At 45.0% G+C, this 55,631-nt stretch carries 65 protein-coding genes (1 of these 65 only partly in view); 1 reads left to right on the top strand and 64 read right to left on the bottom strand.

Annotated features, from left to right (window positions below; genetic code table 11):
* Positions 1-659: 659 nt before the first annotated feature.
* From ACRRU2_RS16535 to ACRRU2_RS16435, 21 genes are all read right to left on the bottom strand, one after another.
* Complete coding sequence (locus ACRRU2_RS16535; protein WP_432503321.1) at positions 660-1,343, bottom strand: DnaD domain-containing protein; 684 nt, start codon at positions 1,341-1,343, stop codon at positions 660-662.
* 18 nt (positions 1,344-1,361) lie between these two features.
* Entirely contained in the window at positions 1,362-2,588 is a 1,227-nt protein-coding gene (locus ACRRU2_RS16530; RefSeq protein ID WP_331698719.1) for an acetate kinase, read from the bottom strand.
* Positions 2,585-3,460 carry a 3-hydroxyacyl-CoA dehydrogenase family protein gene (locus tag ACRRU2_RS16525; protein WP_331698718.1) on the bottom strand — a complete coding sequence of 292 codons (876 nt, stop codon included), beginning with the start codon at positions 3,458-3,460 and terminating at the stop codon, positions 2,585-2,587. Before ACRRU2_RS16525 ends, ACRRU2_RS16530 begins: the two co-directional genes overlap by 4 nt.
* Before the next feature lie 117 nt (positions 3,461-3,577).
* Complete coding sequence (locus ACRRU2_RS16520; RefSeq protein WP_432503318.1) at positions 3,578-5,062, bottom strand: AAA family ATPase; 1,485 nt, start codon at positions 5,060-5,062, stop codon at positions 3,578-3,580.
* The gene (locus tag ACRRU2_RS16515; RefSeq protein ID WP_331698716.1) at positions 5,055-5,594 is read right to left on the bottom strand and encodes a hypothetical protein; all 540 of its coding nucleotides are present in this window, start codon (positions 5,592-5,594) and stop codon (positions 5,055-5,057) included. Before ACRRU2_RS16515 ends, ACRRU2_RS16520 begins: the two co-directional genes overlap by 8 nt.
* Before the next feature lie 242 nt (positions 5,595-5,836).
* The gene (locus tag ACRRU2_RS16510; RefSeq protein ID WP_331698715.1) at positions 5,837-6,355 is read right to left on the bottom strand and encodes a DUF5590 domain-containing protein; all 519 of its coding nucleotides are present in this window, start codon (positions 6,353-6,355) and stop codon (positions 5,837-5,839) included.
* Complete coding sequence (locus ACRRU2_RS16505) at positions 6,355-7,623, bottom strand: amidohydrolase (protein ID WP_432503329.1); 1,269 nt, start codon at positions 7,621-7,623, stop codon at positions 6,355-6,357. The genes ACRRU2_RS16510 and ACRRU2_RS16505 overlap by 1 nt, the downstream gene beginning before the upstream one ends.
* Before the next feature lie 19 nt (positions 7,624-7,642).
* Complete coding sequence (locus ACRRU2_RS16500) at positions 7,643-8,299, bottom strand: redox-sensing transcriptional repressor Rex (RefSeq protein ID WP_432503315.1); 657 nt, start codon at positions 8,297-8,299, stop codon at positions 7,643-7,645.
* On the bottom strand, positions 8,299-11,163 hold the full coding sequence (gene dinG / locus ACRRU2_RS16495; protein ID WP_432503313.1) for an ATP-dependent DNA helicase DinG: 2,865 nt from the start codon (positions 11,161-11,163) through the stop codon (positions 8,299-8,301). Before dinG ends, ACRRU2_RS16500 begins: the two co-directional genes overlap by 1 nt.
* A 14-nt stretch (positions 11,164-11,177) precedes the next feature.
* On the bottom strand, positions 11,178-11,885 hold the full coding sequence (locus ACRRU2_RS16490; protein WP_331698712.1) for a hypothetical protein: 708 nt from the start codon (positions 11,883-11,885) through the stop codon (positions 11,178-11,180).
* A 100-nt stretch (positions 11,886-11,985) separates the two neighbouring features.
* Positions 11,986-12,369, bottom strand: coding sequence for an aspartate 1-decarboxylase (gene panD, locus ACRRU2_RS16485; RefSeq protein WP_331698711.1), 384 nt, complete (start codon positions 12,367-12,369; stop codon positions 11,986-11,988).
* Positions 12,362-13,249 carry a pantoate--beta-alanine ligase gene (panC, locus tag ACRRU2_RS16480; protein ID WP_432503308.1) on the bottom strand — a complete coding sequence of 296 codons (888 nt, stop codon included), beginning with the start codon at positions 13,247-13,249 and terminating at the stop codon, positions 12,362-12,364. The genes panD and panC overlap by 8 nt, the downstream gene beginning before the upstream one ends.
* Positions 13,246-14,127, bottom strand: a complete 882-nt coding sequence (panB, locus tag ACRRU2_RS16475) for a 3-methyl-2-oxobutanoate hydroxymethyltransferase (RefSeq protein WP_331698709.1) — start codon at positions 14,125-14,127, stop codon at positions 13,246-13,248. The genes panC and panB overlap by 4 nt, the downstream gene beginning before the upstream one ends.
* 286 nt (positions 14,128-14,413) lie before the next feature.
* Positions 14,414-15,385: a biotin--[acetyl-CoA-carboxylase] ligase gene (locus ACRRU2_RS16470; protein WP_432503306.1), complete on the bottom strand. Its 972-nt coding sequence runs from the start codon at positions 15,383-15,385 to the stop codon at positions 14,414-14,416.
* Positions 15,386-16,657 (bottom strand): CCA tRNA nucleotidyltransferase, encoded by a 1,272-nt coding sequence (locus tag ACRRU2_RS16465; RefSeq protein WP_432503327.1) that lies wholly within the window; start codon positions 16,655-16,657, stop codon positions 15,386-15,388.
* 39 nt (positions 16,658-16,696) lie between these two features.
* On the bottom strand, positions 16,697-17,860 hold the full coding sequence (gene bshA, locus ACRRU2_RS16460) for an N-acetyl-alpha-D-glucosaminyl L-malate synthase BshA (RefSeq protein WP_331698706.1): 1,164 nt from the start codon (positions 17,858-17,860) through the stop codon (positions 16,697-16,699).
* A 35-nt stretch (positions 17,861-17,895) separates the two neighbouring features.
* Positions 17,896-18,594 carry a bacillithiol biosynthesis deacetylase BshB1 gene (gene bshB1, locus ACRRU2_RS16455; RefSeq protein WP_331698705.1) on the bottom strand — a complete coding sequence of 233 codons (699 nt, stop codon included), beginning with the start codon at positions 18,592-18,594 and terminating at the stop codon, positions 17,896-17,898.
* Positions 18,594-19,016, bottom strand: coding sequence for a methylglyoxal synthase (gene mgsA, locus ACRRU2_RS16450; protein ID WP_331698704.1), 423 nt, complete (start codon positions 19,014-19,016; stop codon positions 18,594-18,596). The genes bshB1 and mgsA overlap by 1 nt, the downstream gene beginning before the upstream one ends.
* Positions 19,017-19,044: 28 nt before the next feature.
* Entirely contained in the window at positions 19,045-19,854 is an 810-nt protein-coding gene (dapB, locus tag ACRRU2_RS16445) for a 4-hydroxy-tetrahydrodipicolinate reductase (RefSeq protein WP_432503303.1), read from the bottom strand.
* A gap of 10 nt (positions 19,855-19,864) precedes the next feature.
* Positions 19,865-20,392, bottom strand: a complete 528-nt coding sequence (locus ACRRU2_RS16440) for a tetratricopeptide repeat protein (protein ID WP_331698703.1) — start codon at positions 20,390-20,392, stop codon at positions 19,865-19,867.
* A gap of 54 nt (positions 20,393-20,446) precedes the next feature.
* On the bottom strand, positions 20,447-20,785 hold the full coding sequence (locus ACRRU2_RS16435) for a nucleotide pyrophosphohydrolase (RefSeq protein WP_331698702.1): 339 nt from the start codon (positions 20,783-20,785) through the stop codon (positions 20,447-20,449).
* Positions 20,786-20,915: 130 nt separating this feature from the next.
* Here ACRRU2_RS16435 and ACRRU2_RS16430 point away from each other — a divergent pair, with 130 nt between their 5' ends.
* The gene (locus ACRRU2_RS16430; protein ID WP_331698701.1) at positions 20,916-21,779 is read left to right on the top strand and encodes a YitT family protein; all 864 of its coding nucleotides are present in this window, start codon (positions 20,916-20,918) and stop codon (positions 21,777-21,779) included.
* 8 nt (positions 21,780-21,787) lie between these two features.
* Here the strand turns inward: ACRRU2_RS16430 and ACRRU2_RS16425 are convergent, their stop codons facing one another.
* From ACRRU2_RS16425 to plsY, 43 genes are all read right to left on the bottom strand, one after another.
* On the bottom strand, positions 21,788-22,666 hold the full coding sequence (locus ACRRU2_RS16425) for a sporulation protein YpjB (RefSeq protein ID WP_432503300.1): 879 nt from the start codon (positions 22,664-22,666) through the stop codon (positions 21,788-21,790).
* 44 nt (positions 22,667-22,710) lie between these two features.
* Positions 22,711-23,340, bottom strand: a complete 630-nt coding sequence (locus tag ACRRU2_RS16420) for a DUF1405 domain-containing protein (RefSeq protein ID WP_331698699.1) — start codon at positions 23,338-23,340, stop codon at positions 22,711-22,713.
* Positions 23,341-23,437: 97 nt separating this feature from the next.
* Positions 23,438-24,292, bottom strand: a complete 855-nt coding sequence (locus tag ACRRU2_RS16415; protein ID WP_331698698.1) for a c-type cytochrome — start codon at positions 24,290-24,292, stop codon at positions 23,438-23,440.
* A gap of 20 nt (positions 24,293-24,312) precedes the next feature.
* Positions 24,313-24,984 carry a menaquinol-cytochrome c reductase cytochrome b subunit gene (gene qcrB, locus ACRRU2_RS16410; protein WP_331698697.1) on the bottom strand — a complete coding sequence of 224 codons (672 nt, stop codon included), beginning with the start codon at positions 24,982-24,984 and terminating at the stop codon, positions 24,313-24,315.
* 16 nt (positions 24,985-25,000) lie between these two features.
* Positions 25,001-25,540 (bottom strand): ubiquinol-cytochrome c reductase iron-sulfur subunit, encoded by a 540-nt coding sequence (locus ACRRU2_RS16405; protein ID WP_331698696.1) that lies wholly within the window; start codon positions 25,538-25,540, stop codon positions 25,001-25,003.
* Positions 25,541-25,781: 241 nt separating this feature from the next.
* Positions 25,782-26,204: a DUF2487 family protein gene (locus tag ACRRU2_RS16400; protein WP_331698695.1), complete on the bottom strand. Its 423-nt coding sequence runs from the start codon at positions 26,202-26,204 to the stop codon at positions 25,782-25,784.
* A 124-nt stretch (positions 26,205-26,328) separates the two neighbouring features.
* On the bottom strand, positions 26,329-26,514 hold the full coding sequence (locus ACRRU2_RS16395) for an IDEAL domain-containing protein (RefSeq protein WP_331698694.1): 186 nt from the start codon (positions 26,512-26,514) through the stop codon (positions 26,329-26,331).
* Between the two features lie 25 nt (positions 26,515-26,539).
* Positions 26,540-27,046 (bottom strand): gamma carbonic anhydrase family protein, encoded by a 507-nt coding sequence (locus ACRRU2_RS16390; protein WP_331698693.1) that lies wholly within the window; start codon positions 27,044-27,046, stop codon positions 26,540-26,542.
* 91 nt (positions 27,047-27,137) lie between these two features.
* Positions 27,138-28,358, bottom strand: coding sequence for a hypothetical protein (locus tag ACRRU2_RS16385; RefSeq protein WP_432503295.1), 1,221 nt, complete (start codon positions 28,356-28,358; stop codon positions 27,138-27,140).
* Positions 28,359-28,465: 107 nt separating this feature from the next.
* The gene (locus ACRRU2_RS16380) at positions 28,466-29,053 is read right to left on the bottom strand and encodes a histidine phosphatase family protein (RefSeq protein ID WP_331698691.1); all 588 of its coding nucleotides are present in this window, start codon (positions 29,051-29,053) and stop codon (positions 28,466-28,468) included.
* A 29-nt stretch (positions 29,054-29,082) separates the two neighbouring features.
* Positions 29,083-29,688 carry an anti-sigma factor family protein gene (locus tag ACRRU2_RS16375; protein WP_432503293.1) on the bottom strand — a complete coding sequence of 202 codons (606 nt, stop codon included), beginning with the start codon at positions 29,686-29,688 and terminating at the stop codon, positions 29,083-29,085.
* A complete protein-coding gene (locus ACRRU2_RS16370; RefSeq protein ID WP_331698689.1) occupies positions 29,685-30,281 on the bottom strand; it encodes an RNA polymerase sigma factor in 597 nt (198 codons plus the stop codon). The genes ACRRU2_RS16375 and ACRRU2_RS16370 overlap by 4 nt, the downstream gene beginning before the upstream one ends.
* Before the next feature lie 437 nt (positions 30,282-30,718).
* Positions 30,719-31,810 carry a prephenate dehydrogenase gene (locus tag ACRRU2_RS16365; RefSeq protein WP_331698688.1) on the bottom strand — a complete coding sequence of 364 codons (1,092 nt, stop codon included), beginning with the start codon at positions 31,808-31,810 and terminating at the stop codon, positions 30,719-30,721.
* A 3-nt stretch (positions 31,811-31,813) separates the two neighbouring features.
* Positions 31,814-32,911, bottom strand: coding sequence for a histidinol-phosphate transaminase (hisC, locus tag ACRRU2_RS16360; RefSeq protein WP_331698687.1), 1,098 nt, complete (start codon positions 32,909-32,911; stop codon positions 31,814-31,816).
* Between the two features lie 184 nt (positions 32,912-33,095).
* Positions 33,096-33,902: a tryptophan synthase subunit alpha gene (gene trpA / locus ACRRU2_RS16355; protein WP_432503290.1), complete on the bottom strand. Its 807-nt coding sequence runs from the start codon at positions 33,900-33,902 to the stop codon at positions 33,096-33,098.
* Positions 33,889-35,094 (bottom strand): tryptophan synthase subunit beta, encoded by a 1,206-nt coding sequence (gene trpB, locus ACRRU2_RS16350; RefSeq protein WP_432503287.1) that lies wholly within the window; start codon positions 35,092-35,094, stop codon positions 33,889-33,891. Before trpB ends, trpA begins: the two co-directional genes overlap by 14 nt.
* On the bottom strand, positions 35,091-35,789 hold the full coding sequence (locus tag ACRRU2_RS16345) for a phosphoribosylanthranilate isomerase (protein WP_432503284.1): 699 nt from the start codon (positions 35,787-35,789) through the stop codon (positions 35,091-35,093). Before ACRRU2_RS16345 ends, trpB begins: the two co-directional genes overlap by 4 nt.
* 9 nt (positions 35,790-35,798) lie before the next feature.
* Positions 35,799-36,584 (bottom strand): indole-3-glycerol phosphate synthase TrpC, encoded by a 786-nt coding sequence (gene trpC / locus ACRRU2_RS16340; RefSeq protein WP_432503282.1) that lies wholly within the window; start codon positions 36,582-36,584, stop codon positions 35,799-35,801.
* Positions 36,571-37,623, bottom strand: coding sequence for an anthranilate phosphoribosyltransferase (trpD, locus tag ACRRU2_RS16335; RefSeq protein ID WP_432503280.1), 1,053 nt, complete (start codon positions 37,621-37,623; stop codon positions 36,571-36,573). The genes trpC and trpD overlap by 14 nt, the downstream gene beginning before the upstream one ends.
* Entirely contained in the window at positions 37,623-39,185 is a 1,563-nt protein-coding gene (trpE, locus tag ACRRU2_RS16330) for an anthranilate synthase component I (protein WP_432503278.1), read from the bottom strand. The genes trpD and trpE overlap by 1 nt, the downstream gene beginning before the upstream one ends.
* A 419-nt stretch (positions 39,186-39,604) precedes the next feature.
* Positions 39,605-39,973, bottom strand: a complete 369-nt coding sequence (gene aroH, locus ACRRU2_RS16325; RefSeq protein ID WP_331698678.1) for a chorismate mutase — start codon at positions 39,971-39,973, stop codon at positions 39,605-39,607.
* The gene (aroB, locus tag ACRRU2_RS16320; protein ID WP_432503276.1) at positions 39,973-41,076 is read right to left on the bottom strand and encodes a 3-dehydroquinate synthase; all 1,104 of its coding nucleotides are present in this window, start codon (positions 41,074-41,076) and stop codon (positions 39,973-39,975) included. The genes aroH and aroB overlap by 1 nt, the downstream gene beginning before the upstream one ends.
* A 261-nt stretch (positions 41,077-41,337) precedes the next feature.
* Entirely contained in the window at positions 41,338-41,505 is a 168-nt protein-coding gene (locus ACRRU2_RS16315; RefSeq protein WP_331698676.1) for a hypothetical protein, read from the bottom strand.
* 59 nt (positions 41,506-41,564) lie between these two features.
* Positions 41,565-42,353, bottom strand: a complete 789-nt coding sequence (locus ACRRU2_RS16310; protein ID WP_331698675.1) for a CheR family methyltransferase — start codon at positions 42,351-42,353, stop codon at positions 41,565-41,567.
* Positions 42,354-42,377: 24 nt separating this feature from the next.
* Positions 42,378-42,821 carry a nucleoside-diphosphate kinase gene (gene ndk, locus ACRRU2_RS16305; RefSeq protein WP_331698674.1) on the bottom strand — a complete coding sequence of 148 codons (444 nt, stop codon included), beginning with the start codon at positions 42,819-42,821 and terminating at the stop codon, positions 42,378-42,380.
* 25 nt (positions 42,822-42,846) lie between these two features.
* On the bottom strand, positions 42,847-43,818 hold the full coding sequence (locus tag ACRRU2_RS16300) for a polyprenyl synthetase family protein (RefSeq protein WP_331698673.1): 972 nt from the start codon (positions 43,816-43,818) through the stop codon (positions 42,847-42,849).
* Positions 43,819-43,888: 70 nt separating this feature from the next.
* Positions 43,889-44,734, bottom strand: a complete 846-nt coding sequence (locus ACRRU2_RS16295; RefSeq protein ID WP_432503271.1) for a menaquinone biosynthetic enzyme MqnA/MqnD family protein — start codon at positions 44,732-44,734, stop codon at positions 43,889-43,891.
* Complete coding sequence (locus ACRRU2_RS16290; RefSeq protein WP_331698671.1) at positions 44,697-45,341, bottom strand: UbiX family flavin prenyltransferase; 645 nt, start codon at positions 45,339-45,341, stop codon at positions 44,697-44,699. The genes ACRRU2_RS16295 and ACRRU2_RS16290 overlap by 38 nt, the downstream gene beginning before the upstream one ends.
* Positions 45,335-46,210: a UbiA-like polyprenyltransferase gene (locus ACRRU2_RS16285; protein ID WP_432503269.1), complete on the bottom strand. Its 876-nt coding sequence runs from the start codon at positions 46,208-46,210 to the stop codon at positions 45,335-45,337. Before ACRRU2_RS16285 ends, ACRRU2_RS16290 begins: the two co-directional genes overlap by 7 nt.
* Before the next feature lies 1 nt (position 46,211).
* Positions 46,212-46,925, bottom strand: a complete 714-nt coding sequence (locus ACRRU2_RS16280) for a demethylmenaquinone methyltransferase (RefSeq protein WP_331698669.1) — start codon at positions 46,923-46,925, stop codon at positions 46,212-46,214.
* A 7-nt stretch (positions 46,926-46,932) separates the two neighbouring features.
* Positions 46,933-47,793 (bottom strand): heptaprenyl diphosphate synthase component 1, encoded by an 861-nt coding sequence (locus ACRRU2_RS16275; protein ID WP_331698668.1) that lies wholly within the window; start codon positions 47,791-47,793, stop codon positions 46,933-46,935.
* 104 nt (positions 47,794-47,897) lie between these two features.
* Entirely contained in the window at positions 47,898-48,467 is a 570-nt protein-coding gene (locus tag ACRRU2_RS16270) for a hypothetical protein (protein ID WP_331698667.1), read from the bottom strand.
* Positions 48,468-48,656: 189 nt separating this feature from the next.
* Positions 48,657-48,878 (bottom strand): trp RNA-binding attenuation protein MtrB, encoded by a 222-nt coding sequence (gene mtrB / locus ACRRU2_RS16265; RefSeq protein WP_331698666.1) that lies wholly within the window; start codon positions 48,876-48,878, stop codon positions 48,657-48,659.
* Between the two features lie 170 nt (positions 48,879-49,048).
* A complete protein-coding gene (locus ACRRU2_RS16260) occupies positions 49,049-49,324 on the bottom strand; it encodes an HU family DNA-binding protein (protein WP_331698665.1) in 276 nt (91 codons plus the stop codon).
* A gap of 332 nt (positions 49,325-49,656) precedes the next feature.
* Complete coding sequence (gene spoIVA / locus ACRRU2_RS16255; RefSeq protein WP_331698664.1) at positions 49,657-51,135, bottom strand: stage IV sporulation protein A; 1,479 nt, start codon at positions 51,133-51,135, stop codon at positions 49,657-49,659.
* Between the two features lie 270 nt (positions 51,136-51,405).
* Positions 51,406-52,155, bottom strand: coding sequence for a hypothetical protein (locus ACRRU2_RS16250; RefSeq protein ID WP_331698663.1), 750 nt, complete (start codon positions 52,153-52,155; stop codon positions 51,406-51,408).
* A gap of 19 nt (positions 52,156-52,174) precedes the next feature.
* The gene (locus tag ACRRU2_RS16245; protein ID WP_432503264.1) at positions 52,175-52,522 is read right to left on the bottom strand and encodes a 2Fe-2S iron-sulfur cluster-binding protein; all 348 of its coding nucleotides are present in this window, start codon (positions 52,520-52,522) and stop codon (positions 52,175-52,177) included.
* Positions 52,507-53,124, bottom strand: a complete 618-nt coding sequence (locus ACRRU2_RS16240) for a hypothetical protein (protein ID WP_432503262.1) — start codon at positions 53,122-53,124, stop codon at positions 52,507-52,509. Before ACRRU2_RS16240 ends, ACRRU2_RS16245 begins: the two co-directional genes overlap by 16 nt.
* Before the next feature lie 22 nt (positions 53,125-53,146).
* Positions 53,147-53,443: a 2Fe-2S iron-sulfur cluster-binding protein gene (locus ACRRU2_RS16235; RefSeq protein WP_331698660.1), complete on the bottom strand. Its 297-nt coding sequence runs from the start codon at positions 53,441-53,443 to the stop codon at positions 53,147-53,149.
* Between the two features lie 48 nt (positions 53,444-53,491).
* A complete protein-coding gene (locus tag ACRRU2_RS16230; RefSeq protein WP_331698659.1) occupies positions 53,492-53,671 on the bottom strand; it encodes a DUF2768 family protein in 180 nt (59 codons plus the stop codon).
* Between the two features lie 126 nt (positions 53,672-53,797).
* Positions 53,798-54,073, bottom strand: coding sequence for a stage VI sporulation protein F (locus tag ACRRU2_RS16225; protein ID WP_331698809.1), 276 nt, complete (start codon positions 54,071-54,073; stop codon positions 53,798-53,800).
* Between the two features lie 80 nt (positions 54,074-54,153).
* Positions 54,154-55,188 carry an NAD(P)H-dependent glycerol-3-phosphate dehydrogenase gene (locus ACRRU2_RS16220; protein WP_432503259.1) on the bottom strand — a complete coding sequence of 345 codons (1,035 nt, stop codon included), beginning with the start codon at positions 55,186-55,188 and terminating at the stop codon, positions 54,154-54,156.
* Positions 55,189-55,195: 7 nt separating this feature from the next.
* Positions 55,196-55,631, bottom strand: partial view of a glycerol-3-phosphate 1-O-acyltransferase PlsY gene (plsY, locus tag ACRRU2_RS16215; protein WP_432503257.1) — the 3' portion only. Its footprint extends 164 nt past the window's final position; 436 of the gene's 600 nt are visible here — the last part of the coding sequence; its start codon lies beyond the right edge, outside the window; its stop codon occupies positions 55,196-55,198.

The following is a 55,631-nucleotide window of genomic DNA, read 5'->3' as shown; positions in this document are numbered from 1 at the left end:
CACACGTTCCGCTATTGCTCGAAAACTCCCCACATACAGCCGGAAACTGGGCCGATAACGGAAACAGTGTCCGTGAAACAATAAAAATAGTGTTTTTAGGGCAAATAGCGGAACGAGTGACCGCCAAATATAAGCAAACGTTCGCTGCGCCCCACAGAGTTCGAGGTCGCCGACTTTTAAGGCGACAACTATCTGGACACACGTTCCGTTATTGCGCCGAAATCCCCTCATTTGCTCGACATAAGTGACACACGTTCCGCTATTGCTTTTTTGCGGTGATGCTGATCGGCTTCGTCAGAAAAGTTACTTTTTCAACAGCCTGTTTTCATGCAACTAGTTTTATTGAATTACGCTAAATTTTGCGAATCTCGCCAAACTAATGTACTTTTTCCCCTTAGAATCACAAAAAAGTAAAATTCATAAAACAAAGTACAGGAAATGCAGTTAGCTTTAAAGCGAGAGTACTTGTTCCACAACACAGTTTGCCATTATTGCAAAACTCGTTGCCGTTCAGCTCTTCCGTATAAATCTAAAAAAAGCGAGGGCTAGTCACGACTAATCCTCGCTTTTTCTCATCACTAATGTCTTGTTGTAATCACTAATGTCTTGTAATCACTAATATCTTGTACACTAATGTCTCGTATTCGTATATAGTCGTTTTACAGACGGCCAGCCCGGAATTTCTGTGTATGCACCTTAGCTTCCTCTACGCTTGTAATCCGATTGCGGCCCCACTCCATTAAAATACGGTCGATATAGCGCATGCTTAATTTTCCTGCAAATACAGCTTCCTTCAATGCGAACAGTATAATCTCTTCTGTATAGCGGTCCTGATCCAGCCAGGCGCTGATCGTCTCGCATTCCATCGGCGACAGCAGCCGCCCAAATTCCTGCTCAAAGCTTGAGAATAATTGCGATGAAGACGATGACTGAGGCCGCGGCTTAGATGATCTTTCTTGCTTTTTCTGCATCCGCCTATGCTCGGCATGCCAATGCGAAGCTTGCAGCAGCCACCCGCTCCAATTATACCTTTCTGATTGAACGCCAGACACAGGATCAATAAAATCATCAATTGAAATATAGCCGTCACGCATTAGTCTGCTCAGCATAGCGCCAATATCTTGAACAGGCAGACCCATTCTATCTGCCAATTGCTCTGGCGTAGGAAATTCAATATGCTCCACCTGTGCAAATTGCATCATTTGCAGCATAAGCATCGCTTCTGAATTGGATAACCCAAGCTGGCTATAGCTGTGAAGCAGCATAGATGAAACATATATACCGCCTTCCTGCATCGCAGCAGCCATTCCATGAGAGTAAGCCTTCCAGATTTCGTCGTTCATGAAATGACCCCACCTCCACTATTCGGAAGCTGTTACAGCTTCTTTATCTTTTCCTACAATGCGATACGTATCTCTCGCTATTAGCAGTTCCTCATTAGTAGGAACAACCAGGACCTTCACTTTAGAATTCGCAGTTGATATCTCACGCGGTTCACTGCTTCTAATCTGATTAGCCTCGGCATCAATCTCGATGCCAAGGAATGAAATACCGTTACATACAGCTTCTCTCACGATCGCTGAATTTTCGCCAATTCCTGCTGTAAAGACCAGCACATCAATACCGTTCATTGCAGCCGCATATGAGCCTATATATTTCTTCAGTCTGTAAACATACATGTCAAATGCAAGCTGGGCATTTTTGTCCCCCTCCTGCATCGCTTCTGTAATCTCTCTCATATCGCTGCTTGTTCCAGAAATAGCAAGCATTCCGCTATGCTTATTAAGCATAGAATTCACTTCGCTTAACGTTAGCTCTTCCTTATTCATAACATAAGGAACGATTGCCGGGTCAATATCACCACTGCGAGTTCCCATCATCAGGCCTTCAAGCGGAGTCATACCCATACTTGTATCAACTGATTTGCCGTCCAGAATGGCCGCACAGCTCGCTCCGTTACCGATATGGCATGTTACCATCTTCATCTGCTCGAGCGGCTTATTCAAGTATTCAGCTGCGTGTGTGCTTACGTAAGCATGCGAGGTGCCATGAAATCCATAACGTCTAATTTTGTGACGGCGATACAATACAGTCGGAATCGGATATAAATACGCTTTGCTGGGCATAGTCTGGTGAAAAGCTGTATCGAACACGACTACCTGCGGAACATTAGGCAGATTAGATTCGACGGCTACAATGCCCATCATATGCGCCGGATTATGAAGCGGAGCCAAGTCGAACAGCTGGCGGATTTCCAGCTTTACTTCCTGTGTAACGAGCACCGACTCCTTAAACACTTCGCCTCCATGAACGACGCGGTGGCCAACAGCATCGATTTCGTTCATGCTTTTAATAATGCCGAACTCGCGGTGAGTCAGCATGTCTATAACACGTTTTACAGCTGTGACATGATCCAAAATTTCACTCACATCTCGAATCTCAGAGTGCCCTTTCGCTTTATGAGTAATGATGGATGAGTCCATGCCGATTCGCTCAACCAGCCCTTTGGCGATTACTTCTTCATTCTGCATATTGTAAAGCTGATATTTGAGAGAAGAGCTGCCGGCATTTAGTATAAGAATAATCATGATATACGGTCCCCTTCTTCATCATATTTAAAGAAGCCTTCCCCTGTTTTTACGCCTAATTGACCAGCTCTTACTAATTTTTTCAAAACGATCGAAGGACGATATTTCAATTCGCCATAGTCGCGGAACATATTCTCAAGCGCCGCCAAAACAGAATCCAGACCAAAGCGGTCCGCCATTTCGAACGGGCCATGTTGGAAAGAATACCCGATACGCATCGCGTCATCGATATCCTCTACAGAGGCAACGCCTTCCTCCAACACATGCAGCGCCTCATTAATAAATAAAGTTATAAGCCTTGTCGTCACGTACCCTGGCGATTCATACACCATGATTCCTTTTTTATGTATAATATCGTCAATGAAACTTTTAGTTTTTAAAAATGTTTCCTCGGACGTTTTAAGGCCTCGAATAATTTCTACCAAATCTATTTTTAATACTGGATAAATAAAGTGCATGCCGATAACTCGTTCTGGATGCTGTGTGACACTGGCGATTTCTGTCAAACTTAGCGCAGACGTATTGCTGGCGAGTATAACATCTGGACCGCAGCAGCGATCAACTTCTCTGAACAGCGCTTTCTTTTCTTCCAAATCTTCAGATATTGATTCAATAACAAGCTCGCAATCTGCAAGCGAGAAATAATGGTCTGCACCTTGAATGCGTGATAAAATAAGCTTTTTCTCAGCATTCGTAAGCGCCCATTTTTCAATTTGCTTATCAAGATTCAGCTCTATCATTTTAAGCCCATACGCCAAGCGTTCAGTCGTACGTTCTACAATGATGACATCTAGACCACAAGCTGCAAGCATTTCTGCTATACCTTGCCCCATTGTGCCTATCCCTATAACGCCAACCTTTTTAATTTTCACATTAATGGCTCCCTTGAGGTTGTTATACAACCAATTATAACGAATTATAAGGAAAATTAAAGACAGACGAGACGTCTGTCCTTAATTTGTAATAATGAAAACGCTTAATGGTCGTTATTAGGCATGAAGCAGCGCTCTAAACTCATTTCCGTTCAACGTTTCTTCACACATTAACACGGACATGGAATCATCGATTACTTGTTTATGCTTTAGCAGGCTTGATTTTGTTTCTGCCATTTGTTCATCCAAAATTTTTCTGGAGATTGTAGCCCAGCCATCAGGGGTCATCATAGAAGCATCGATGATGCCAAGCTCCGTCAACCCAGATTCCACTAAAGTCCGAACCAGACTGACAGCTTGATCAAAGTCGCCGCGGGAGCCTGTACTTCTCTCACCATAAAATATTTCTTCTGCCGCCGCACCGCCAAGCGCTATTTTAATTTGATCCAGCAAATACTGCTTCGTGTATAATGTTTTATCATTCTCAGGGTTATGCCGCACGTAGCCTAGCGCTTGCCCCCTTGGCGTAACGGTAACCTGAGCAACGCTGCCCGGACGTAGCAGCTCCGCCATAATAGCATGGCCCAGCTCATGTCTGGCTACGCGATTCCGCTCCTCCAAGGAAGCTTCACGGTCCGTTCTTTCCCCCATCAGCACCTTGTCAATAGCCATTGTCAGCTCATCCTCTGTAATGACAGTCTTATTATCACGCAGTGCATATATTGCTGCCTCATTCATAACAGATTCCAGCTGAGCGCCCGAGAAGCTGTAGGATTGCGTTGCGACTTTCTCTAGATCTACAGCCGGGTCTAGCGGTTTGTTTTTGGCATGAATATTCAAAATATGAAGACGGCCTTTTTTGTCAGGCAAATCTACATGGATATGGCGATCAAAACGGCCCGGACGGGTAAGCGCCGAATCAAGCAGTTCCTTTCTATTCGTTGCAGCAATAATTAATAACTGCGGGGCTGCTTCGCTATGAATGCCATCCATTTCAGTCAGAAGCTGATTTAAGGTTTGATCGTATTCACGATGCTGCCCACCATCTCGCTTGCCGCCTATGACATCAATTTCATCAATAAAAATAATGGCGCTGTTTTTGCCGGCTTTCTTCGCCTTCTGTCTTGCCTCTTTAAATAAATCACGAATACGTCCTGCCCCTACCCCAACATACATCTCAACAAATTCACTTCCCGATGCTGCCAGATATATAGAGCCGGTATAATGAGCCGCGGCTTTTGCCATCAAGGTTTTCCCTGTACCTGGAGGCCCAGTCAGCAAAATGCCCTTTAACGGGCGAATGCCAAGCTTTGCAATCTGCTCCGGCTTGATCAAAAAATCTAAAGCCTCAATAAGCTCCTGCTTAGCACGGTCTTGGCCGCCAATTTCGTCAAAACTAAACGGCTCGGAGCTTATTTGGCGGTCATTTTTTTGCGTGGGCACTGCAGCTAGCTTCGATTTGCCTCTTGTTGCCGCAACGATAACTGTAGCTGCTAGCATACCTACAATTACGATCGGCAGCAAATTAATATTAATAACTACCAAGAAAATAAGCATAACCGGAATAATACCAATTGCTATCTCTTTACTCATATTACGCATTTGACCACGCTCCCAGCAGATGTGGCGTGCGAGGCAGCACCTTATGCAAAGCTCCCTCGTTATTCGTCAAAGTAATATATACATTATTATCATCAATATCCGTTTTAACTTGAACATTATTATATTTACTTGCGATTTGCTCAAGCGCCGTCGGAATTTGCGAGTACGTTTTATTTTCCATAGCTTCTGCTATTTGAAACATCGCCGATTGCCAAATGCCTTCAAGCTGAGCATTAGCTTCGGAATCGATTTGAAGCTTTAGCGTTCTATTGCCTATTACACGTTCTCCATTATGTGCAATCGTTTCATACACTTCTCTTAAATTAGCGGTAGGTGCAAGCTCAACATTAATTTCAATCCAATCACTATCGCGCTTCGGCTTGTCCGCATGAACAATACCCTGCACATCTTTTATCGCCTGCTCAAGCGGAGCTTGAACGGCTACTTGTTGGTAAATTGCCCAGCCGCCAAATAAGACCACAGCTGTCGCTAAAGCCGTGAGGAGAATTGGTTTAAATTTCAAATTAGACATTATGGCATCCTCCTGCTGTATATTAAATTTCGTATTTCTTAAATATAAGAAAGTATAAGTTTTTACACCTTATATCTGTCCTTATATTTCATCGGTAAACGCGCCAGTCCGAAGGACGGCGAAACCGTTTATCCTTGTATCACTTTTTCTATACGAAAGTATATCATATATATCAGCAGAAATGATGTTGTAAATACAGGAAAACGGAACATTACTGTTCCGTTTTCACTGCCCGTGTCGCTTTAACGTTCCGTTTTGTTAAGCATTTGATATTCGTCAATAAATTGTCCATCTGTCGCACGATAAAATGCATAATAGTATCGATTGTCTTTTTTCAATTGGACTTCCCATATGAGCTGGCCTTCCATAAAGCCTAGCTGTATTTTTTTTATAGCCGCCTCATCCGTCTGCTGCAGTTTACTTTTTATTTCATCTTCATTAAGCAATTCGGCGGAGCTTATTACAAACGGATCAATCTGCCTCCGTATAACTACCGTTAGCAATTGTTGATCTTCCGTCGTGCCGCTGACGATCCAGCTCGCTTCATCCCAAATGTACTTATGAATGGATTGAATTTCCGTAATCTCAGTCTGCTCCATTACTTTATGAATAGCGGCTTCTTTCTCTTGCCACAGCGGCTGCTGAATAGCTCTATAATATAAAACACAGCTTATAATAAGCGCAGCAACTGCGATTATTGTAACAATCAGCCAGCGCTTAGGATTCATGAGCGGCGGACGTTTTTTTTCGATAACTCTCATTATTGGCTGATCATGCGCTTGAAGCTGGCTTCCGCTTCAAACTTGATTTTTTCTTCATCCAACAGCAAGCACTCGCGATTGCGTACCAATTGTTTGCCGTCTATCCAAACGTGAAGCACATCCTTGCCAGATGCAGAGTAAACAAGATGGGACACAATATCCGTCATAGGATAAAAATGAGCTTGATCGATATTCAAAGCAATAAAATCTGCCTTCTTGCCTGCTTCCAGGCTGCCGATTTGCTCGTCCTTCCATAATGAACGTGCTCCGTATATAGTGCCAAGCTTCAATGCCTCGCTAGCCGGAATAACCGTCGGGTCATAGGATACACCTTTGTGAAGCAAAGCTGCAAAGCGGATTTCTTCAAACAGATCCAGATTATTATTGCTTGCCGGACCATCTGTGCCGAGCGACACACGCATGCCCGCTTTAAGCAATTGCGGCAATCTGGCTACACCGCTTGCAAGCTTCAAATTGCTGATCGGATTATGGGAAATCGCAACATCACGCGCGGCAAGCAAAGCAATTTCTTCATCGGTAAGATGAACGGCATGAGCAAGTAAAGTTGGGCAAGAAAAAAAGCCTAAACGATCCAAATGCTCAACTGGTCTAGCGCCGTAATCTTTAACGTTTTGCTCTACCTCTGCAATCGACTCTGACATATGAGTATGTAGGGGCAGGTTATAATCGCGCGCCGCCTGTACAAATTGCTCAATATAAGCCGGAGGGCAAGTATAAGGCGCATGCGGGGCCAGCATCGTTGAGATTCTGCCATCTGCTTTACCATTCCAATCGCGTGCGAAGGAGATGGCGTTTTGCAGCTTCTGCTTTTGCTCTTCCTCCGAGCAAAGCCCGATTACGCCTCTTGTCAGCATACCGCGCATGCCAGAGTATTCAGTAATTTCGGCAACTAACTCCATACGATCATACATATCTACAAATGTAGTCGTACCGCTTAGCAGCATTTCTACTTGCGCAAGCGCCGCTCCATTTTTAGTATCCTCAGCTGTATACTTTGCTTCCATTGGCCACATTTTTTCCGACAGCCACACCTGCAAATTTTGGTCATCAGAAAAGCCGCGCAGCAGCGTCATTGGCGTATGTCCGTGAGTATTGACCAGCCCAGGCATAAAAGCTTGCTTCGCACCGTTGATATGCTCCACATTTTGTTCAAGCAAATGCTGTGGCGGTTCTGCTTCGCCGATATAAGTAATGACATCATTAGTTACTACCATATGACCTTTAACTACCGGCTGCTCATCGTTCATCGTTACAAATAGACCATCTTTAATCCAAATTTGACCCACTCTCTTCAACTTCCTCTCGGTTTAAATAATAGGCAAGGCTAAGCAGCTCTTTTGTAAAATCCGCATGATGGATTCTTACCTCTTCAGGAACACGCAAAACGGTAGGGGCAAAATTAAGTATGCCCTCTACGCCTGCATCAATAAATTGATTAGCTACATTTTGCGCTTCCGGGGCTGGAACTGTAATAATGCCTATGCGAATTTCCTGTTCATCGATAGTTGCCTTCAGCTCATCCATTGGCTTCACAATCAAATGATTTATTTTTGTCCCTACCTTAGCAGGATGGATATCAAAAACAGCGGTTATTTTCATATTGTCCTTGGAGTACTGATTATAATTGCAAAGCGCATGTCCAAGGTTACCGGCTCCTACTAATGCAACATTTATAATTTGATCCACTTTTAAAATCTGGCGGATTTTCTCACTTAAATAGGTAACATCATATCCTATCCCCTTGCGGCCAAAATCACCAAAGTAGGCAAGATCCTTGCGTATTTGAGCAGGATTCAAATCAAGCTTAACCCCTAAATCCTGTGAAGAAATAGTTTGCACTTCATGATACTGCAATTCATTGAGCACTTGTAAATAAATCGGAAGGCGTTTGACAACCGCTTCGGATATTTTGGCTTGCTTCATTATTCTACCTCCACTTGAGCGGGATTGAGCCATTCTCTCATGCGTACAATCATTTGATCGGCATGCATCGTTTCAATTTTGGGTCCTGGCAGCGAGTACAAAAAGTGCTTTCCATAATAAGTCTCTATAACACGTGTATCATAAATAATAACGATACCTTTATCTTGTGCTGAACGGACTAATCTGCCAAATCCTTGCTTAAATCTGATTACGGCCTGAGGAATAGACAGCTTCATAAAAGGATTTTGCTTTTTGCGCAGCAGCAGCTCCGCCTTCGCTTCCGCTAATGGATGATTCGGCGGCTGAAAGGGCAATCTTACAATTGCCAGACAAACAAGTGCATCGCCAGGAATGTCCACTCCTTCCCAAAAGCTGCTTGTTCCTAATAACACTGTCATAGGATGCTGCAAAAACCGCCTTGTCAGCTTCGTCCTGTTACTGCTGTCCATTCCTTGTCCCAGCACGGTAATGTCGGTACCGGCCAGCAGCTCCTTCAATGGTTCATAGGTCATTTTGAGCATCCGGTAGGATGTAAACAAAATAAGCATTCGACCTTTCGTTTCTACGGCAGCGGCAGCAAGCGACTGCGCTAATTTTTCAATATACTTGTCGCTGACGGATGCCCCTTTCAATACCGGAAAATCTCTAGGAATAACGACCAGCGCTTGCTCCCTGTAATTAAATGGAGATGGCAATAGAACCGTTTTTAAACGACCCTGCTCCTTGTATCCTGATAATCCGAGCTGTTCAGCTGCATACTGGAAAGATTTTTGAACGGTTAAAGTAGCAGAAGTTAGTACAATACTATCTTTAACATCAAAAAAATGCTTTTGCAATTGCTCGCTGACATCTACTGGTGCAGCATATAATTGCACAGATCGAAACCGGTAAACAGGATTTGCTTCTATCCAATAGACAGAATCATTTTTTTCTAGCTTGACAAATATTCTAAGCTCATCCTTAATTCGCGTCAAATCACGCATAGCTCCATTAATATCAACTGCTAAAGCTTGGGATTGGCTTTCCTCTGCTCTTTCTTTTATATCATTGAGCATTTTATCAACCGTTGTAATTATACTGTTCAGCTCGATATGAACATTTGATTCTGAAGCAGCTATCGCTTCCCATTGCTTCGGCAGCTCTTGGCTGGAAATCCGATACACAACTCCGCCTGTATCTGCGTTGTCCTCTGAGCCATTTGACGTAAGCTGAAACATAAGCTCATACAAGGCATCCCATTGATCCTTAATCTCCTGCAGTTGGGGAATGACTGCATCAATCGTCTCTATCCAGGCCTCTTTATGGTCATCCACTTCTTCGTTCAAGCTGGAGCGAAGTGATAGCAGCATGCCAGTACGTGAATCCTTATATAATCTTGTGATGATTTGAGGCAATTGCAAGTAAGCAATTTGAATGCCAAGATGCTTGCCGGCTACATCCTCGACATGATGCGCTTCATCTACGATAAGATGGCGGTATGAAGGCAGCAAGCGATGATCGGCATGTATATCTGTAAATAGCATGGAGTGATTCGTTATGCAAACATCGGCTATGCTAGATTCATGCTTGGCCCGATGATAGAAGCAGCGCTTAAACCATGGACAGGCTCTGTTCAGACAAGAGTCAGCATCGCTGGAAACGGCTGACCAGTACTCTGCGCCGCGATTGCTCAAATTCAATTCTTCGTAGTCACCGGTTTCCGTCTCATTCAGCCAGACGACCATCTGTGCTCTCGTCAGCATATCATCATTCGTGCTGATTGGCTCCATACCGTTAACTTTAGCTTCAAATTTTCGCAGACATAAGTAATTTCCCCTGCCTTTAAAAATCGATGCCTTGAACGGAAACGGAAGCACTTCTGTTAATAAAGGAATGTCGCGATGACGCAGCTGCTCCTGCAAGTTGATTGTATGTGTACTTACGACAACTTTCGCTTCTTTGCGAATGCTATAATATAAGCTCGGGATTAAATAACCTAGTGATTTTCCTGTTCCAGTTCCTGCTTCAATTAATAAATGCTCGTCATTGCTGAGCGCATTGTAAACACGATGGAACATTTCTACTTGGGCAGTCCTTTCCTCATATTGAGGAAATTTTTGCTTAAAATTATGCTGGATCATATCCAAATATTGCTCAAAGCTTAATTGGCTTATATCCAAATCAGCAGCAGCCTCTTCGCGCGGCGGCTTTTCCTCTGTCCATTCCCGGGCGCGCAATGCAAATTGGCGATAATAATCATATTCGGCAGAGTCCAAAGCTGTTTCACTTGATACAAGCTGCTCTGTCTGCTGTATGAGCCAGCCAAAATCACTGCCGGCATCTATTAAGACAGATAGCCGCTGCAAAGTAAGCAGCGGCATCTGGCGCAGTTTTTTCATCATTTCGATAAAAATTAATGCAGTAGCCATTGCGTCACTGTCTGCACGATGCTGCTGCTCATGTGATACTTCAAATAGCTGTGCAACAACTCCAAGCTGATAAGAGGATATGGAAGGATATAATACGCGCAGCATTTCAATCGTGTCAAGCCTGCGGCCTACAAAAGGCAAATAGCCGCATTGGTCTAAAGCTCTGTTGAGAAATCCTGCATCGAAAGCCGCATTATGAGCGACAAGAACAGCATCATCCAACAGCGGAATCACATTTAGAATAACGTCATCAAGCATTGGCGCATCAGCAACAATTGCTTCATCAATGCCGGTCAATGAAGTTATAAATGCGGGAATTTCTACAGAAGGCTTTACGAACGAATTGTAAGTTTCCACAACCTTCAATTGTTCATCAACGATTACTGCAGCTATTTGTATGATTTCATCTTCTATTCCATGACCTGTCGTTTCCAGATCGATTACAGCATACTTCATTCATCCCTATCCTCTCACAAACAGCACAACTCCGTGCTCCCAAAATATAAAGAAAGCTGCTTCGGCTGGCTTAGACATGCTTCAAGATTATTTAATGAGTGCGCAAACTGCGGATAAACATCATAAGCTTTCCTGAAAAACTGCTCGGCAAGTGATAAATTTCGTTCAATCGCTTGTATGCAGCCTAGTGCATTATATCCCAGTGCAAGCCACTTTGGATAATCAGTCAGTACAATAAGCAACTGGAATTGTCGCTGTGCCTCATGCCATTGCTGCATATGCATCATGCTCATGCCCAAAAATAATCGGGCCATATTGCTCTCCGGGGCCAATCGGATCACTTGGCTGAATTGATCGGCAGCTTCTGAAAACATAAATAAATTATAATAGCCCTTGCCCTTATGAAGCGCACTTTCAGCATCCCAAGTCAATGTGCTGTTTGTTTGGCTAAATTGATAATCCTGAGCTATCTGATTTGCAGAAATCGACGATGAAACAGTATCGCTTTTTGATGACTGCTGCATATGCTCATCCATTTCTACAGCTTGGCAGCTATTTTGCGATTCGGCAAAGCAGGTCCATTTTTCCTCAAATTGCAGCCATTGCTCGATGCATAAATCACTTGCATGCTTCAGCTCAAGCAGCTGCTGATGGAACTCGTCCTTTTGTATTTCATTGGCACAAGGGTACTGCTCAATAATATGATCCAGCATCTCGTTCATCGTTGAAAACATATGTTGAAAAATGACGCATCCCGCCTTTGCAAATGAACTAAGGAGTTGATACGTACATTCTCTGTCGTTCAGGATGTTTTCATACTCATCAGACAATTGTAGAATGCGGTTCTGTGCCCATTATTTGAACGGGCTTATTGTTTTCACCGAGTATAACTACAGTCGGATTATAGTTCCGGGCTGCTTCCTCCGTCATCATTGCGTATGAAATAATAATAACCTGGTCACCCGGCTGAACCAATCGTGCTGCCGCGCCATTTAAACAAATAACACCAGAACCTCTTTCTCCAACTATAACATAGGTTTCCAGTCTTGCTCCATTATTGTTGTTCACAATCTGCACTTTTTCATTTTCCAAAATATTGGCAGCCTCCATCAGAGCTGCATCAATCGTTATGCTGCCAACATAGTTAAGATTTGCTTCCGTTACTGTGGCACGGTGCAGCTTGGACTTCATCATCGTTCTATACATGGGTCATCACCTCCACAGGCACTAATAAACTATTGTCAATCAATCTTGTTTTCCCAAAATATACAGCTACCGCGAGCAGCAGCTCCTTGTCATTGTCTGACAGCTTTTGAGTTAAATCGATTTGCTCTAGCTCAGGATAGGCGAGCAATTGCACATAGTCAATTTTCGCCAATGGTTCTTTATTAATTCTGGCTGTAACTTTTTGCAATAATAATTGTCCTGTAGCTGCACCATCCTGCTCATACAGTTCAGTCGCCATTCGCATAGCCTGCGACAAGGCGACCGCCTCAATACGCTGTTCTGCTGTCAGATAAACGTTTCTTGAGCTCAATGCAAGCCCGTCAGGCTCTCTCACAATCGGGCATTTTACAATTTCCACATCCATATTCAAGTCATGGACAAGCTGCTCGATAACGGCTACCTGCTGCGCATCCTTCATGCCAAAATAGGCTCTGCTTGGATTCACGATGTGAAACAGCTTGCTTACGACTAATCCAACGCCATCAAAATGCCCTGGTCTGGATGCTCCGCACAGCTGATCTGTAATTTGTGCAATCTTGATTGAAGTAAGCGGCTTTTTAGGATACATTTCCTCCACTGACGGCAAAAAGACAAGATCAACACCGCAGGCAGCAGCAAGCTCAATATCTCTTTCCTCATTACGCGGATAACGGTCCAAATCTTCATTCGGACCAAATTGCATCGGATTGACAAATATACTAAGCACAACAATTTGATTTTGTTCTCTTGCAGCACGCATCAAACTTGCATGACCTTCATGCAAAAAACCCATTGTAGGCACAAAGCCTACTGTTTTATCCGATTCACGCAAATCGTTTAAATGTGACTTTAAATCTTTTATTGTTCGGCATATCATCATGACTCGCTCGTCCCCTTCTGCTTGGCATCCCCATCAATATTTCCATATAATGCAGCTGGCGCCTCAGCCGCAGGCTGAAAGGCATGCTCTTCTGCAGGGTATGCTTTGCTCTTCACATCAGAAACGTATTGTTCTATAGCAAGCTTGATCGTAGTACCGACATCAGCATAGGTTTTTACAAATTTTTTAGGGATATAAGGCGATGAATATTGGATCAGATCATGATAAACAAGCACTTGCCCGTCACAGCCCCTGCCTGCGCCTATACCGATTGTAGGTATATTGACGCTGCTTGAAATCGCATAGGCCGCTTCTTCCGTCATCAATTCAACGACAATACTGAATGCGCCAGCTTTTTCAAGCGCAATCGCATCCTTAACGAGCCGTTTAATATCTGCTTCATCCTTGCCTTGAACTTTATAACCGCCTATTTGATGAACCGCCTGAGGGGTCAAGCCAATATGCCCCATAACAGGAATGCCCGCCTCAACCAGCGCTTTAACTTCTGATGCGATTTCTTGCCCGCCTTCAAGCTTTACAGCATGAGCGCCGCCTTTTTGCATAATTTGGGCAGCATGGCGAAGCGTCGCTTTTTTTCCAGCCCCATAAGTCATAAAGGGCATATCTGCAACGATAAATGTATTTGCTGCACCGCGGACAACAGCTCTGGTATGATAAATAATATCATCCAGCGTCACTGGAATTGTTGTATCATAGCCTAGCACTACATTGCCCAATGAATCGCCAACCAATATTACATCGATGCCGGCTTCTTCCGCAATTTTCGCAGAAGGATAATCATATGCAGTAAGCACAGATATCGGTTGATTTTGCTTTTTCATGTCCTTAATCTTTGTTATTGTCAGCTTTTTCCTCATCAGTACCATCCCCTTAAGGATATTTTAAACACAAAAAAACCTTTTAGCCATTGCTAAAAAGGTCCCTTAACTGAAAAGGAAACATTAGAGAACACCGCTTCCTTCTGTCTCGGTCCCTTCGGCTCAGAGCAGAGTACGCATTGTTAATCTTTTACAATCCGTGTTGAAATTTTTCTTGCCCGCGACAGTGCAGCTTCAAGGAATACCGCCTGTCAAAATTTATAGTATCAAATTGTGGCCGATTCGTAAACAACAACATGAATCCAATTATTATTGCTCGGCGGCATCAATCCAAAGGTTCGCCCATCTCAGCTGAAAAAATAGATTTTTCAGATCCGTCCTCAAGACGAACTTTAATCGCTCCGCTTTCCTCAAGACCTGTCGGCACTCCTATAATAACACCTTGTGGAGTAGTAATCACTGCAGCTTTTCCAATTGAGACCGACAATGATTCCCATAAAGGGACTATCGCCTGAAAGCCCTGCAGCTTGTACAAATCATACAGTTGCTCCCATTTCTCTAAGAAATGGGCAATAATATCCTCCCGATCAAATTGTCTGCCTGCTGCCATTCTAAGCGATACTGCTTTACTTAGCATTTCCGCCTCATAATCCGCATCACATAAATTGACACTGATTCCGATACCCGCAATAATATACTTCAATCGAGTATCCTCTGCTGTTGATTCCAGCAATATGCCGCTAATTTTTTTTCTGTCGATCAGCAAATCATTGGGCCATTTTATTCCGATTGGAAGCCTGGTTTGCTCTCTGAGGCTAGTGCATAGCGCAACAGCAGTTAACAGCGTAAGCTGAGGCGCAAACTGTACGGGCATATCAGGACGAAGCACAAGACTCATCCAAATGCCTTTACCCGCTGGAGAAATCCAAACTCTGCCCATTCTGCCGCGACCGTTATTTTGCTGCTCAGCTATAAACAACGCCCCTTCTGCTGCGCCGTTCTCAGCCGCTTCTCTGGCTACATTTTGGGTGGAGTCAACGGCATCAAACAGTTTTAGCTGCTTGCCAAAGCGTTCGGTCCTTAATTTCTTTTTCAGCTGTTCTTCATTAATGAGCTTTGGAGCACTTACGAGCCGATAGCCGAGCTTGGTAGATGCTTCAAATTCATACCCTTGAGCTTCAAGCTTGCGTATTTGCTTCCAGATGGCTGTCCGGCTTACACCAAGCTCTTCGCTAAGCTTAGCTCCAGAGATAAAGCCTGCTGGATAATTATGAAATAGCTTTATTAATGGATTCATTCATTCAACCTCGTTTTTCCAGGCTAGCGCATGCTTTGCCAATTGATCATAATTATTGCTTACTTCACCCAATGCGGCACTCAGCAGCAATTTTTGCAGCAATTGTTTAACCCAAGGGCCTGCCGGCTTATTCATTATCTGCTGCAAATCCTTCCCTGTAATAGCAAGCTCCTTCAGAGTGCTCAAAGGGATGAGATCTGCGTGATCTTTTAATTGCTTCAATTCCGCTAAAGCAAAAGGCAATTGACTATGATTAAGCAGAGCCTCCGTAATATGCAACCAGTAATAGACGGTTTGCTTGCCATATTCAATTATAATAGCTGCCCATTCGTGCGAGCTTATTTCCCCTTCTTTATTTTTGATCTCCACTGCGGAAGCATGCAGACGTAAAATAAGCATAATTTGACTTTTTCTTGAATTTGAAAAGCGTAATTGCTCAAGCCAATGCTCAGCTGCTGATAAATTCAGAGCAGCTATAAAAAATGCAGCCCAGCGCAAATCAAGCTTATCCAGCCTATGCAATGAACGAAGCTTGTCCAGCTTGCTACTCATAATACAAAGTCTAAAGTCTACTTCCTTCGCCAGCGGCACTTTTACATGCAGCAGCAACTCGCTTGCGATCAGCCATCGGAGGCCTCTATAGGGATTGCTCGCTTGAAGAAGCTTATCAAGCTCAGCTTGAACCCGTTCCATGGCGATATGCTTCATCAGGCTTCGTCTTGATTTAATAGCACGCCACATCGAAATAGCAGGCGCCAGCTCATAAACTGCAATGAACCTGACGCCGCGCAGCATTCTTAACGCATCCTCTTCAAACCTTTCTTCTGCAGAGCCTACCGAATAGAGCATCGACCGAGCCAGATGCTGCCTTCCATTAAAAGGATCGGCAAGCTTACCGTCAGCGTAAAAAGCCATCGCATTCATCGTGAAGTCTCTCCGCTTCAAATCCGCAAGCAAGCTAGACACATAATGAACAGACTGCGGCTTTCTATGCTTCTCGTAACTGGAGTCTTCACGAAAGGTAGTAATTTCATAGGTCTGCTTGTCCCAGACAACGGTGACCGTTCCATGCTGCAGTCCTGTAGGGATTACTTGTTCGAATAAGGCCATCGTTTGCTCCGGCAGAGCCGAGGTTGCCAAATCAATATCTGCGATAGGCAAGCCTAGCAGCGTATCGCGCACAGCGCCCCCCACAAATACGCAGCTATGGCCAGCCTCCTCCAATCGCCTTACGATGGGCAAAGCCTTCACCATCATTTGCGGCAGCTCCATTATCACGGCTTCCACCACCAGCTCTTTATTTATTATTCATTAGTCCGAGCAGATCGGAATTGGCAAATCCACATCAATGCCCAAAACCCTGTAATAAATTTGCTCATATTGCGTTGTAATAATATCATTGCAAAATTCGTGCCTTGCCCGATGAATACAAGCTTCCTTGAATTGCTTATGCAGCTCATCCCCGCTCAGCAATTTGACGGCATAGTCCGACATTTCCTCCACATTGCCGATGTCTGACAAAAATCCTGTTACCCCGTGTGTAACAAGCTCCGGTATTCCTCCGGCATTGGAGCCTATAGTCGGCACTCCGCATGCCATCGCTTCCAGGGCTACGAGTCCAAAGCTTTCCTTCTCTGAAGGCAGCAGCAGGACATCCGCCATAGAAATAACCTGTGCAACATCCTCCTGCTTGCCAAGGAAGCTCACCTTATCCTCAAGCCCTAAGCTTTGCACCTTGTGCTGAATTTTTGATTGCTCAGGCCCTTCGCCGACAAGCAGCAGCCTAGCTGGCATTTTACTTTGCACATGCTGAAATATATCGACTACATCACTTACTCTTTTAACCGGTCTAAAGTTAGAAATATGCATTAATATTTTTTCATGGGGTGCCGCATAGTCGGAACGCATATTCGACACATCTCGCGGATAATAGACTCGTTTGTCTACAAAATTGTACGTAAGATCAATAGGTGAAGCTATATCGAGCAGTCTTTGTGTTTCTTGAATCAAGTCTTTGGATACAGCCGTTACAGCGTCGCTTTTATGTATAGCTAACCGAATCAAATCTTTCAAGGATTCATCCTGTGCAAGCACTGTAATGTCTGTGCCATGCAGGGTTGTTACTGTTTTAAGCTGTTTTCCAACCATTTGCTGAGCCAAATAAGCGCATACAGCATGCGGAATCGCATAATGAACATGCAGCAAATCCAACTGATGCATATTGGCCACTTGGGCCATCTTGCTGGCTAGAGACAAGTCGTAAGGCGGATAACGAAACACATAATAATCATTTACTTCTACTTCATGGAAAAAAATATTTTTATGAAATCTGCCCAATCGAAAAGGAATGCTATGTGTAATAAAATGAATTTCATGGCCACGCTCAGCAAGCAGCTTGCCCAGCTCAGTTGCCACGACACCTGATCCGCCAAGCGTCGGGTAGCATGTAATACCAATTTTTAATTTCTTGACCATGTAACGGGCACCTCCTTTTCTATTATGCTTCTCCATTATTCAAACAATGAAATGCCAAATGGCTGCTTGATGGCGAAGCCTTCTGCGTAGCTCCAGCCTCTCATGCGGCCGAGCAAGGAATCTCTGGCTTCTACCTTATCTATATAGCCATTTGTAAGCGGCGTGGACACACGGTCCAGATCGCCCGCCGCTGCTTCAAATTGTGAGCGGTAAGCCATAAGCGCCTGCTTTTTCTGTTCATAATAATCGGTTACGTTAACCATTAACGAAACATTCTCTACATCATTAATAAAATAATAAATAAGCTGTTCGACTTGAACAGCCGGCAGCTGCGGCATATATTTGCGTAATTTGGCATTAAATACCGCTTCTTCAATCAGCTTGCTGCATGCAATATGATCAGGATGCCTGTCAACCCAATAAGGCGCAAATACGATTTTGGGCCGATACTTCCTGATTTCGGCAACGATTAAATCAAGCTGGTCGCGAGTACCAAGCAGCCCCCGATCCGGCAGCTTCAAGTTGCTGCGCACGGATAAACCAAGCACCGCGGAAGCCGCATCGGCTTCTTGCCGACGCAGCTCTACGGTGCCATTAGAAGACATTTCAGCTTCAGTCAAATCGCATACTCCTACCTTGAATCCGGCTTGCACATGCTTTGCTATCGTCCCAGCCATACCGATTTCGGCATCGTCTGCATGCGCGCCAAATACAAGAATATCGAGCTTGTCCATTATTCAGTCACTCCTGGCTTATACTTATGAACGAGCTCACGCCAAGCAAAATCACCACGCTGCAAAGCTCTTACAAGCAGCTCTGCAGTTGCGATATTAGTTGCTACAGGAATGCCTTGCACATCGCAAAGGCGCAGCAAAGCTATAATATCAGGCTCGTGCGGCTGAGCCATTAAAGGATCACGCAAAAAAATGATCAAATCCATCTCATTTTGAGCAACGAGTGCTCCAATCTGCTGATCGCCGCCAAGCGGACCTGAACAAAAACGATGAATGGACAAATTTGTCTGCTCCATAATTCGCTGACCCGTCGTGCCTGTTGAAAACAAATGATATTCTTTAAATACAGATTCATAGGCCGTAACAAAATTAACCATTTCTTCTTTTTTTCTGTCGTGAGCTATAAATGCAATGTTTAGCATGAGTTTCCCCTCTCGCGCATCGGTTGCGCTAATCCATAATATGTTCGAAGCCGTATATTAGGCCGGTGTAGCCCATTACTTTTTTAACCGCCATATTGACGCCTGGCATATAGCCCGCTCTGTCATAGGAATCGTGGCGAATTTTGAGCGTTTGCCCAAATCCGCCGAAAATAACCTCCTGCTGCGCGAATACACCCGGCAGTCTCACGCTATGTATTCTAAAGCCGTTGTAATAGCCGCCACGTGCGCCTTCAATCGTCTCTTCCTCTTTTGGATTGCCCTGTCTAAGCTCTTCGCGCACCTCAGAAATAAGCTCGGCTGTTTTAACAGCAGTGCCTGACGGCGCGTCCAGCTTCTGATCACCATGATATTCAATGATTTCAACATGAGGCAAGTATTTAGAAGCTTCAGCTGCAAATTTCATCATCAATATAGCACCGATTGAAAAGTTAGGCGCAATAAGTCCGCCAATGCCTTTTTCCTCGCATTGCTGCTTAAGCTCTTCAATTTGACCCGCAGTAAAGCCTGTAGTACCAATTACAGGGCGCACGCCATACTGGATAGCTGTTTTCGTATTGCCGTATGCTGCTTGAGGAACAGTAAAATCAATTAGAACATCCGCATTTGAGCTGCCCAGCGCATCCTCTAAAGATGGATTAATAATGACGCCGGTATCGCCCTTGCCGACTAACAAGCCTGCATCAACAGGTCCTGCTGAAGGATCAATGGCAGCAACCAGCTGCAGCGCTTCATCCTCCAGCACCATTTTCAATACTTCACGGCCCATGCGTCCGCCTGCTCCCGTTACTGCCACTCTAATTTTATCGATTGTCATCATAATCACCTTTTCATTGTCTATTTCGTTTATTGGAAATCTTACGGTATTTTCTTTTAATATTTGCAAATAAAGTGCGTGCTGCGGCATGGTCAGGAGACAGCTTTAATGCTTCTCGAACGTATTTCAACGCCTTCTCTATATCTCCGGCAGCATCATAAACCATACTTAATGTAAAAGGCACTTCAAAATTCAGAGCATCAAGCTCAAATGACCGCTCCAGCTGCTCAATTGCGATGGTCCATTGCGGAGGTTTAGCTTCAATTGCTTGCTGCGCAGTAATATATAGCAATCTTGCTTCAACTACCTCAGCTTGATAAAGAAATTCTTGATTGTGAGGCTCAAGCAACAGCGCATGCTTGGCATAATCCATTGCTTTTTGCCATTTGCCGCTTCGCGCACATGAAATTGAACAGCGATAATAATAATCAGCTACTCGAGGCTCGAGCTCAATTGCCTTCTCAAACCAATAGATAGCCGATTCAAAATCGTTGCGCAATATAAATTCATATGCTTTTTTCACACATGCTGCTCCATCCATCTGTCCATCCTCCTTGTACACAGACTGATGTTACAGCATATGTCATAAGCTTGACTACAGTTCGTCTTGCGTCTTGCGCTCCCAGCGGTTCGCATCCCGGCTGTTGAACTTATCCATCACCTTGCTGTGGGCTTCTGCCAGATCAATATTAAGCGAATTTGCAAAGCATGCAAGCAGAAAAAGTATATCCCCCAGCTCTAATTCAACAGAGTTTTCTGCTTCGTCTGTTTTTTTCGGCTTCTCGCCGTAAGCATGATTGATTTCGCGGGCAAGCTCGCCAACTTCTTCCGTCATTCTAGCCATTAAGGCAAGCGGACTGAAATAGCCGACCTTAAATTGAGATATATACTCATCGACTTCTCGTTGAACATCCTGCAAAGTTTTCTGCGTCATCCTGCATTTCCTTTCCAACATAAACTATATGTATATGTTACCGTAACACAGTTCATAAAATCAATGTTTTTTGAAAGTTCAAATTCACCATACTATATAGTAATAACGTGAAGCAAAGGAGCTTACAATCATGCTTTCGAACTTTCGCGACTGGCGATCTATATTGGCGATTATGCTTGGCACAGCCATTTACTCCTTTGGCCTGCATTACTTTATCGTCCCTAATCAGTTAATGGAAGGCGGTGTAACCGGCATAGCGGTTCTGCTCAATTATGCGCTTGGCCTGCCGCTTTCCATCACTACACTTGTGCTTAATATTCCACTATTTCTGATTGGCTGGAAGCAGCTTGGCAGATCACAAATGGTGTACACGCTGCTGGGCATCTTGTCTCTATCCGCTTTTTTGGCTGTATTTGAACAGCTCATTAAGCTTGGCTATGTCGTGCCGTTTCAAGGCAGCCATGATTATATGCTTGCCGCATTGTATGCAGGGGTTTCACTGGGAGCCGGTTTGGGCATCGTATTTCGATTTGGAGGCACTACTGGAGGAATTGATATTATTGCCCGGATTATTTCTCGCAAGCGGGGCTACAGTATGGGGCAAATTATTTTGAGCTTCGATGCTGTCATTATTATGTCAGGACTGCTTTACGTAACTATTGACAAAATTCTTTACACACTGGTTGTAGTATTTATCGCCTCTAAAATTATTGATTTTATTCAAGACGGCGCATACTCTGCCAAAGCTTTTTCCATCATATCTGATCAAAGCAAGCAAATAGCAGATGATATATCTTTGCAATTAGAAAGAGGCGTCACTTTGTTTGCTGCCAAGGGAGCGTATTCCAATCAAAAAAAAGAGGTCGTTTACTGCGTTGTCCCAAGACAAGAAACACGTCGTCTAAAGGAAATTGTTCGCCGCAACGATCCTCGCGCATTTATTATAATAAATGATGTGCATGATGTGCTTGGAGAAGGCTTTAAAGAGGAATAGCTGTAACCCTACCCCTTGGCAATAGGCTTCACACCGTAAGGCGCCAGCTTATATTTGCGCCAGCTTACGAATGCAAGCACAGTAAAAATAAAACCGCCAAAAAACAGCGTCCATCCAAGCGCCTCTGATTCCGGACCGACAATCAAGACGGAGGCAGCAATACTTTGAGTGTTGTCTGGAAATAAAGAGATAAACACTGTATGTAGCGCATCAACAGAAGCTACAATTTCATTACGTTTTTCTTTAGTGGCATAAGGCTTGTCGAACAGCAGTTTTTTGGTGTGAGCGATCCGCTCTTCAACAGCGGCAATTACTGCAGGCTCCTGCTCCATATACCCGGCAAGCTTCAAACGGTCATATTTCCCTTCAATGCTCGTCATAATCCCTCTCGCGGCTTGAATAAATCCATCAGACTGCCCATATAACGATTTTTTCAGCAGAGCAATATCTTCTTTTAGCAGCAGCTGATATTGCAGCCATAATGCTGTTTGAGGCCGAATCTGCGAATCAATAGCAAGCCTGAGCTTGGCAGCCTGCTGATGCCAATTAACCGCTAGCGTGCCTGATTCCATGCTGATGCTCAGCCGTTCAACCTCATGCCGCAATTGCTGCCAGCCGGTTAACCGCACATCAGTGCTTTTTTCCAAGTAACGTTCAACATATTTCTTCAGCTTTTGCAGCTCCACATAGCCAGCTTGTCTATTATCAATGACTGCAGCCTCATAAATTTTATTAATAGATGCTTCCAGCTGCTCCAGCAGCTCTGCATTTTGCGCAGCCGTTGTTGGGGCGGAATAACCCGCGGCAAAGGACTTCGTTAAAACTGCAAAAGAACCAGCTAGCAGCACAGCACCGAATAAAGAAAAAATAATGATTTTGGCTCTCATGAACATCCCTCCACTATAAAACTATGAAGGGTTGTCCTTATTTATTACGACTTTTTGCCCCGATGCAGAAGCAAAGCTAACAGCAAGCTGCACAAGGATAAGCAATACGTAAATATTTTTACTTGCTGTACTTGATCTTTAAGCTCATAAGGCAAATTCGGGTAAATCCCATACGTATAATCTGCTGTATCATTAAGCAGCAGCCAGCAGGTAGCAGCAGCTAGCATAGACTTACTAACAGTCATAAACCGCATATATAATAGAGCTTCTATCGCCATCCCCAAATGAGAGACAATGAGCATCATATCCGTTGCATAAATATCGCCGCCTTGATAAATGCCAGCCAAGATGATAGCAACTGCCCATACCCCATATTTAACTGAACATACTACAGCTAAACCTTCAATAAACATTCTGCCGTAACGGACGAGCTTGCTCTTTCCTGTTGGAGGAAATAATAAGTAAAGTAAAGCCAGAGTAAAAAACAAGCTTGCAGTCGGCGAATCCGGAACGAATACGAGCATCCATAAAGGTTTAGTCGCTGCTGTAAGCTCGAGCTGACCGCCATACCATATGTATCCATATATTGTTCCTAAAAAATTCACGATAAACAAGAGCCATAAAAAAGTGCGGTTCAGCAAAAAGGAACGGCTCCAAAAAAAAGATAAATTCATTGCATCGAATCCTTTCGATAGAAAACCTTAACCTGCTTATTTTCAAAAAACCTGACCGTATACGATACGATCAGGTTTTTGAATGATTTGCTTATTATTACTGCTTTTGCTTGGACAGCCATACAGAAAGCTGATTGATTTCGTCTGCAGACAAGGAATCTGCAAAGCCTGGCATCGCACCATTATTACGTCCTTCTGTAATAACCTGTGCAATTTCCTCAGTTGTCATGCGGTTTCCTACTCCTGTTAGAGCAGGTGCGCTTGCGCCTGAGAAGTCAGCCGCATGGCAGCCGATACAGTTAGCTGTTTTGGCAATTTCCATTGCTGGATCATCCGCGTCGATAATCGCTGCCTTCTTAAGCGGATTAGGACGAGGCTTGCCTGCCTCAATCGCTTCTTTGGCACGCTCAGCGCGCAAATGATGCTCTGGTGTTTGTCCATTTTCTTCAAGCATATGTTGATAATGATCCCAAGAGAAATATGTCAAGTACACGCAAGCCGCCAATGTAAGAATCATTAGCGAGGAAGCAATTGGACGACGGTAGAAGCGGCGCTCTTTCCCAGTGTCCAGGAATGGAGCCAGCAGCAAGCCGCCGAACATAATGCCCGGAATACCAATTGTACCTAACAATACATAATCCTGTGATACATATGGATACTTCAAGAATTGATATAGAAACAGGAAGTACCAGTCAGGCATCGGAATAAAGGATGCATTCGTCGGATCTGCCGGATAACCTAGCGGCGCAGGCTCAGCGACAACCCAAGCCAAAAACCCAACCAACACTACTACACCAACCATCCATTCCTTAAGCAAGAAATACGGTATAAATGCTTCAGATTTTCCCGGATAAGCGGAAAAGTCTGGCGGAATATTCGAATGGTTAACTTTCTTTACTCGCGAATCACCAACGTATACTACCTTTTCTTTTGATGAATGATCTTGAGCCATACGTTACCCCTCCTTTTCGCTTATAACGGTCCTGAAATGCCCTGTTTCCGAATCATCAGGAAATGCGCTGCCAATAACGCTATTAGCGCACCTGGCAAGAAAAATACGTGAATCGCGAAGAAGCGAGTCAGCGTCTGCGCGCCTACAATGTCGCCGCCGTATAGGAAGTCAGCAATGTAGGAACCGATGAATGGAACGGAAGCTGCAATTTCAACCCCAACTTTTGTTGCGTAATAAGCTTTGTTGTCCCACGGAAGCAGGTAGCCTGTAAAGCCTAGACCTAGCATAATGAAGAAAATCAACATTCCGACAACCCAGTTCATCTCGCGAGGCGCTTTGTAAGAACCTGTGAAGAATACACGTAAAGTATGTAGGAACATCATTACGATAACCAAGCTGGCACCGAAATGGTGCATACCGCGAACAATTTGTCCAAACGCAACTTGGTGCTGCAGGAAATCAACACTCGCATAAGCGTTAATAATATCCGGCACGTAGTACATTGTCAGGAACATGCCTGACAAAATTTGAATAACTGTAATGAAAAACGTCAATCCGCCAAAACAGTAAACGAAAGCCGAGAAGTGATGGGCCGGGTTAACGTGCTCAGGCACCTCATGGTCGGCTACATCTCTCCAAAGCGGCGTAATGTCAAGACGTTCGTCAATCCAGTTGTAAACAGTTTTAAACATCTGCAGTTACGCCTCCTTACTTAACTCTTGAGTTCGGTTTAATTGGTCCTAAATAGACGAAGCCATTTTCTTCGTTTACTTTGACATCGTACTCATCAAGCGGCAATCGAGCAACGGTAATGTTTTTACCATCTCTCGTATAACGCGCATCATGACAAGGACAATCGTACTCGTTCAAGCCCTTCGTGTTCCAAAAAATCGTACAGCCCAAATGCTTGCACACTGGTGATAGTGCAAAAATGTTTCCTGCATCATCTTTGGAAATCCAGGCCACCAGTTCCGGATCGCTTTCATACCATCCGTCTACCTGATGAATTTTAAATTTGAATTCTTGCGGTTCATTCGTAATTTTGCTGACCTCAACAACCTTTACGTAGGCTCCCTCACTCTTCTTTGCTAGAAGAGGGTCAACTGCAAAACGAACCATTGGCAAAACAGCGCCACCCATCATAAAAGCAGTTGTGCCGCCGAGCGTATAAGAAAGAAATTGACGCCGGGACATCTCTTTGCGTTTAGCCGGGCGATGCTCCGCCTCGTGTTGTTCGTGGTTACTCATCTTCTGTTCTAACCCCCTTTTTGCCAACCATATCTCGCGTTTTGCCGCACGGCAAAACAAATGACGAACTAGGACATAACTTATAATAGCCTAGCAATATAAGAGCGTCAAGAATTTGGCACAATATTTGAGGCCTATTGGAAATGACGTTCAATAATTTGTTGTCATTTTGTCACATTTGAATATATGTTGGTTTTGTTTTCTCCACATTCCTGCTTTATTATTCATAAAAAGACCAAATTTATGTAGCTTGTCCATTCCAAAGCTCTCTCATCATTACAGCTACCTTGCTGCTTTCAGGCAAGCTTCCGTCATGCTCCGGCCGAAGCACCATACTGGCGTTATTCACTGCAACATCAAGCCCGGCCTGCGCTGTAGCAATTAATACATGCTTGAAACCTGTTTTTTTCAAAGATTTGCATACTTGCTCCAGCATATTACGCGAAGCCTCGTCGTTAGTATAGAAATGCATTGCCGGGTAAGTAACAACCCTTCCCTTAAACGGAATTTCAATCAAATCCATAATATCCCGCAATTTCTCAAGCTGCTCTGTCGCCTCAAAGGGCTGCTCAATGCCCGTCAACCCTGTAACAGGGAGCAGGCAGGTGTCGAGATATGGCTGCAGGGAACCCCATTCCTCCGCAGATATTTCACTAAACTTCATTCCGCGCATCCACTCCTAGCTGCATATCATTTTTTACTGATCACTATTATTCTACAAAAGAAAGCTTCCAAATGCTAGACCAGGCGAGCTTAGTGCCTTAATTAGCATGGAAGCTTATTAAAACTTAATATGAAGTAAGCTCATTGCGCTGCTGTACTAATGCGTGAAATGTGCTTTCATCTCCGGCAGCCAATGACTTATCAATTTCATCATTCAATTTGTTAAGCGCGAACGTACGCAAAGCCTCATCCAGCACCATTTCCGCTGCCAGGCCAAGCATAGCCTCGTATGCGACTTTCATTTTATCCATAGGATGCACCTCCGCCTTCTTGCGTTTAAGAGATCCTATATTCGATTCCTTTCGTCACGTAGCTCTCCATCGTTCTTCTCATTCGCGTAAGATCATCCTCTGTCAATTCACGTACGACTTTGGCTGGTGATCCGAGAGAAAGCGTATAGGAAGGTATTTTTTTGTTCTCGGTTACTATTGAACCGGCTCCTATTAAAGCATATTCACCAATTTCAGCCCCGTTAAGTACTATGGCCCCCATTCCGATTAAAGTGCCTTTGCCTATCGTACAACCGTGGATAATGGCGCTATGGCCTATAGAAACCTCGTCCGCCAATAGAAGCGGCTGATCTGTATTTACATGTCCCACAACACCGTCTTGAACGTTGCACCTGCTGCCAATTCTAATAGGCGCCAAATCTCCTCTTAGCACAGCATTAAACCAGATTGTGCTCTGCGGGCCAACTGCGACATCGCCGATTATTTTTGCGCCCTCTGCTACATAGCAATCCTGCTGCAGTGTAGGAATTATTCCTTTGTATGGTATAAGCAATTGCTTCATCTCCCTTCGGTGGGGAAATTTTACCAATGTGCCAGTCGAATGTCAACGCAGCATTTAGCCTGGTTATCTACTGTACTGCAGCTCAGAACTTATAGGTGCCTTGAATTACCGCTTTGCCAAGCGGAGTAATACGGATGACTCTGCCTGCAGCAGCATGCTCACCAATGCGCAGCAAGCCAAGATGCAGCAGCATCGCAATGACTCGCTGCTCCAATATAGACTGCGCGGAATCGTAAAAATACGGCTTGATATAGGGCAGCAATATTTGTTCGATCGAAGCAATTGTCACCCACCTGCCGCATAACTCGGCAAGCCAGTTTACAATAGCCTCAAGATTAGGAATAGGCAATTTGTATTGCTTCAGCCAGTACTGATACAGTCGCGAGATTTCCTGCTCATTTTTAGCAAGCAGCCTTGCCTCGCCTGCAGGCGTAATCGCAAGAAGCTCATTTGATTGCTCGGCAATATAACCAGAGAACCTGCAAAAATCATAGAGCAGCGAAAAACGATTCGGGTAATGATTGAAATGACGCCCGTAACCGAATCGCCATTCCCCTTTGGCCGGCGGCTGCTCTCCAACGCTAAGCCTATCCAATATTGCCGTCAGCCAACGCTTATACATCGAGCCGTCAGCCGCCAGCTGAATGTCATTCTGCTGAGCATATCGCAAAAAAATAGTGATATCATCCTCAAACAACAGCTGTTCATCACGGTATGCTTCCGGTTCATTGCAATATTCCAGCTTTTGTGCAAAGCTGTGCAGCATAATTTTTTGGAATCTTTGCTTCATATCCTGAGGGACATGAAATAAATATTTATTTGGGCCGCTGTAGCCATTGAACAGCCAACCTCGATGTTTAAAGGTTGCTATCATCTCTCGCGGGCTTTTGACCGTTTCTTGCACGGATTTGAGCTTCTGCTCAGCTTTTCGTTTAACCCCTTTTGACTGCTTGACAGCAGAATCGGCGCTTCCTGCAGCGTTTGCGCTCTGCAATGCGACTTGAACGCCGTTAACAGCATGCAGCCGGTCGCTCTCCTGCTCAAATCTGCTCTGCTGGGCCCGAGCGATCAGATCCTCCATGCTGTAAGCTTTTTTCGTTTCAAACAACAGCGTGTTGACGAATCGCAGCTCTTCAAGCGTCATTTTATGGACATGCTCATCAAATGCTTTGCTGCTCATTGCCGCCAAAATGGATTGAATCAAGTCATGCTTTGAGTTGCTGCTGCAATCACATTTGTACATATCGGCAATTCTATTAAGCTGCTGGATATCCGCATACACTAGCATGTCTGACAAATTCATCGCGTTCTCCCCTCCTTAAGCTCAACTAGCTTTAGTATGGGATAGTTTTTATTGTTTCAAACTAGGCATGAAAATAAAAAAAGCTCGCTGGCGTCAGCCAGCGAAGCTTATTTCTCGACCAAATGGCGAGTGCAGTTATATAGCAAAGGAATCCAATCATCCTCATTCCAGCTCAAAATGGAATAGGAGAGATTCATTAATCTTTCGTCCTTCAGGTCAGAGCACAGCTGATTAAGCATAACCGCTATAAAGCTGCCATGCGAAACAAGCAGAACATTATCATATTGAGCCGATGCGCGCAAATCATTCAAAAAACTCATGCCGCGTTCAAATACAGCTTCATCCGGCTCCACCCCATAATGCTCGGAACGGCTTCGCCAATCCTTGCCCCAGCGCTCGATCCGCTCCGGTTCAGCTGTTCCTTCTATTTGCCCGAAATTTCGTTCCTGCACCCGCCTGTCTGGCGCCAGCAGCGGCAATTGAAGAGCCTCAGCTACTATAGCGGCAGTATCGTAAGCTCTTGAAAGCGGACTGGAAATAACCGCCTCCCATATTTGTTCATCCTGCTGCAATCGGGCAGCCAGCTGCTTAGCTTGCGCTATCCCTGCTTCATTCAACGGTATATCCGTCTGCCCTTGAGTAATACCTTGGCTATTCCAATCGGTTTGTCCATGTCTAACGAAGCCTATTTTCAACAAATACAACTCCTAATCCAAAGTAATATTCAGCTTCTAGTTCGCGAAAGCCAATTAAGCATCAGCAATGCCATCACTAATCCTAACAGAGACAGCGCCACGTAATACTGCGGAAATGACGGAACAATCTTTAGCACTAGCGGATCGCTAATACTAGCTATAGGCACTTCGGAATAAAAGCCGGAAGTCAAAGTCGCTTTCTCAGCTGAAGCGATTCCTGTATCCATCAAGCCTGACATCATTTGGATCTCTGCCCCGCCTGTGTACTTCCTCTGCTGAAACAGAAGCACAAATAATGAGCAGCCAAATATGGCCATGCAGCCGGCGATAATGATCGCCAAATTACGCCTGAATTGCTTTGTAAACGAGTAGCTTTTGTCAGCCACCGGCGCGATCCAGGACTGCTCCTTAAAAATTCTGTCCATAACGGAGCGATTGATGTGGTCAAGCGGACCTATTATATAATTATCTTCAGAAAAATCACGAATTAATTGCTCGCTTTCTTCCCAAATACGAAATTCCTCTGCACATTTGTCGCAGCATTTCATATGTTCATCCATCTCAGCTCTACAATCATTATCTTGGGACAAATCCCAGTAGCTTCCGAACAATGATTGTACTTCTGTGCAATTCATCGCGAATCCATCCCTTCGATTTCTTCAAGCATCGCGGGTTGTTCAAAATACGGCTCAAGATGAGCCTTCACACTTGCCCGTGCACGAAACAACAATGATTTGACTGAACTAACAGTCTGCCCCATAATACATGCAATTTCCTGATAATCAAGCTGATCATATTCACGAAGTATAAGTGCTGAACGCTGCTTTTCAGGCAGCTTATTGATCGCCTCGCGCACCATCGTCATTCTTTCATTGCGAAGCACTTGCTGCTCTGGCATAAGCTCGAACGATTCAATCGGCTCTACCCCAGCGTCTTCAATCGATACTTGGACCGCTTTCTGCTTGCGCAGCTCGCTCAGCACGGTGTTGCGGGCTATCGTATACAGCCACGTAGAAAAAGAAGCATCCACTTCACGAAAAGAATGGAGACTTCGATAGGCCTTGTAAAAGGTTTCGGAGCATAGATCCTCTGCCAGCAGCTCCAGTTTGGCGCTTTTCAGCATATGAAAAATAAAGGCCATAATTTTGCGCTGATAACGATTCATCAGCTCAGCGTACAGCTCAACATTACCTTCCTTTATTTCACGTATCAGTTGGGAATCAGTCATGACAGGCGAACCTCCTCCACCTGCAAGATTATTTCCCCGGATTCATCTATGTATAATTGTACTGTCCCGGGAACAAATAGTTGCGGTCAATTCTTAATATGTATTCAAATAAAAACAGATTAGATCAAAAGTATGAAGCCTAATTTAGACACACGTCTGCGTTGTAGTATACAATTCGATTTTCAAATGCAAATTCCTGCTTCGTTCGACAAAACCTCATAATCCTAACAATTCTAATAATTACGCAAATTTGCAACAATGCTTCGAGACAAAAAAAAAGCCACTCATAAGAGTGGCTAGCACCAATATGGTGCTACAGTTTTTGGATAGGAGTGGAGAGAAACCATACTGTACTTTTATTATATGTATACGCTTCCAAAATGTCAACAAGCGTTTTGGAATTTGTTTATTTTCATTCCAAAACGCTTGCTGCGGTGCTATTGATGAACAGAATAATTCATACTGCTCAATAGCTGAATCGCATCATCCAGGCTTTTCTGATCCTTAAAGGATAGCCTCAACACACCAGGAATATCTTCCCTGCTCTCAATAATATGAATATTGCTCAGGTTAATCCGATGACTGCCCAGCTCACTGGCGATACTGCCAATAATGCCAGGATGATCAGGCACATCTACATAACATTCAAAAATAGATTGAATGATTCCTTTTCGCCTTTCAGGCAGCTTGCTTCTAAATTCGCCCGCTTCAGTAAAGGCTTCAATAATGGCATCGCCGTCTTGCAGCTCCAGCATGCTGATAAACTTATTCGTTTCCTTATTCCAGTCCTTCAGCAATTGCAAAACGACCTGACGATTATTAATTAAAATATCGCGCCATACAACCGGGTCACTGGAAGCAATTCTTGTAATATCTCTAAACCCGCCTGCGGCAAGCTGCTCATACAGTCCATTTTGCTCATTGTAGCCTCTAATTTGATTAACAAGCGCTACTGCAATGAGATGCGGCAAATGGCTGATTGCGCCGACGATCTCGTCATGCTCGTCGGCATCTACCTTTACGATATTCGCCTTCGTGCACAGCAGCAGCTTAGTAAGCCGGTCTATGGCTGCTTGGGGCGTCTGCTTGTCCGGTGTTAAAACATAGTAGGCATTTTCGAATAAATGCGAAGAGGCCGCTTCTACGCCGGAGCGCTCAGATCCTGCCATAGGATGGCCTCCAATAAATACTGCATCGCCCAGATTGACCGCCCGCGCGCAAGCAGCAACAGAGGATTTTGTACTGCCTACATCAGTTACGATACAGCCTGATTTAAGCTTGCATCTGGCAAGCTCAGATAAATATTGATCAAGCAATCCTACTGGAACGCACAAAAATATAAAATCTGCCGCCTCTGCCGCTTCTTGAATAGAAGTCGTCCCTGCATCAACGACTCCTCTTTGTAAATATTTCTCGATGGAGGAAGGCCGATTGGAATAGCCGATCACCTTGATCGAAGGATCTCCCTTGAAGCATAGAGCCAGGGACCCTCCTATCAGTCCAACGCCAAATATAGCAACTGTAGTCATAGGCTATTGAAGCACCATCACTTCCTGTAAAACTTGCTCAAGGGCAGTAATAAATTTTTCATTCTGTTTCTGCGTGCCTACAGAAACGCGAATATAAGTAGGATAATGCGTCCAGCGCGCTCGAGTCACAATGCCTTTGCGAAGCAGCGCATCGAATACTTCCGGTGATGAACGCTTCGTATCGAACAAGATGAAGTTGCCGTATGCAGGGAAGTATGGCAATCCTAATCGATCAAACTGTTCGCACAAATATTTAATGCCCTCTTCATTCTGCTCTCGGCAATACGTAAGGAAGGCGTCATCTGCCAGCGAGGCTTTAGCTGCAGCTTGAGCTATACGCGAAGTATTAAAAGGCTCACGAACTTGATTAACGGACTTGATCACATCACTGTGGCCTACTCCGTAACCGATACGTAAGGAAGCAAGACCGTAAATTTTCGAAAATGTGCGCAGTACAACCAGATTGCGATACTGCTTCAGCAGCTGGATGCCATCGCTGTATGCAGGATTATCGATATACTCGCCATAAGCCTCATCCAGTACGACCATCACCTGCTCAGGAACAGCGTTCATGAAAGAGACAAGCTCCTCATGCTCAACGATGGTTCCCGTCGGATTATTTGGATTGCAAATCCATACAATTTTAGTTTTATCGGAAATTCTGGACAGCATCGCCGGCAAATCATGCTTGCCATCCTTTAATGGAACTTCAATAACGACAGCATTTTCGATTTCTGCATTATGCTTATATTGTGGAAAGGTTTCATCCGCCATAACAGTTTCGTCACCAGGCGCAAGATACGCTCTGGCCAGCATCAATATAATTTCGCTAGAGCCGGTCCCAAAAATGATTTGACCTGGCTCAACCCCTAGCTGTCCTGCCAATGCGCTTGTAAGCTCTACGCTGGCGCCATCAGGATAAATTTGAATATTATTTAATTCCTCTTGTATCGCTGCTTTAGCAAAATTGGAATAGCCAAAAGGATTTTCATTGGATGCAAGTTTAATGACTTCAGATAAACCTAGCTCGCGTTTCACATCTTCAATTGGTTTACCCGGCTGATAGACAGGTAGATGTAAAATATTAGACTTTGGCTGCATTGCCGTTCACCTCTTATTAAGTGCTTTATTTTAATTTATTAAAATTTCAGCTTCTATTGTCTCACAGATGAACATCATTTGTATAGTACAGGGATGAAGCAAGATCATTCTACCTCGCTTGCCCAATCAACAAAAGCCCTCCGCATCATTTTGCGGAAGGCTCTCGTCAGGTTAAGCTGCAATATTATCCTTTAAAATGAGCGATATAATTGCCTATATTGTTCAATCCCTCTTCTTTTCTATTGTTATCCTCGAGCAATGGTATATTGCTTTCAATTGTCCTCACGATTGCGCTGCCTATAATCACACCATCGCACAGCTTCTCAAACCTTTCAACCTGCTCACGGCTTGAAATGCCGAATCCAATGGCGATCGGCACATTGGAGGCCTCACGGACAGTTTGCAGGAAGCTGTCGATTTCCTGATGGAAATCAGCGCGCTCGCCTGTTACGCCCAGCGATGACACGCAGTAAACAAATCCAGTTGCCTCGCTGACAATTTTTACGATGCGATTTTTGGAAGTAGGCGCTACTAACGGTATCAGATGAATATTATTTGCCTCTGTAAGACGACGAACTTCTTCATTTTCCTCAATCGGCAAATCAGGAATGAGCAATCCGCTAATATCATGTCTTTTAACTGCATCGATTAATCGTTCAAGACCATATTGAAGCACTGGATTATAGTAAGTAAACAGCACAAATGGAAGCTTTACGCCTTCATCTCTTGCCTGCTTCGCGATCGACATGCAATCCTCCAGCGTAATTTGACGGCTTAAAGCACGCTCTGAAGCACGCTGAATGACCGGACCGTCAGCTAACGGATCAGAGTAAGGAACACCAAGCTCTATGATGTCAGCTCCGGCCTTCTCTGCCTGCTTAATAATTTGAACAGATATATCCCGGCTTGGATCACCCATCGTAATAAATGGGATAAGTGCCGTTTTTCCAGCTGCCTTCACCTGGGCAAATGTTTGATCAATGAGATTCATCTAGTCCGCCTCCTAAGTAGCCCATAATTGCATCTACATCTTTATCTCCGCGTCCAGACAGATTGACGATTACAATTTCATCTTTGCTTAAAGTCGGTACAAGCTTTATAGCATGCGCTATCGCATGAGCCGATTCAAGCGCAGGCAAGATGCCCTCCTTGCGTGAAAGCAGCTGCAGCGCATCCAGCGCTTCCTGGTCTGTAATCGGAAAATATTGCGCTCTGCCCAAATCTTTGAGATAAGCATGCTCTGGTCCTACGCCCGGATAATCCAGCCCGGCCGATATGGAATGGGCAGGCAATACTTGGCCGAACTGATCCTGCAGCATATAGCTCATAGAGCCCTGGAACACACCATGGCTGCCTTTGGTCATCGTTGCAGCATGAAACTCTGTATCAATTCCTTTGCCCGCTGCTTCAACGCCGATAAGCCGAACAGACTCATCGTTTACAAATGGGTAGAAAATACCCATAGCGTTGCTGCCGCCGCCAACTGCCGCAACGATATAATCCGGCAAACGGCCTTCCTGTCGCAAAATTTGCTCTCTTGCTTCATCGCCGATAATCCGCTGAAAATCACGAACCATCATGGGGTATGGATGGGGGCCGGTCGCAGATCCAAGGATATAGAATGTATCTGTTACATTACTGACCCAGTAGCGCAGCGTTTCATTACAAGCATCTTTAAGGGTACGCGTTCCTGAAGTAACAGGTACAACCTCTGCACCGAGCAGGCGCATGCGGAAAACATTAAGCTGCTGGCGCTTCATATCCTCCTCGCCCATAAACACCTTGCACTCCAAACCAAGCAGCGCAGCAATCGTTGCCGTAGCTACGCCATGCTGTCCCGCGCCAGTTTCGGCAATTACTTTTGTCTTGCCCATGCGCTTTGCCAGCACGCCTTGACCGATCGTATTATTGATTTTATGTGCCCCTGTATGGTTCATATCCTCACGTTTCAAATATACCTTTGCTCCGCCGAGCATTTCTGTCAATCGCTCTGCATAATACAACGCGGTCGGACGTCCGGAATATTGATGCAGCAAATACTTTACCTCTTCTTTGAAGCTCTCATCCTGCGAGTAATGCTTGTATGCTTCCTCCAGCTCAAGCAAAACGTTCATCAAGGTTTCAGGAACATATCTTCCTCCGAATTTGCCAAATCGTCCATGCTCATTTGGTACTTGTTTCATGCCTCTCTCACCCTTCTAACAAACATTTCTATTTTATTTACACTTTTTCTGCCTTCTGCCTCTACACCACTGGATACGTCAATACCGTCAACCTTGTATTTTTGAAGCAATTGCTGCACATTGCTCTCATTTAAGCCGCCTGCTGCGTAAAGCGGCAAATTGCAGCTTGCTGCTGCGGCCTGATAAGCTTCGATGGCAGACCACTGAAACACCTGGCCTGTTCCTCCCCCGGGAGCATCAAGCAATATAGCATCTATACAGCCGCTAAAAGGCTGCAAAGCACTCAAAGCTTCATTATAATCAGTTTCTGACCGAACAGAAAAGACCTTCCAAATATGAATTTGCGGCAATCTGCTCTTCAACCTTTTGCAAAAATCCGGAGTTTCATCCCCATGCAATTGCAAAACATCCAGCGGGGCTATTTCTGTAATCGCCAATATATCTCCAATATCAAAATTTACAAATACGCCTACAGCACGCGGCGGCTTGCCCTCGGCTGCCCGAATGTTTTTAAGCTCGGCAACCAGCTCAGCAGCTTGCTGCGCATTTACCTGTCTTTTGCTTGGCGCAAATACGAACCCGACCTCATGAATTGGCAAACCCTGCAATTGCGCTATATGTTCTCTTTCTTTAAATCCGCAAATTTTAATACGGGTATTATGAATTTCTTGATTTCGATTAAGCTGATTAGCCATAATCATCACCTAGCCCATCAAATCGTGCACGGCCTGCTCCACATTCGGCTGGCGCATGAAATGCTCGCCAATAAGCACACCATCTGCTCCGGCTTGCTGTAAATATGCCATGTCCGCGCGAGAGGAAATGCCGCTTTCGCTAATGATTGTCACATTTTTAGGTATAAATGATATCAGTTGCTCTGTCGTTTTAAGATCGGTATGGAATGATTTCAAATCACGATTATTTATGCCGATCAATGCCGCTTTATCCATTGAAAGCACTGCATCCAGCTCTGGCTTGTTGTGAACCTCGACAAGTACATCAAGGCCGATTGATTTGGCAATATCGAAGTACTCGCTTAGCTGCTGCTTCGTCAGTATAGCCGCAATTAATAAAATAGCGTCAGCTCCGATTAAGCGAGCTTCATAAATTTGACGGTAATCAATAGTGAAGTCCTTGCGCAGCAGCGGAATTTCCACTGCTTCGCGAACAGCCGACAAATAATGATTGGAGCCTTGAAAATAATCTGCATCCGTCAATACTGAAATGCAGTCTGCGCCAGCTTTTTGGTAAAGCACAGCCAATTGAACGGGATCGAAATCTTCCCGGATCAAGCCTTTCGATGGAGAAGCCTTCTTCACTTCTGCAATTAAGCCCATTGCACGCTTGCGCGCCGGCATGCCCAGCGCCCTTTCAAAGCCGCGGCAAGCAGACAGCTCGCTTATGCGGCGCTCTGCCTCCTCCAATTGAAATTTGGCTGACAGCGCTTCTACCTCCTGCCGCTTGGTTGCAACAATTTTATCCAGAAACATGATTCAGCTCTCCTGTTCTTACGATAAGTTCTTGTAATTTCTCGCTCGCTTTGCCAGAATCGATAACTTCAGCAGCAATTTCCACACCAGCCTGCAATGTGTCAGCCTTCCCGCCAACATAAATGCAAGCTCCAGCGTTAGCCAATACGATGTCTCGATAGGCATCTCGTCTTTGTCCTGTGAAAACTTCCGTGATTAAGCCCGCATTTTCCCCTGCATCCCCGCCGATAACATCTTGAATCGAATATCGGCGAAGACCAAGCTGTTCCGGCTCCAAATGATACGTATATACTTTGTTGTCCTTCAGCTCTGAAATTTGTGTTGCAGCAGATATGCTGATCTCATCCAGGCCGTCGTGACTGCTGACGACCAAAGCTCGTGCCAGCCCTAATTCCTGCAGCACAGATGCTATTGTCTCCGTTCGGCTGCGGTCATACAAGCCCAGCAGCTGCCGGTCTGCGCCAGCAGGGTTCGTCAAAGGTCCCAGCATATTGAAAATAGTCCTTACGCCCAGCTCTCTTCTTGGAGCCGCTGCATATTTCAAGGATGGATGATACAGCTGGGCGAACATAAAGCAAATGCCAATACTGGCCAAACAATCGGCCGCTTGCTGCGGAGTTAAATTTATATCGACGCCAAGCGCCTCCAACACGTCAGCGCTCCCGGATTTTCCTGACATTGCCCGATTGCCATGCTTTGCAACGCGAATGCCGGCTGCGGCAGCGATAATGGATGATGCCGTAGAAATATTAAATTTATGAATGCCTGAACCGCCTGTGCCGCATGTATCCAGCAATCCGGCTTGACTAGTTGCAACATGGCTTGAATACTGGCGCATCACTTCGGCAAAGCCGGTAATCTCGTCTTTCGATTCACCCTTCATGCGAAGCGCTGTAGCTACAGCGCCAATCTGAGAGGAAGTAGCTTCGCCGTTCATAATCATGCTCATCACTGCGCGAGCCTCGTCCCTCGTCAGACCCGACCCGCTTATAAGCTTGCTCAGCGCTTGCTGAATCGTAATGGATTGCTTGACTGTCATTATGAAACGCCTCCTCTGCTTGCAGCTACTTCATAATCAGAGTTGATAGGCAGCCGTTTTGTCTGCTTCGAGGCGAATATAGCTTCTGCCATACGGATTGCCTTCAGCATTCCCTTCGCTTTATTAACGGTTTCCGTATATTCATTTTCTGGAATCGAATCCCATACGATGCCGGCACCGCTCTGGACATACGCTCTGCCCTCTTTGAAAATAATCGTTCGAATCGTTATGCACGTATTCATTGTGCCGCCGAAGCCTAAGTAACCGATAGCTCCCGCATAAGCGCCTCGTGCTTCACGCTCCAGCTCAGCAATGACTTCCATCGCTCTAATCTTAGGAGCGCCGGAAACTGTTCCTGCTGGCAAGCATGAAACAAAGGCATCGAAAAAGTCTTTATCTTTGCGAAGCTTGCCTGAAACATTGGAAACAATATGCATCACATGAGAAAAACGCTCTACCTCCATATAAGAATCACATTTCACTGAGCCAAATTCGGACACGCGTCCAATATCATTGCGCCCCAGATCAACAAGCATAACATGCTCCGCCCGTTCCTTCTCGTCCGCGAGCAATTCCTGCTCCAGCTGCAAATCCTCCTCCGGCGTTCTTCCTCTCGGCCTTGTACCCGCGATCGGTCTCGTCTCTACCCGATCACCGTCAACCTTGACAAGAGCTTCAGGCGATGTGCCAACGATAATATCCTCATCCATTTTCAAATAGTACATATACGGTGAAGGATTCATAGTGCGCAGCACCCGGTACACTAACAGCGGATCTATTTCCGTCTCCATGCTAAACCTCTGTGACAGTACGACTTGAAACAAGTCTCCTGCCCGAATATATTCTTTTGCTTGCTCCACATTGGACAAAAATTGCTCCTTGGTCACATTAGACTGTATATCCCCAAGATCCGGATCAATCGATACGGATGCTCCTGCCGCTGCTAACATTTTTGCAGGCTGCTGAAGCCGTTCCATCACCGCGTCCATCTTTAGGCAAGCCGCCTCATAAGCTTCCGCTACATCCGCAGCTGTCGCATCCGGTTTAATATGGACATTGCCGATAATTTGCAGCTGCTGCTTAAAATGATCAAATACGACAACTTGATCGCAAAACATAAATTGCAAATCATTCATATTCATATCGTCAACTTGATGCGCTGGCAGATTCTCATAGTGCTGCAGCAAATCATAACCAAAAAATCCGATCGCTCCGCCAGTAAAAGGAGGAAGCTCTGGAAGCGAAGGGCTACGATAAGCACTGAGCTTCTCCTTCAGAAGCTCGATCGGTTTATTTTGCAGCTTTTCCTTGACGCCGTTTATCTCCAACATCATTTCATTCTTTTTTCCGTAAAGCATCATGAAAGGATCGGTTCCTATAAAGGAGTATCGGGCCCATTTCACGCCGCCCTCTACACTTTCAAGCAAAAAGGAATGGCGATCCTTGGCAAAATGCTGAAACAAGCGAATTGGCGACTCTGTATCCGCCAGCATATATCTGACAATAGGGATTAAATTATAAGTTTCTGCAAGCTGTGCAACTCGGCTAAATTCATTGTCCATAACAATGACCTCCTTCGATATGCTTCTTTGATTCCGGCTTGCTCTTGATCGGCCAAACAAAATCAAAAAAGCTCCTGCCTAAGCAGGAGCGCGCATATATAGATCATTGTGAAAGTAAAAATAGTTTAGTTCCATGTCGAAATGAAAAATAAACACGGTGGACATATATAAACACAGCTGTGCTGCATTTAAACGGCCTGCCACATCTTCTCATCTCTATAGACTCAGCTCAACTATTACTCTCTACTCAGCTCTACTCTGCTCTACTCTGCTTGGCTCTAACTAAACTCTCTACTCAATCTCATTCAACAACTTTAATTATTGAGTCAACTATCTTAGCTATCATGCATCTGATGCTTGCTAGTTACTATCTGAATAAGACAAATATATACTAATGCCGCTTTTTCGTCAATAAAAAGTTAGGATTTGGATAAATCCGGCCGCAGCGCCTGCGCTCCACGTAAATATACATGTTCGATTTCAGCCTGGGTCTTGTCTGTGTTTACTAAAAACATAAGTCTGATGCAATGCTTTAAACTGCCTTTTACCGGCACCTCAAGCGAGCACATTAATGGAACTAGCTCCCAGCCCGGAAGCTGTCTAATCGATTGCGCAGGAAAAGTATCATCAAGATCGTTCGTAACAGTTACAAAAACACTGCAAATATCCTCAGGATTCAAATGATTTGCTGCAACAATGCCGTTAACCAGCTCCAGTGTTGCGCTTGAAATTTGCTTTGCTTCATTTGCTTCAACGGTTATAGCCCCTCTAATTCCTCTTACGCTCATTATAATTCATCCTCCTGCTTTAATTGCTCCACTATTTCTCTCACCCAGTCAACAGAAACATTGCTTTCAATTTCTACTTTTCCGATTGCTGTCGGTACGATAAATGTCATTGTGCCCTCAAGAAATTTTTTGTCATGCATCATAGCGCTCATGATAGCCTCTACATCAAAATGCTCTGGCAATCGCACAGGCAAGCCCAGTTTCGCAAGCACATTTTTTGTTCGAATATACACTTCTTCAGAAGCTCCGTAACGCATGCCCAGCTTTGCGGATCCGACCATGCCAATCGAGATTGCTTCGCCGTGCAGCAGCTCATTGTAACCGGCAACAGCTTCTAAAGCATGACCAATTGTATGCCCCAAATTCAAAATCGCGCGCAGCCCATTCTCCCGCTCATCCTGAGACACTACCGCCGCTTTTACGCCGCAGCCAACATATAACGCATAACCCAGCGCTTCAGCATCCAGTGCCAATAGCTTCTCTGAATTGACCTCGCACCAGCTGACAAAGCTTTCGTCCCAGATCAAGCCGTGCTTAACTACCTCAGACAACCCCGCTTTTATTTCGCGAGCAGGCAAGCTTTGGAGCGTATTCAAATCGTACAGCACAAATTCCGGCTGATGAAAAGCGCCGATAATATTTTTGGCTAGCGAATGATTGACGGCAACCTTGCCGCCTACGCTGCTGTCATGCGCAAGAATCGTCGTAGGAATTTGAATAAATTTAATGCCGCGCATATAAGAAGCCGCCAAAAAGCCTGCCAAATCGCCGACGACACCGCCGCCTAGCGCGACTATTGTAGATTTTCTATCAAGCCCGGCTTCCAGCGCCTGTCCTACCAGCTTCTCAAGCATAGCCAAGGATTTAGTGCTTTCCCCGGAAGGCACGACTGCCGCTTCAGCTTTAAATCCGCCTTGCACCAGCTCCTTCTGCAATGCTTCCAAGTACTTTGGTGCAATATTCGTATCTGTAACGATTAATAAAGGCGATTTTTTGCTTATATTATGTTTTGTAAAAAAAGAAGAGGCATCCTGCAAAAGTCCTTCTCCTATGTAGATCGAATAGGAACGTTCACCGAGATCAACCGTAAGCTCACGCATCATACGTACCACCTGTCTGTTCATTATCAAAGTTAATTTTATAAATACGATTACTTTGTGTAACAATAGCTCATTACTGCTTTACAGCCCTAAACTTCTTTGCTAATTATAGTACAGCACCGAAAGTTTGACAAGAAACATCAGATAAGGCTAAACGAATTCGCCAACGATTAGGCAGTCCATGAAAAACACAAAAGCCGGCAGTCTTCTAATGCAAGAAGAGCATGCCGGCTTGTTGCGCTGTCTTAAAAATAATTTGCATTGTTAGTGCACTGCTGATTGGTGATAGGTTTCTTCTTTCCTATCCATAAATATGGTTGAATCTTTAAGCAGCCGATCCATTTGCTGATTGTCCACACCGATGATTTGCGCACATTCCTCAAGCGTAAGGAAGCCGCGACGATAAGCTGCCAGTACCTTCCGTTTTTCCATAGATGCAAAATCCTCCTATAGACTGTCGTTATGATCAGTATAGGAGAAAAGACAATTTGCTATACGTTTATAGCTGCTTTACGATAAAAGAACGTATCCGCTGTCTCCAAAGAAAATTGGGCGGGCGAAAATATTTGCTCTGTGCTGCCGACAAACAGCAAGCCTCCCGGCTTCAAAGCTTCTGCGAACTTTGCATACAGCTGCTGCTTTGCTTCTTCTGTAAAATAGATCATAACATTGCGGCATACGATCAAATCAAATCCAGTATCAAATCGGTCATGCAACAAATTTTGCTGTTTAAACCGGATAGCTTTCTTCAAACGTTCATCGACAAAAAATTGCCCGTCCTGCTCTTTGAAGTACTGCTTCTTGCAATTGGCCGGGACATCTCGCAGCGATCGCTCGACGTACACGCCTTCCTGTGCTTTTTTCAGCACGCCCATATCCAAATCCGTGGCAAGCAGCTCGGTATTTTGCAGCATGCCGAGCTCTGATAAAATCATTGCCAGCGTGTAGGGCTCCTCGCCTGTCGAGCAAGCGGCGCTCCATATTTTCAATCTCGACTGCTTCTTAAACAGCTCGGGCAGGAAGCGCTGCTCCAGTACCTCCCATCGGGCTGGATTGCGGTAAAACTCCGAGACGTTAATCGTCATCCGATCCAGAAATTCGTCAAACAATGTCGGGTCATGATCCAACGCCCTGCTGTATTCTGCAAAGCTGGAAAATCCGCGTTTCTGCCTAAGTGTCGTCAAGCGGCGTTTCATTTGCACTTCTTTGTACTGCGCCAAATCGATTGCTGTTTTACGTTTAATATAAGCAATAAAGAGGTTGAAATCCTCATCCTCCATCTCCCATGCCTCCATGAATACGAGTTAAATCCAGCGCGAAATGGTATGCTCGTATGAAATAATCTCCTCATCCTTAAAGAAAAGCGCTATTTCTCTTTCTGCATTTTCAGCAGAGTCTGATCCATGGATCAAATTAAAATTCGTATGTACTGCAAAATCTGAACGAATCGTTCCTGGATAAGCCTCAACTGCATCTGTCTTGCCAATCATTGCTCTTGTCAGGGCTATCACATTATCGCCGCCCCAAACCATCGCGAATACAGGGCCGGACGTTACAAACTTCAGCAGCGGCTCATAAAACGGCTTCCCTTTGTGCTCCGCGTAATGCTGCTCAGCCAATTCTGTCGGAATGAGCATAAATTTTGCTCCAAGCAGCTGCAGGCCTTTTTTTTCAAAGCGGCTGACAATTTCTCCGATTAATCCTCTTTGCACACCATCAGGCTTGATCATTAAAAACGTTTTTTCCATGCCATCTCTTCCTTCCTGCTGCCTTTTAATAATTTCGCTTCCCTACGAAGCGGGCAATATCAACTAAATTTTTTCTAGCTGGAATAGCCGGAAGCTGCTCCAACGCCTTTAAAGCTTTTTCAATATAGCGATTCGCAAGCTCATCGGCAATGCCGCCGCCTTTTCCGCTTTTTACAATTTGAACGGCATGCTGCGAATTGGCATGCTCCTGCAGTCTGATTTTGTCCAGCTCTGCAAGCAGATCTTCTTTTTTGTCCGGCTCCTGCAGTGTCATTATAACAGGCAAGGTTATGTTGCCCTGGCGCAAATCCGACCCCGGCGGCTTGCCGATTTGCTTCTCAGTTCCATATAAATCAAGCAGGTCATCGCGAATTTGAAAGGCCATGCCTACATTATATCCATATTTGTAAAGAGCTTGAACATACTTGGGCGGACAATTTGCCGCTATAGCCCCAAGCTGGCAGCTTACAGCAATTAATAAGGCAGTTTTTCTTCTAATACGCAGCAAATAATTGCGAACAGACTGGTCTACATTGAAAAAATCACGAATTTGTTCCATTTCTCCTATACACATCTGAACAAGCGCCTTGGAAAGCACTTGATGAATACGCGGGTTTGTCAGCTTGGTCGCAAGCATCAGCGCTTTGCCATGAATATAATCACCTGTATACATCGCGATTCTGTTATCCCATTTGGACTTGACGGTCGGCTTGCCTCTTCGCATCTCGGCATCATCAATAACATCATCATGCACAAGTGATGCCATATGAATGAGTTCAAGCGGAACAGCTACATTTTTCAGTACATCGAGCTGATATTGGCCAAATTTTCCTGCGAGCAGAATCATAACAGGCCGTATTCTTTTTCCACCAGCCTTAAGCAAATGAAGCGAGGCGTCGCTAAGCAGAGCATGGTCATCGGATACAGCACGCTCAAGCTCCTGTTCAATTTGCTGAAGATCCCCTTTTAATTTGGCGTACAAATCTAATAGTTTCATTCTTTCACCTATTGGGCAATTTGTCTTTCAAGGATATACGGCTTCCGCCGTCCATTAAAAATATAAATCATTATGCTTGCTTGCCTTCCAAAAAAGAAAGTGTTACATCCTTTTGCAGTAAGCCAATCTGCTTGGCATACCTGTAATAAAGCGAAAGTCCATCCTGTAATTGCTGCCCGAATTCATAATTGAGGCATTTGAAATAATCATCCCAATAGCTGTACTGCCCGCCTAATTGTGTACAGGCTTTATCTATTATCGGATTAATATGATTGCAATTATGTATCCTGTTCGCCAGCAATGCCCGATGCAGCTCATGCAAAAGCTGCGGACAGCTTGCAAATGCTGATTTGCGGGCTGCAACGACCGCATACGTCATACCGTAGCCTGTCCATTCATGCCACGCTGCACCTAGATCAATAACATACAGCGACTTATTGCTCCACGCAGCAGCAATTGCCGGATCGCCGATCAGCAATGCCCCATCGGCCGATTCAAGCATGCTTTCCAGACTGCCTGAGGACGTTTCATACGCCGGCTTGCAGTGGAATCTCAACTCCATCATTATTTTCAGCAAATTCACAGAAGTAGCTGAAGTAGACGAAAGACTGATAGTGGCCGGCAGTTTTTGTCCAAGCGGTTCCTTCAAAAAAAGCAGTATTGAATTTACTCTTCCGACAGAACCTACAGACAGGCCTGGCAGTAATATATAATCCTCTGCATATTGCGCATAAGAAAATGACGATATGCCGGATACATCGATTAAACCGCTGCCTAGCATGCGATTAAGCTCAGAGGGCACAGCGGAAGTTATGCTGGACTCGATTTGATCAAGCCGCTTGTCCAATCCATAAAACAACGGCCAGCTATTCGCGTAATCAATCTGTCCGATGGTGAAGCGATGGTGTATGCTCATTTTGTTCCTCTCCCCATCTTCGATACAGCTGATGTTCTATGCCGACATTGTCCAGCACCTTGCCTACTATGAATGAAATCATTTCGTCCATAGATTGCGGCATAAAATAAAAAGCCGGCATCGCTGGAACAATTCTCACTCCCAATCTTGAGAGCTTCAACAGATTTTCCAAATGAATGGAATTGAAAGGAGTCTCTCGCGGAAGCAGCAGCAGCCGCCTACTTTCTTTCAGCATAACATCAGCCGCACGTGTCAATAAATTGTTGGAGGCGCCATGTGCGATCGAAGCAGCCGTTCCCATCGAGCAAGGCATGATAATCATCCCTTCCGTTCTAAAGGAGCCGCTTGCTATTGCGGCTCCAATGTCGCCGCTCGGATAATAAATTAACCGCCCCGAATCGATGGCAGCCCCGAATTGCTTTTGCAGTGAAGCCTTTCTGTGTGATGCGCTCCACAGCAGCTCTTCCTTCAGCACACGCCAGCCAGCCTCTGATATAACAAGGTGAACCTCAAAACCGCCGGCAAGCAGCTCTTCAATAAGCCTAATGCCATAAATCGCACCGCTAGCTCCGGTAATGCCCACTATCCACCTTTTTGGTTCTACCATTGATGCAGCACCGCCAAATCAAAAATAGTAAATATAAATAACACTACGCTAAGTGTACCATTCATCCCGAAAAAGGCTGTAGGCACTCGCGACAAATCATTCGGCCTCACAAGCCAGTGCTGGTAAAACAGTAAAGCGACTGAAATAACAGTGCCTGCTAAATAGGCCCAGCTTAAATCTGTCAGCCAAAACAGCAATAAAAATCCGGCAGCCGTTACCAGATGAAAACTTCTGGATATCCAAATCGCGCCTGCAATGCCAAACCGGGCAGGGATAGAGTGAACGCCATTATCGCGGTCATATTCGTAATCCTGCGTCGCATAAATAATGTCAAAGCCTGCAATCCACAGCGCTACAGTTACATAGAGAAGCCATACCGGCAATGATGCGGTTCCGGTAATAGCAAGCCAGCCGCCGAGCGGTGAAAGCCCTATCGTAAGCCCCAGCACCACATGGCATAGCCATGTAAAGCGCTTCGTATAGGAATACAGGACAAGCATGAATACCGCAATCGGCATTAGCTTCATCGTAATAGGCGATAAATTTGCGGAAGCTATAAATAATAACGCGAATGAAATTATAATAAATGCCAATACCTCTGCCGATTTCAGCAGGCCTGCCGGCAAAGCTCTTTGCGCCGTGCGCGGATTTTTCAAATCGATCGCTTTGTCAATCAATCGATTAAGTCCCATCGCGGCGCTTCTTGCGCCGAACATCGCGAGCGTAATCCAGCCGATTTCGGACCATGTCGGCATTCGCTTCTCTAACACTACTGCGCCTAGCAGCGCCCCCATATAAGCGAACGGAAGCGCGAATATAGTATGTTCAAATTTGATCATCTCTAAAATTATGCGTAATTTACGAAACATCCTAGTGCACCTGCTCCTTCTTGCCTATATGCAATGCCGCTATTCCGCCAGTTAAAGTATGCACCTTCACTTCAGTCAGCGAGGCATCGCGAAACATTTGCTCCAGCTGCTTTGCATCTGGAAAAGATTTTAAAGACTCAGGCAGCCACTGATACTCTTTGAATCTTTTTGCAACTATCTTGCCAATCATAGGCAGTATCTTCTCAAAATAAAGATAATACAAGCCCTTAAAAGGCTGCCACATCGGCTTCGAAAGCTCCAGACACACAACATGCCCGCCAGGCTTTACAACCCGTCTCATTTCATTCAGCACCCGATTATAATCCGGAACATTCCGCAGGCCAAAGCCAATGGTAACATAGTCAAAGCTGTTGTCCGGAAACGGAAGATCCATGGCATTGCCCTGCACCAGCTCAATTTGCTGCTGCAAATTTTGCTCTTTAATTTTAACGGCACCGACATCCAGCATATTTTGGCTGAAATCAAGTCCGGTAATTTTTCCTGTCTTACTCGCTTCAGCAAGTGAAATCGTCCAGTCGCAAGTACCGCAGCATAAATCGAGAGCAGTCTGCCCTTCTTGCACCGCCATTTTCCTCATCGTAAATTTACGCCATGCTTTATGCCTTCTGAAGCTGAGAAGATCATTCATAAAATCGTACTTAGGCGCAATCGATTCAAATAAATCATGAACATGACTCTTGGATGATGTACTCATCTATTTCTCACCTCGTTTCATTCAATGCAGGAATAAACAATAAAGATTTAGTGCGAAGCGAATCTGTAATCGCAAGCAGCTCTGCTGCCAGTCCCTCTGATTCAAGCTTTCGTATTGCTGTCTGTACTTCGCTCAGTGCGTCATCCATACGCGACTTAAGCTGCTGCACGATAGCATGCTGGACAAGCAGTGCATAGATTTGCTCAGGCTGAGCCTTCTGTAGCAGCTGCTGCTCCTGCTCGCTTGCCGCCTGCTGAAGATGCCAATAGGCCCAGCTGTTCGTAACGCGCTCAGGATGGCGGGCGTCTTCCAGCTCTTCAACAATGGCCTCGCAGCGGCTTATGCCAAGCAGCAGCTGAGGCCACAGTCTTGCTGTAGTTCCTTTGAGCAGCTCGCCGTATTGGAGAAACATTTGGCTTTTAATCTTGACGCGATAGCTGAAATATTCCTCAGTAGTCAATTCGTTTCTTTTGCGCTTAGTATAAAAGTCAATTTTCAAACGGTTTACATCACAAACAGCGGCGCTGAGCGAGGCGATCATAGAAATTTGGCCTTGCTGCGCCAGCAATTGATAAAAACGGGTGCTAAAATAGTCGCCTGCCAATACCTTCAGCTGCGTGGAGCGCATTTCAAGCTCACTGCGGCCGGTTGTTGAACTATCAATTCTATCATGCGTATCCATGCCCAGCTGAACGAGCGAGGTAACGAGCGCATACAATTCGCTGTTGTCTGCATGGTCGCTCTCATTAAGAACTGCGCTCAGCAAGCGCAGTCTAGGTTCCGATAAAGGGGGAAGCTCAGTATATGTATGAATCATGTCATAATTTACATATTTATAGGCTAGTTCAGTTATCCGGTATTCTCTCATCGTTGAAGCCTCCGAAGCAGAGTAGCACAATCGCTGCTCAATAATCTAAACTATTATAGCACAACTTTTTTAAAGAGCATACGATTCAAATAGGATGTTGCAAATTACGGCATTTGCCGAGGCAGCGAAGTATAGCCGGTAACGGGACCAAAGCGTTCCTCCCATGCAGAAGTAAAGCTTACGCGCAGACGCTGCCGCCAAATTTCTTCATGTACAGGATCGCTGTATTTTAAATATGCAATTTCATCTGCGAGCCACTTATCACCACTTCTGACGTCTATCGCAGCCATCAGCCGCCCGCCTGTCTGCTCCGTTTCAATCAACCGGATTAACACGCGCTTGACGTTGGCAAGCTGCACGAAGGAGAGCTCTATCAGCTTATCGACATCATGAAACCAAGCTTCAGGACGGCCGTCCACCGGATCGACGCGAAGCTCTATTAGCAGCATGGCGTTTTGCCATTCCACCTTCCCTAATTTTGACGATAAGCGAACGCCTAACATAACTTCCACAATATTGTGATTTGTAAGCTTACGAAACGGAAGCTGTTCAAATACCTCTACCCCATGCTTTTCCTTTAAAGAATAACCCGCCTGCCTGGGCAGCTGAGCGAGAATGAACAAGCTGAATATTGTAATTGCCATTATCGAAACGAGCCATTTTATATTCCTCACCGCACAACCTCCGATTTTCTAATCCATGCCAGCTGAAGCTTATTGTATAGTGTACGAGCTTAGCTTGCTCATTATTCGGCGCATGCAGTGATTATGCGAAAAACTTGGTATTGCTAGTGAAGGTCACGCCAAGTCGGCCCTATATAGCGAAAAAGAGCAGGCTAAAGCCCGCTCTTCATCCAAAAAAACCTATTCCTCCGTATCAACATTCCCGTACTTTGTCATTACGGTTGCTTTGCCACGTATTTTGATGGCCGATGTATGGTCTGTAAACTGACAGATCAATATTTCATTTTTATCAAGCTTTTCCATATGATGAAATTTAGTATCATGTCCACGAGTTAAACCAATGACCTGAACACCTTGTTCTTTTGCCTTTACTACTACGTAATCACCATGATTAGGCTCCATTGCAATCCCTCCCAGACCGTTTTACAAGCATCCAAAAAAATTATAGTTGAACTTCCTTATTTAAGCAATGTTATTTCAACAAAGCTATGCTGAAAGCAATACCAGGCAGTCCCATGCATATACAAAAAACGCTTGAACATCATGTTCAAGCGCCTATTGCAATTATGTGATTAGTTGGTAACTTGATCTTTAAGAGATTTACCTGGTTTAAACGCAGGGATTTTGCTAGCAGCAATATCGATCTCTTCACCTGTTTGCGGGTTGCGGCCTTTACGAGCTTGACGCTCGCGAACCTCAAAGTTTCCAAAGCCAACAAGTTGAACTTTGTCGCCTTGTTGCAAAGCGCCAGCGATTGCTTCAAATACAGCGTCAACTGCTTTAGTCGCATCTTTCTTGGATAGCTCTGTCAATTCAGCTACTTTTGTTATCAAATCTGTTTTATTCATGATTTCACCTCCTTACAAATAAACCTTGATGTTGATCTAGGCATGATGCAATTGAATCATCTTATCCATCTTATTAACCGAAAACTTCAAATATATACCTATTGACCGAACAAACTTATAGTAATACAGCCAAAAGGCAATTTCAAGTACCTATCCTGTTATGCAATATAAAATACAGCAGCAAGGCCATAGGAATAACATATACCGAACTTATTAGTGGATGCCAGTGAAATTTTTTTAATTTTCATTTCTGAAAAAGGGCAGTTAAAAAAAAGACCGAATGCAAAGACATCGCAAATGTCCGCATTCGATCTTTCAGATTATAGATATATCTACAAAATGATTGCAATGAGACCGCCGGAGCCCTCGTTAATAATTCTGCCCAGCGTCTCCTGCAGCTTATACCGCGCATTGTCAGGCATCATAGCAATTTTGCCTTGTATGCCTTCCCGTACGATAGAGTGCAGCGATCTGCCAAATATGTCTGACTCCCAAATTTTAATCGGGTCATTCTCAAAATCCTGCATCAGATAGCGTACAAGTTCCTCGCTTTGCTTCTCTGTGCCGATTATTGGAGCAAATTCGGATTCGACATCGACTCGAATCATATGAATCGAAGGTGCCGTCGCCTTAAGTCTAACGCCGAATCGAGAGCCTTGACGAATCAGCTCCGGTTCATCAAGCGCCATCTCGGCAAGCGATGGAGCAGCAATTCCGTAACCGGTCGTCTTAACCATTTCAAGCGCCTCGGCAAAACGGTCATACTCACGCTTCGCATGAGAAAAGTCCTGCATAAGCTGCAGCAAATGATCCTTGCCGCGGATTTCTACGCCGACAACCTCCATTAAAATTTTGTCATAAAGCTCATCCGGCGCATAAAGATCAATCTCTGCAACACCCTGGCCCATATTCATGCCGCTGAGTCCAGCTCTGGCAATAAATTCATACTCCATAAATTGATCGACAACTCGGTCGACATCGCGCAGTCTGCGGATATCCTTGACCGTATCGCGAACCGAATTTTCGTAGTTGCTGCGCAGCCAATGATTTTCCTGCAGCACCATAACCCAGCTAGGAAGATTGACGTTTACTTCATGCACCGGGAATTCATAAAGCACCTCGCGCAGCACTGTCATTACTTCCTCTTCACCCATAGTAGCAGCGCTTAATGCCATAACAGGTATATCATACTTCGCTTGCAGTTCGCTGCGAAGCTGCTCAGTTTCCGCACTCCTAGGATGTGTTGAATTAATGATTAGGACAAATGGCTTGCCTACTTCCTTTAGCTCATCAATGACTCGTTCTTCCGCCTCAACATAAGAGCTTCTAGGAATTTCGGCAATCGTTCCATCCGTTGTCACGACAACCCCCAGGGTTGAATGCTCTTGAATAACCTTGCGCGTGCCAATTTCAGCTGCCTCTTGGAATGGAATCGGCTCATCAAACCATGGTGTCGTAATCATTCGAGGACCATTCTCGTCTTCGTACCCTTTTGCTCCTTCTACGGCATAACCTACGCAATCTACCATTCTAACGTTAACTTCAAGCCCTTCCGTTACACGAAGCTGCACGGCCTGATTAGGCACGAATTTAGGCTCTGTCGTCATAATCGTTTTTCCCGCGGCGCTTTGCGGCAGCTCGTCAACGGCTCTAATACGGTCCGATTCATTCGGTATATTAGGTAACACAACCGTTTCCATAAACCGCTTAATAAAGGTAGATTTGCCCGTACGGACCGCACCCACTACGCCGAGGTAAATATCCCCACCGGTTCGTTCGGCAATGTCCTTGAAAATGTCCACTTTTTCCACTGAATATCCCCTCCTGATTGATTTTCCGGTTCGCCGCCATCCACCGGATAAGAGGGCAGGCCAGCGACGCAACTCGTACAAACTTTAGGACTAGTAACATCATATGTGCAGACTGTCCAATTATGCTGATTTCATCTGTAAAAATTCAGACGAATCTTTTTCTGCCCTTCCAAGACTGAAATATATGAGACTTTATTAAAAACTATGACTATTTAATAAAAAAAGCACATAAAGCGGATCATCTCCTGCTTTACATGCTTTGTTCAGCATCTATGGGTTTACGGCTACCGGCTCTCCATTTTCGAAATGATAGGCAGGAGATTTGACCGGTACATATTCCGTAGCGTCTACCAGTAATTCACGCAAATCAACCTTCAGCTCATCCTCGGTATACTCCTTCTTGGAAATAAGCTGCATAATATCAATTCCGTAATCAACAAAAACGACTCCCGCTTCATTCGTAAGCGCTTCTAGCGTTTGACCTGAGAATACACTTCTAATGTCTGGCGCTTTCATGCTTAGCTGTTTGTAATCGATACTATAGAAGCCTTTGTACTTTTGCTCACCCTTGGGCACTTTTGCAGTCTGTTTCAAATGGGAGTTTACCTTGCTCTGCAAGTCATTCACCTTCTGCAGCGTAACTAGATCCATCAGCTTCACGCGGGGAGCTGTCTCTTCGTCAATGATTAAAAAATAATAGCTGCCCCCGTTTTCAAAAGCTGCCGGCGGAATTGAGCTTAATAAATTTTTAGCCTGCAGCGTAGTAAAATTGACTTTGTATTTCTCGTATTTAGGAACATTTGACTCGCTGTTTTGAATAGGCAGCACGCCCGTCTGAGAGAAATAATCGTCGACTGCAGCCTGCACATTCCTTACTGCTTCCTTTGGGGCAGCCTGATTCTGCTTCAGCCTGTCCTTAGGATAAAGACAGCCGGTCAGCGTTGCCATCATCAAGCAGACAGCAGCAAGCGTCAAAACGGCTCGTCCTGTCCATTTCAATTTATTTATTCCAAAGCTCATTACTTTGCCTCCGTTTCTGCTACCAAAGCGAATCGTCCTGCTCCTTTTGCTTCGCCAGCTGACGCGCTACAGCAGCGCGCAATGGGTCTGGGGGGACGTCTACATCCGTTTTGCCCTGAACGCGAACCTGACAAGCAAGGCGAAATGGCGGCTCCTCAGCGTCGCCCAGCTTGCGTCTTTCAATATCAGACATCGGCAGCACGCTGCTTCCCGGGCGCAAATTTATTTTGCACAGGAAACATGCCGCATTGCCTCCGCAGCGCGTTGATATTAATACGCCCGCCTGTCGTGCAGCCATCAGCACCGTCGTGCCGGGCTTCACTTTGACTTTCCTCTCCAAGGGCCAAAAGGTTACCTCTGCGTCCATTCCACCTCACCAGCCTCTTCCAGCGAAATGATTTGATGCACTTGATCCACTGCTGCTGCTGTAAAATGATTGCTTTTTTCTATAGCCTGCAATGCAGGCTCATGAATGCCGCGCATCTTCATAAAAGCCTTTGCAATCAGCTCTACGCGATCCTCTCTGCCTCGCAGCTGGTTAAACCATAGCTCATGCGCTAGCGGCACGACCATAAGCGGGTAACCGCAATCCGGGATACTAAAGCGCTCCCCAAAGGGGATCAGCAGCTCTGACACCCGTACTTCATAGCTGCTTTTAGCTGCATCCACCTTAAAGCCGCCGACCAGTTCAATAGGCATGCCTTCTATTTCGAAATGGGCAAGCGTAGAGCGGTATATATTTGTTTCGCTGTAATGAGGAGCGTCGACTGCATATATTTGCAAGGCTGCATAAATAAATGGCAAATCTTCTTCATCACAATAAATATCGATATCGCGAGGCATTGCAGACAAAGGCAAGCCTCTTAGCAGCAATCCTGCGCTGCCGCCGACTATCCATTTTGCAGACGAATCATGCAGCAGCTTTGCCAGGGCAGCCAGAGCATTATATATAGGACTGGCCTTTTTCATGCAAGCACTTCCTTTTTACTCATTAGAAATAAGTTTTATTCATCGCTTTAATCGTTCCCGCACCAGCTTTAATAACAGCCTGGCAGCCCAGTCTGTAACCTTCGTCGAACTCCTCAGGCTCCAGGCGGTCCCATTCCGCATCGGTTATCTCATCTAAAAACTCTCCGCCTTCCGTTACAAGACATCTGCAGCGGGCGCAGGTGCCCCTTGTACAAGAATAGCTCCAGTCTACTTTATGCTTGATCGCAAGATCTAGAATCGACATGCCTTCCTCTGCCTCGACTACTTCCGTTATCGTTCTGCCTTTAAGCTCAATCATTGCAGTATCTCCTTTGTACATAGTTAGCCCAGTATGTATGCCGGCCTGTTACAATATTGAAAATAAGCCATAAATAAATCCGAACACAAGCATAATAAAAGCAATTAGGGATAGGACAAGCTTAACGACGCCTTTTGTTTTCAATCGCGCGAAAGTAATAATGAGCGCAGCAATCGCCATTAATCCTATGCCTAAAAAAGATATCCACATCTTTGTCATTGCATCCATATTTTATCCCCTACTCTGCTACCATGTAATTAATTTATAAATCAAAGTCTATTATAGCATTGCATAAAAAAAAGGACAAAAGCTGACAGAGAATTTACTCTACTATCGCTTTTGTCGCATAGTATCTTATTTCTTCAGCATCATTTTGATTAGAGACTCCATATTCGATGTGCTCATTCCGCTTGCTTTTACAGCTCTCACTATATCTTCCATTGTGGAATCAGCAACCTTGACTTTAGCCATAGCGGCCACTTGCTTGATCAGCTTGCGCAGCTCATCCTCACTGCTTAGTGTGGACGGGCTAACTTTACTAGCCAGTTTTTGAACTGCGGCAGATGATATATTTTTACCTGCCTTTTTATTAATTGCGTTTAGAACATCCTTTGAGCTGTTTTTTGACATCATTTGCTCCACCCTTCTCAGCCAGTTACGCTCCTAGCATCATATGAAAGGGAGGGCTAATTGGTGTAGGCTCGTGCCTGTTACAAAATAGCTTCTATTTCATTTGTTTTTAAACGGCCCATAAGCGTTTCAACAGCGTCTCTGGGCTCCTTGCCTGCAAACAGCACCTCATGCAGCTGATCTGTGATAGGCAGCTCGACCTCATAGCGCTTGGCAAGCTCATAAGCCGCCCGCGTCGTTTTGACGCCTTCGACAACCATGCCCATCGTTTTAAGCACTTCCTCTAGCGGCTTGCCTTGCGCCAGCATATAGCCTGCGCGCCAGTTGCGGCTATGCTGGCTCGTACAGGTGACGACAAGATCGCCAACCCCCGCTAAGCCGGCAAAGGTTAACGGGCTGGCTCCCATCGCTGCCCCCAAACGGCTTATTTCAGCTAATCCTCTTGTAATAAGTGCTGCCTTGGCATTATCGCCAAATTTCAAGCCGTCCGACAGACCGGCACCTAGCGCTATAATATTTTTGAGCGCTCCGGATACTTCAACGCCAACCGTATCCGTGTTCGTATACACTCGAAAAGTAGAGTTAATAAAGGCGTCCTGAGCTTTTTCAGCTGCATGGATATCAGCTGCCGCTACAACTACGGTGGTGGGCAGCTTGCGGATCACTTCCTCTGCATGGCTCGGCCCGGACAGGACGACGATTTGAGAAGATGGCCGCTGCAGCTCCTCGGCCAATACGGTGCTCATCGTCTTCAGCGTATCCGCTTCGAAGCCTTTCGTAGCATGGACACAAATCATTGATTCCGTAATATGCTTCGCCGCTTCTTTGGCTACTGACCTCAATGCGCTTGAAGGCGCAACGAATAGCACAAGCTCGCTGTTTTCTATCGCTTGCTTCATATCGCTTGTCGCTACAATCGCCTCAGGAAGCGCTGCTCCAGGCAAATACTTGCTATTCATATGCTCTGTATTTATTTGATTGGCATGCTCGCCGCTGCGCGTCCACAGCTTTACTGCAAATCCATTGTCAGCAAGTACAGATGCCAGCGCTGTTCCCCAGCTTCCTGCGACTAGAACAGCTGCCTTACGCGGCGCAGACAACCTCTCATCCATCATTGCTAGCTCACAATCCTTTCTTTGCACCCAGCTTATTCTCTGTTCCTTGTATAAGCTTCATAATATTAGTACGATGTCTTACAAACGCGAATAAGCAAATAATGAGCGTTCCGCCGAATAAGGGCCAGGAAAAATGAAAAACGGCAACAAATATAGGAATTAATACGGTCATAATCAATGAACCTAATGATACATATCTTGTAATCGCAATAATGATAATCGTAATGATGCCTGCAAGAAGCGCCGGTATAAAGGCAAGCGACGCCATTGCGCCGATTGTGGTAGCTATCCCCTTGCCTCCCTTGAACCGGAACCATATCGGCCAATTATGACCAATTATAGAAGCTAGCCCGCACAGCACCGGAACCCATTCATTACCGCTTAATCCGTAGCCAATCCATACTGCAGCGGAACCTTTTGCAAAATCGAGCAAAAACACAAGC

The sequence above is a fragment of the Paenibacillus sp. GXUN7292 genome (genome assembly GCF_050864975.1).
Lineage (GTDB): Bacteria > Bacillota > Bacilli > Paenibacillales > Paenibacillaceae > Pristimantibacillus.
The sequence above is the reverse complement of the archived record's forward strand: the minus strand, read 5'-3'. Positions and strand labels throughout refer to the sequence as shown.

What these genes read in the sequence shown, in the direction of transcription:
- ACRRU2_RS16535 (WP_432503321.1), bottom strand. Translation starts at nt 1,343, where the DNA reads ATGAACGACGAAATCTGGAAGGCTTACTCTCATGGAATGGCTGCTGCG.
- ACRRU2_RS16530 (WP_331698719.1), bottom strand. Translation starts at nt 2,588, where the DNA reads ATGATTATTCTTATACTAAATGCCGGCAGCTCTTCTCTCAAATATCAG.
- ACRRU2_RS16520 (WP_432503318.1), bottom strand. Translation starts at nt 5,062, where the DNA reads ATGCGTAATATGAGTAAAGAGATAGCAATTGGTATTATTCCGGTTATG.
- ACRRU2_RS16515 (WP_331698716.1), bottom strand. Translation starts at nt 5,594, where the DNA reads ATGTCTAATTTGAAATTTAAACCAATTCTCCTCACGGCTTTAGCGACA.
- ACRRU2_RS16510 (WP_331698715.1), bottom strand. Translation starts at nt 6,355, where the DNA reads ATGAGAGTTATCGAAAAAAAACGTCCGCCGCTCATGAATCCTAAGCGC.
- ACRRU2_RS16505 (WP_432503329.1), bottom strand. Translation starts at nt 7,623, where the DNA reads ATGAACGATGAGCAGCCGGTAGTTAAAGGTCATATGGTAGTAACTAAT.
- ACRRU2_RS16500 (WP_432503315.1), bottom strand. Translation starts at nt 8,299, where the DNA reads ATGAAGCAAGCCAAAATATCCGAAGCGGTTGTCAAACGCCTTCCGATT.
- dinG (WP_432503313.1), bottom strand. Translation starts at nt 11,163, where the DNA reads ATGAAGTATGCTGTAATCGATCTGGAAACGACAGGTCATGGAATAGAA.
- ACRRU2_RS16490 (WP_331698712.1), bottom strand. Translation starts at nt 11,885, where the DNA reads ATGAACGAGATGCTGGATCATATTATTGAGCAGTACCCTTGTGCCAAT.
- panD (WP_331698711.1), bottom strand. Translation starts at nt 12,369, where the DNA reads ATGTATAGAACGATGATGAAGTCCAAGCTGCACCGTGCCACAGTAACG.
- panC (WP_432503308.1), bottom strand. Translation starts at nt 13,249, where the DNA reads ATGATGATATGCCGAACAATAAAAGATTTAAAGTCACATTTAAACGAT.
- panB (WP_331698709.1), bottom strand. Translation starts at nt 14,127, where the DNA reads ATGAGGAAAAAGCTGACAATAACAAAGATTAAGGACATGAAAAAGCAA.
- ACRRU2_RS16470 (WP_432503306.1), bottom strand. Translation starts at nt 15,385, where the DNA reads ATGAATCCATTAATAAAGCTATTTCATAATTATCCAGCAGGCTTTATC.
- ACRRU2_RS16465 (WP_432503327.1), bottom strand. Translation starts at nt 16,657, where the DNA reads ATGGAGCTGCCGCAAATGATGGTGAAGGCTTTGCCCATCGTAAGGCGA.
- bshA (WP_331698706.1), bottom strand. Translation starts at nt 17,860, where the DNA reads ATGGTCAAGAAATTAAAAATTGGTATTACATGCTACCCGACGCTTGGC.
- bshB1 (WP_331698705.1), bottom strand. Translation starts at nt 18,594, where the DNA reads ATGGACAAGCTCGATATTCTTGTATTTGGCGCGCATGCAGACGATGCC.
- mgsA (WP_331698704.1), bottom strand. Translation starts at nt 19,016, where the DNA reads ATGCTAAACATTGCATTTATAGCTCACGACAGAAAAAAAGAAGAAATG.
- dapB (WP_432503303.1), bottom strand. Translation starts at nt 19,854, where the DNA reads ATGATGACAATCGATAAAATTAGAGTGGCAGTAACGGGAGCAGGCGGA.
- ACRRU2_RS16440 (WP_331698703.1), bottom strand. Translation starts at nt 20,392, where the DNA reads ATGGATGGAGCAGCATGTGTGAAAAAAGCATATGAATTTATATTGCGC.
- ACRRU2_RS16435 (WP_331698702.1), bottom strand. Translation starts at nt 20,785, where the DNA reads ATGACGCAGAAAACTTTGCAGGATGTTCAACGAGAAGTCGATGAGTAT.
- ACRRU2_RS16430 (WP_331698701.1), top strand. Translation starts at nt 20,916, where the DNA reads ATGCTTTCGAACTTTCGCGACTGGCGATCTATATTGGCGATTATGCTT.
- ACRRU2_RS16425 (WP_432503300.1), bottom strand. Translation starts at nt 22,666, where the DNA reads ATGAGAGCCAAAATCATTATTTTTTCTTTATTCGGTGCTGTGCTGCTA.
- ACRRU2_RS16420 (WP_331698699.1), bottom strand. Translation starts at nt 23,340, where the DNA reads ATGAATTTATCTTTTTTTTGGAGCCGTTCCTTTTTGCTGAACCGCACT.
- ACRRU2_RS16415 (WP_331698698.1), bottom strand. Translation starts at nt 24,292, where the DNA reads ATGGCTCAAGATCATTCATCAAAAGAAAAGGTAGTATACGTTGGTGAT.
- qcrB (WP_331698697.1), bottom strand. Translation starts at nt 24,984, where the DNA reads ATGTTTAAAACTGTTTACAACTGGATTGACGAACGTCTTGACATTACG.
- ACRRU2_RS16405 (WP_331698696.1), bottom strand. Translation starts at nt 25,540, where the DNA reads ATGAGTAACCACGAACAACACGAGGCGGAGCATCGCCCGGCTAAACGC.
- ACRRU2_RS16400 (WP_331698695.1), bottom strand. Translation starts at nt 26,204, where the DNA reads ATGAAGTTTAGTGAAATATCTGCGGAGGAATGGGGTTCCCTGCAGCCA.
- ACRRU2_RS16395 (WP_331698694.1), bottom strand. Translation starts at nt 26,514, where the DNA reads ATGGATAAAATGAAAGTCGCATACGAGGCTATGCTTGGCCTGGCAGCG.
- ACRRU2_RS16385 (WP_432503295.1), bottom strand. Translation starts at nt 28,358, where the DNA reads ATGAATTTGTCAGACATGCTAGTGTATGCGGATATCCAGCAGCTTAAT.
- ACRRU2_RS16375 (WP_432503293.1), bottom strand. Translation starts at nt 29,688, where the DNA reads ATGAATTGCACAGAAGTACAATCATTGTTCGGAAGCTACTGGGATTTG.
- ACRRU2_RS16370 (WP_331698689.1), bottom strand. Translation starts at nt 30,281, where the DNA reads ATGACTGATTCCCAACTGATACGTGAAATAAAGGAAGGTAATGTTGAG.
- ACRRU2_RS16365 (WP_331698688.1), bottom strand. Translation starts at nt 31,810, where the DNA reads ATGACTACAGTTGCTATATTTGGCGTTGGACTGATAGGAGGGTCCCTG.
- hisC (WP_331698687.1), bottom strand. Translation starts at nt 32,911, where the DNA reads ATGCAGCCAAAGTCTAATATTTTACATCTACCTGTCTATCAGCCGGGT.
- trpA (WP_432503290.1), bottom strand. Translation starts at nt 33,902, where the DNA reads ATGAATCTCATTGATCAAACATTTGCCCAGGTGAAGGCAGCTGGAAAA.
- trpB (WP_432503287.1), bottom strand. Translation starts at nt 35,094, where the DNA reads ATGAAACAAGTACCAAATGAGCATGGACGATTTGGCAAATTCGGAGGA.
- ACRRU2_RS16345 (WP_432503284.1), bottom strand. Translation starts at nt 35,789, where the DNA reads ATGGCTAATCAGCTTAATCGAAATCAAGAAATTCATAATACCCGTATT.
- trpC (WP_432503282.1), bottom strand. Translation starts at nt 36,584, where the DNA reads ATGTTTCTGGATAAAATTGTTGCAACCAAGCGGCAGGAGGTAGAAGCG.
- trpD (WP_432503280.1), bottom strand. Translation starts at nt 37,623, where the DNA reads ATGACAGTCAAGCAATCCATTACGATTCAGCAAGCGCTGAGCAAGCTT.
- trpE (WP_432503278.1), bottom strand. Translation starts at nt 39,185, where the DNA reads ATGGACAATGAATTTAGCCGAGTTGCACAGCTTGCAGAAACTTATAAT.
- aroH (WP_331698678.1), bottom strand. Translation starts at nt 39,973, where the DNA reads ATGAGCGTAAGAGGAATTAGAGGGGCTATAACCGTTGAAGCAAATGAA.
- aroB (WP_432503276.1), bottom strand. Translation starts at nt 41,076, where the DNA reads ATGATGCGTGAGCTTACGGTTGATCTCGGTGAACGTTCCTATTCGATC.
- ACRRU2_RS16315 (WP_331698676.1), bottom strand. Translation starts at nt 41,505, where the DNA reads ATGGAAAAACGGAAGGTACTGGCAGCTTATCGTCGCGGCTTCCTTACG.
- ACRRU2_RS16310 (WP_331698675.1), bottom strand. Translation starts at nt 42,353, where the DNA reads ATGGAGGATGAGGATTTCAACCTCTTTATTGCTTATATTAAACGTAAA.
- ndk (WP_331698674.1), bottom strand. Translation starts at nt 42,821, where the DNA reads ATGGAAAAAACGTTTTTAATGATCAAGCCTGATGGTGTGCAAAGAGGA.
- ACRRU2_RS16300 (WP_331698673.1), bottom strand. Translation starts at nt 43,818, where the DNA reads ATGAAACTATTAGATTTGTACGCCAAATTAAAAGGGGATCTTCAGCAA.
- ACRRU2_RS16295 (WP_432503271.1), bottom strand. Translation starts at nt 44,734, where the DNA reads ATGAGCATACACCATCGCTTCACCATCGGACAGATTGATTACGCGAAT.
- ACRRU2_RS16290 (WP_331698671.1), bottom strand. Translation starts at nt 45,341, where the DNA reads ATGGTAGAACCAAAAAGGTGGATAGTGGGCATTACCGGAGCTAGCGGT.
- ACRRU2_RS16285 (WP_432503269.1), bottom strand. Translation starts at nt 46,210, where the DNA reads ATGTTTCGTAAATTACGCATAATTTTAGAGATGATCAAATTTGAACAT.
- ACRRU2_RS16280 (WP_331698669.1), bottom strand. Translation starts at nt 46,925, where the DNA reads ATGAGTACATCATCCAAGAGTCATGTTCATGATTTATTTGAATCGATT.
- ACRRU2_RS16275 (WP_331698668.1), bottom strand. Translation starts at nt 47,793, where the DNA reads ATGAGAGAATACCGGATAACTGAACTAGCCTATAAATATGTAAATTAT.
- mtrB (WP_331698666.1), bottom strand. Translation starts at nt 48,878, where the DNA reads ATGGAGCCTAATCATGGTGATTACGTAGTAGTAAAGGCAAAAGAACAA.
- ACRRU2_RS16260 (WP_331698665.1), bottom strand. Translation starts at nt 49,324, where the DNA reads ATGAATAAAACAGATTTGATAACAAAAGTAGCTGAATTGACAGAGCTA.
- ACRRU2_RS16250 (WP_331698663.1), bottom strand. Translation starts at nt 52,155, where the DNA reads ATGAGCTTTGGAATAAATAAATTGAAATGGACAGGACGAGCCGTTTTG.
- ACRRU2_RS16245 (WP_432503264.1), bottom strand. Translation starts at nt 52,522, where the DNA reads ATGGACGCAGAGGTAACCTTTTGGCCCTTGGAGAGGAAAGTCAAAGTG.
- ACRRU2_RS16240 (WP_432503262.1), bottom strand. Translation starts at nt 53,124, where the DNA reads ATGAAAAAGGCCAGTCCTATATATAATGCTCTGGCTGCCCTGGCAAAG.
- ACRRU2_RS16235 (WP_331698660.1), bottom strand. Translation starts at nt 53,443, where the DNA reads ATGATTGAGCTTAAAGGCAGAACGATAACGGAAGTAGTCGAGGCAGAG.
- ACRRU2_RS16230 (WP_331698659.1), bottom strand. Translation starts at nt 53,671, where the DNA reads ATGGATGCAATGACAAAGATGTGGATATCTTTTTTAGGCATAGGATTA.
- ACRRU2_RS16225 (WP_331698809.1), bottom strand. Translation starts at nt 54,073, where the DNA reads ATGTCAAAAAACAGCTCAAAGGATGTTCTAAACGCAATTAATAAAAAG.
- ACRRU2_RS16220 (WP_432503259.1), bottom strand. Translation starts at nt 55,188, where the DNA reads ATGATGGATGAGAGGTTGTCTGCGCCGCGTAAGGCAGCTGTTCTAGTC.